This is a genomic window from uncultured Bradyrhizobium sp., from assembly GCF_936928535.1.
Taxonomy (GTDB): domain Bacteria; phylum Pseudomonadota; class Alphaproteobacteria; order Rhizobiales; family Xanthobacteraceae; genus Bradyrhizobium.
This window is the reverse complement of sequence record NZ_CAKZHY010000164.1, coordinates 1-55,485: the sequence shown is the minus strand read 5'-3', so window position 1 is coordinate 55,485 and position 55,485 is coordinate 1. Positions and strand designations below refer to the sequence as shown.

The 55,485-nt window shown below is 62.6% G+C and carries 56 protein-coding genes, 1 other RNA gene and 3 pseudogenes (1 of these 60 only partly in view); 22 read left to right on the top strand and 38 right to left on the bottom strand.

Annotated elements, in window-relative coordinates:
- From Q0687_RS30225 to Q0687_RS30195, 7 genes are all read right to left on the bottom strand, one after another.
- On the bottom strand, positions 1 to 868 hold the 5' portion of the coding sequence (locus tag Q0687_RS30225) for an ABC transporter permease (RefSeq protein WP_363324018.1). The gene continues 65 nt to the left of window position 1, outside the view; the window shows 868 of its 933 coding nt (coding positions 1-868); the start codon lies at positions 866 to 868; its stop codon lies beyond the left edge, outside the window.
- A 19-nt stretch (positions 869 to 887) separates the two neighbouring features.
- Positions 888 to 1,865, bottom strand: a complete 978-nt coding sequence (locus Q0687_RS30220) for an ABC transporter ATP-binding protein (RefSeq protein ID WP_298885086.1) — start codon at positions 1,863 to 1,865, stop codon at positions 888 to 890.
- Complete coding sequence (locus Q0687_RS30215) at positions 1,862 to 3,028, bottom strand: NEW3 domain-containing protein (protein WP_298885085.1); 1,167 nt, start codon at positions 3,026 to 3,028, stop codon at positions 1,862 to 1,864. The genes Q0687_RS30220 and Q0687_RS30215 overlap by 4 nt, the downstream gene beginning before the upstream one ends.
- A 219-nt stretch (positions 3,029 to 3,247) precedes the next feature.
- Entirely contained in the window at positions 3,248 to 4,180 is a 933-nt protein-coding gene (locus Q0687_RS30210) for an aspartyl/asparaginyl beta-hydroxylase domain-containing protein (protein ID WP_298885084.1), read from the bottom strand.
- 120 nt (positions 4,181 to 4,300) lie between these two features.
- A complete protein-coding gene (locus tag Q0687_RS30205; protein ID WP_298885083.1) occupies positions 4,301 to 6,013 on the bottom strand; it encodes a sulfatase-like hydrolase/transferase in 1,713 nt (570 codons plus the stop codon).
- A gap of 232 nt (positions 6,014 to 6,245) precedes the next feature.
- Positions 6,246 to 7,223: an ABC transporter substrate-binding protein gene (locus Q0687_RS30200; protein WP_298885082.1), complete on the bottom strand. Its 978-nt coding sequence runs from the start codon at positions 7,221 to 7,223 to the stop codon at positions 6,246 to 6,248.
- 110 nt (positions 7,224 to 7,333) lie between these two features.
- On the bottom strand, positions 7,334 to 7,990 hold the full coding sequence (locus Q0687_RS30195) for a TetR/AcrR family transcriptional regulator (RefSeq protein WP_298885081.1): 657 nt from the start codon (positions 7,988 to 7,990) through the stop codon (positions 7,334 to 7,336).
- A gap of 110 nt (positions 7,991 to 8,100) precedes the next feature.
- On the opposite strand from Q0687_RS30195, the gene Q0687_RS30190 reads away from it, so the two are divergent.
- Positions 8,101 to 8,721 (top strand): hypothetical protein, encoded by a 621-nt coding sequence (locus Q0687_RS30190; RefSeq protein WP_298885080.1) that lies wholly within the window; start codon positions 8,101 to 8,103, stop codon positions 8,719 to 8,721.
- A gap of 7 nt (positions 8,722 to 8,728) precedes the next feature.
- Here Q0687_RS30190 and Q0687_RS30185 read toward each other — a convergent pair whose 3' ends face one another.
- The 9 genes from Q0687_RS30185 to miaA form a co-directional block, all read right to left on the bottom strand.
- Complete coding sequence (locus Q0687_RS30185; protein WP_298885079.1) at positions 8,729 to 9,580, bottom strand: SDR family oxidoreductase; 852 nt, start codon at positions 9,578 to 9,580, stop codon at positions 8,729 to 8,731.
- 507 nt (positions 9,581 to 10,087) lie between these two features.
- Entirely contained in the window at positions 10,088 to 11,107 is a 1,020-nt protein-coding gene (ilvC, locus tag Q0687_RS30180) for a ketol-acid reductoisomerase (RefSeq protein WP_008131520.1), read from the bottom strand.
- 132 nt (positions 11,108 to 11,239) lie between these two features.
- On the bottom strand, positions 11,240 to 11,842 hold the full coding sequence (locus tag Q0687_RS30175) for a LysE family translocator (protein WP_298885078.1): 603 nt from the start codon (positions 11,840 to 11,842) through the stop codon (positions 11,240 to 11,242).
- 7 nt (positions 11,843 to 11,849) lie between these two features.
- On the bottom strand, positions 11,850 to 12,758 hold the full coding sequence (locus Q0687_RS30170) for an EamA family transporter (protein ID WP_298885077.1): 909 nt from the start codon (positions 12,756 to 12,758) through the stop codon (positions 11,850 to 11,852).
- 49 nt (positions 12,759 to 12,807) lie between these two features.
- On the bottom strand, positions 12,808 to 13,503 hold the full coding sequence (locus Q0687_RS30165; protein WP_298885076.1) for a class I SAM-dependent methyltransferase: 696 nt from the start codon (positions 13,501 to 13,503) through the stop codon (positions 12,808 to 12,810).
- 3 nt (positions 13,504 to 13,506) lie between these two features.
- Positions 13,507 to 14,049 carry an acetolactate synthase small subunit gene (ilvN, locus tag Q0687_RS30160; RefSeq protein WP_298885075.1) on the bottom strand — a complete coding sequence of 181 codons (543 nt, stop codon included), beginning with the start codon at positions 14,047 to 14,049 and terminating at the stop codon, positions 13,507 to 13,509.
- Between the two features lie 151 nt (positions 14,050 to 14,200).
- A complete protein-coding gene (locus tag Q0687_RS30155; RefSeq protein WP_298885074.1) occupies positions 14,201 to 15,154 on the bottom strand; it encodes a threonine dehydratase in 954 nt (317 codons plus the stop codon).
- A gap of 4 nt (positions 15,155 to 15,158) precedes the next feature.
- Complete coding sequence (locus Q0687_RS30150) at positions 15,159 to 16,934, bottom strand: acetolactate synthase 3 large subunit (RefSeq protein WP_298885073.1); 1,776 nt, start codon at positions 16,932 to 16,934, stop codon at positions 15,159 to 15,161.
- Positions 16,935 to 17,263: 329 nt separating this feature from the next.
- Complete coding sequence (gene miaA / locus Q0687_RS30145) at positions 17,264 to 18,205, bottom strand: tRNA (adenosine(37)-N6)-dimethylallyltransferase MiaA (protein WP_298885072.1); 942 nt, start codon at positions 18,203 to 18,205, stop codon at positions 17,264 to 17,266.
- A gap of 11 nt (positions 18,206 to 18,216) precedes the next feature.
- Between miaA and serB the strand changes: the two genes are divergently transcribed.
- Positions 18,217 to 19,122, top strand: coding sequence for a phosphoserine phosphatase SerB (gene serB / locus Q0687_RS30140; protein WP_298885071.1), 906 nt, complete (start codon positions 18,217 to 18,219; stop codon positions 19,120 to 19,122).
- A gap of 98 nt (positions 19,123 to 19,220) precedes the next feature.
- Here serB and Q0687_RS30135 read toward each other — a convergent pair whose 3' ends face one another.
- From Q0687_RS30135 to Q0687_RS30085, 11 genes are all read right to left on the bottom strand, one after another.
- Positions 19,221 to 20,720: a Do family serine endopeptidase gene (locus tag Q0687_RS30135; protein ID WP_298885070.1), complete on the bottom strand. Its 1,500-nt coding sequence runs from the start codon at positions 20,718 to 20,720 to the stop codon at positions 19,221 to 19,223.
- Positions 20,721 to 20,863: 143 nt separating this feature from the next.
- Positions 20,864 to 21,070, bottom strand: coding sequence for a DUF2065 domain-containing protein (locus Q0687_RS30130; protein WP_128950366.1), 207 nt, complete (start codon positions 21,068 to 21,070; stop codon positions 20,864 to 20,866).
- A gap of 71 nt (positions 21,071 to 21,141) precedes the next feature.
- Entirely contained in the window at positions 21,142 to 22,038 is an 897-nt protein-coding gene (gene hflC / locus Q0687_RS30125) for a protease modulator HflC (protein WP_298885069.1), read from the bottom strand.
- Entirely contained in the window at positions 22,035 to 23,171 is a 1,137-nt protein-coding gene (gene hflK / locus Q0687_RS30120; protein ID WP_298885068.1) for an FtsH protease activity modulator HflK, read from the bottom strand. Before hflK ends, hflC begins: the two co-directional genes overlap by 4 nt.
- Positions 23,172 to 23,331: 160 nt before the next feature.
- Positions 23,332 to 23,844, bottom strand: a complete 513-nt coding sequence (locus Q0687_RS30115; RefSeq protein ID WP_298885067.1) for a dihydrofolate reductase — start codon at positions 23,842 to 23,844, stop codon at positions 23,332 to 23,334.
- Positions 23,844 to 24,329 carry a GNAT family N-acetyltransferase gene (locus Q0687_RS30110; protein ID WP_298885066.1) on the bottom strand — a complete coding sequence of 162 codons (486 nt, stop codon included), beginning with the start codon at positions 24,327 to 24,329 and terminating at the stop codon, positions 23,844 to 23,846. Before Q0687_RS30110 ends, Q0687_RS30115 begins: the two co-directional genes overlap by 1 nt.
- 5 nt (positions 24,330 to 24,334) lie before the next feature.
- On the bottom strand, positions 24,335 to 25,129 hold the full coding sequence (locus Q0687_RS30105; RefSeq protein WP_298885065.1) for a thymidylate synthase: 795 nt from the start codon (positions 25,127 to 25,129) through the stop codon (positions 24,335 to 24,337).
- Positions 25,130 to 25,336: 207 nt separating this feature from the next.
- The gene (locus Q0687_RS30100; protein WP_298885064.1) at positions 25,337 to 26,851 is read right to left on the bottom strand and encodes a tripartite tricarboxylate transporter permease; all 1,515 of its coding nucleotides are present in this window, start codon (positions 26,849 to 26,851) and stop codon (positions 25,337 to 25,339) included.
- Between the two features lie 7 nt (positions 26,852 to 26,858).
- Positions 26,859 to 27,620 (bottom strand): tripartite tricarboxylate transporter TctB family protein, encoded by a 762-nt coding sequence (locus Q0687_RS30095; RefSeq protein WP_298885063.1) that lies wholly within the window; start codon positions 27,618 to 27,620, stop codon positions 26,859 to 26,861.
- 95 nt (positions 27,621 to 27,715) lie between these two features.
- A complete protein-coding gene (locus Q0687_RS30090; RefSeq protein WP_298885062.1) occupies positions 27,716 to 28,246 on the bottom strand; it encodes a chromate transporter in 531 nt (176 codons plus the stop codon).
- Positions 28,243 to 28,872, bottom strand: a complete 630-nt coding sequence (locus Q0687_RS30085) for a chromate transporter (RefSeq protein ID WP_298885061.1) — start codon at positions 28,870 to 28,872, stop codon at positions 28,243 to 28,245. Before Q0687_RS30085 ends, Q0687_RS30090 begins: the two co-directional genes overlap by 4 nt.
- Before the next feature lie 96 nt (positions 28,873 to 28,968).
- Between Q0687_RS30085 and ssrA the strand changes: the two genes are divergently transcribed.
- From ssrA to Q0687_RS30045, 8 genes are all read left to right on the top strand, one after another.
- Positions 28,969 to 29,346, top strand: a transfer-messenger RNA (tmRNA) gene (gene ssrA / locus Q0687_RS30080).
- 114 nt (positions 29,347 to 29,460) lie between these two features.
- Positions 29,461 to 29,976: a ClpXP protease specificity-enhancing factor SspB gene (locus tag Q0687_RS30075; RefSeq protein WP_298885060.1), complete on the top strand. Its 516-nt coding sequence runs from the start codon at positions 29,461 to 29,463 to the stop codon at positions 29,974 to 29,976.
- An 89-nt stretch (positions 29,977 to 30,065) separates the two neighbouring features.
- Positions 30,066 to 31,493: a class II fumarate hydratase gene (gene fumC, locus Q0687_RS30070; protein WP_298885131.1), complete on the top strand. Its 1,428-nt coding sequence runs from the start codon at positions 30,066 to 30,068 to the stop codon at positions 31,491 to 31,493.
- A gap of 281 nt (positions 31,494 to 31,774) precedes the next feature.
- On the top strand, positions 31,775 to 31,963 hold the full coding sequence (locus tag Q0687_RS30065) for a DUF4169 family protein (RefSeq protein ID WP_298885059.1): 189 nt from the start codon (positions 31,775 to 31,777) through the stop codon (positions 31,961 to 31,963).
- The gene (locus Q0687_RS30060) at positions 31,960 to 32,214 is read left to right on the top strand and encodes a ribbon-helix-helix domain-containing protein (RefSeq protein ID WP_298885058.1); all 255 of its coding nucleotides are present in this window, start codon (positions 31,960 to 31,962) and stop codon (positions 32,212 to 32,214) included. Before Q0687_RS30065 ends, Q0687_RS30060 begins: the two co-directional genes overlap by 4 nt.
- Before the next feature lie 131 nt (positions 32,215 to 32,345).
- The gene (locus Q0687_RS30055; RefSeq protein WP_298885057.1) at positions 32,346 to 32,621 is read left to right on the top strand and encodes a FeoA family protein; all 276 of its coding nucleotides are present in this window, start codon (positions 32,346 to 32,348) and stop codon (positions 32,619 to 32,621) included.
- 25 nt (positions 32,622 to 32,646) lie between these two features.
- Positions 32,647 to 34,518 carry a ferrous iron transporter B gene (locus Q0687_RS30050; protein ID WP_298885056.1) on the top strand — a complete coding sequence of 624 codons (1,872 nt, stop codon included), beginning with the start codon at positions 32,647 to 32,649 and terminating at the stop codon, positions 34,516 to 34,518.
- Between the two features lie 202 nt (positions 34,519 to 34,720).
- Positions 34,721 to 36,412: a cytochrome b5 domain-containing protein gene (locus tag Q0687_RS30045; protein WP_298885055.1), complete on the top strand. Its 1,692-nt coding sequence runs from the start codon at positions 34,721 to 34,723 to the stop codon at positions 36,410 to 36,412.
- 89 nt (positions 36,413 to 36,501) lie between these two features.
- Here the strand turns inward: Q0687_RS30045 and Q0687_RS30040 are convergent, their stop codons facing one another.
- From Q0687_RS30040 to Q0687_RS30020, 5 genes are all read right to left on the bottom strand, one after another.
- Positions 36,502 to 37,131 (bottom strand): MBL fold metallo-hydrolase, encoded by a 630-nt coding sequence (locus Q0687_RS30040; RefSeq protein WP_298885054.1) that lies wholly within the window; start codon positions 37,129 to 37,131, stop codon positions 36,502 to 36,504.
- Positions 37,132 to 37,320: 189 nt separating this feature from the next.
- Positions 37,321 to 38,355, bottom strand: coding sequence for an IS110 family transposase (locus Q0687_RS30035; RefSeq protein ID WP_298885053.1), 1,035 nt, complete (start codon positions 38,353 to 38,355; stop codon positions 37,321 to 37,323).
- A gap of 199 nt (positions 38,356 to 38,554) precedes the next feature.
- Entirely contained in the window at positions 38,555 to 39,187 is a 633-nt protein-coding gene (locus Q0687_RS30030) for a glutathione S-transferase (protein WP_298885052.1), read from the bottom strand.
- A gap of 18 nt (positions 39,188 to 39,205) precedes the next feature.
- Positions 39,206 to 39,952: an SDR family oxidoreductase gene (locus Q0687_RS30025; RefSeq protein ID WP_298885051.1), complete on the bottom strand. Its 747-nt coding sequence runs from the start codon at positions 39,950 to 39,952 to the stop codon at positions 39,206 to 39,208.
- A gap of 38 nt (positions 39,953 to 39,990) precedes the next feature.
- Positions 39,991 to 40,740: a glucose 1-dehydrogenase gene (locus Q0687_RS30020; protein WP_298885050.1), complete on the bottom strand. Its 750-nt coding sequence runs from the start codon at positions 40,738 to 40,740 to the stop codon at positions 39,991 to 39,993.
- A gap of 178 nt (positions 40,741 to 40,918) precedes the next feature.
- Between Q0687_RS30020 and Q0687_RS30015 the strand changes: the two genes are divergently transcribed.
- Complete coding sequence (locus tag Q0687_RS30015) at positions 40,919 to 41,827, top strand: LysR family transcriptional regulator (RefSeq protein WP_298885049.1); 909 nt, start codon at positions 40,919 to 40,921, stop codon at positions 41,825 to 41,827.
- Between the two features lie 174 nt (positions 41,828 to 42,001).
- A protein-coding gene (locus Q0687_RS30010) for an IS5 family transposase (RefSeq protein ID WP_298885048.1) occupies positions 42,002 to 42,762 on the top strand; the annotation gives its coding sequence in 2 pieces (ribosomal slippage) (positions 42,002 to 42,185 and positions 42,185 to 42,762; 762 coding nt in all).
- 509 nt (positions 42,763 to 43,271) lie between these two features.
- On the opposite strand, the gene Q0687_RS30005 is transcribed toward Q0687_RS30010, so the two are convergent.
- Complete coding sequence (locus Q0687_RS30005; protein ID WP_298885047.1) at positions 43,272 to 43,568, bottom strand: hypothetical protein; 297 nt, start codon at positions 43,566 to 43,568, stop codon at positions 43,272 to 43,274.
- A 197-nt stretch (positions 43,569 to 43,765) separates the two neighbouring features.
- Here Q0687_RS30005 and Q0687_RS35905 point away from each other — a divergent pair.
- Together Q0687_RS35905 and Q0687_RS29995 are read left to right on the top strand one after the other, a co-directional pair.
- Positions 43,766 to 43,966 (top strand): annotated as a pseudogene (locus tag Q0687_RS35905) (winged helix-turn-helix domain-containing protein); the annotation flags it as partial.
- A 90-nt stretch (positions 43,967 to 44,056) separates the two neighbouring features.
- On the top strand, positions 44,057 to 45,283 hold the full coding sequence (locus tag Q0687_RS29995) for a tetratricopeptide repeat protein (RefSeq protein ID WP_298885046.1): 1,227 nt from the start codon (positions 44,057 to 44,059) through the stop codon (positions 45,281 to 45,283).
- A 163-nt stretch (positions 45,284 to 45,446) separates the two neighbouring features.
- On the opposite strand, the gene Q0687_RS29990 is transcribed toward Q0687_RS29995, so the two are convergent.
- A complete protein-coding gene (locus tag Q0687_RS29990; protein WP_298885045.1) occupies positions 45,447 to 45,758 on the bottom strand; it encodes a nuclear transport factor 2 family protein in 312 nt (103 codons plus the stop codon).
- A 297-nt stretch (positions 45,759 to 46,055) separates the two neighbouring features.
- On the opposite strand from Q0687_RS29990, the gene Q0687_RS29985 reads away from it, so the two are divergent.
- The 5 genes and pseudogenes from Q0687_RS29985 to Q0687_RS29965 all read left to right on the top strand — a co-directional run bounded on the left by Q0687_RS29985 (position 46,056) and on the right by Q0687_RS29965 (position 51,611).
- Positions 46,056 to 46,256, top strand: coding sequence for a hypothetical protein (locus Q0687_RS29985; protein WP_298885044.1), 201 nt, complete (start codon positions 46,056 to 46,058; stop codon positions 46,254 to 46,256).
- Positions 46,257 to 47,327: 1,071 nt separating this feature from the next.
- Complete coding sequence (locus Q0687_RS29980) at positions 47,328 to 47,564, top strand: DUF2934 domain-containing protein (RefSeq protein ID WP_363324017.1); 237 nt, start codon at positions 47,328 to 47,330, stop codon at positions 47,562 to 47,564.
- Positions 47,565 to 47,662: 98 nt separating this feature from the next.
- A pseudogene (locus Q0687_RS29975) lies at positions 47,663 to 48,170 on the top strand (GNAT family N-acetyltransferase).
- Between the two features lie 226 nt (positions 48,171 to 48,396).
- Positions 48,397 to 49,911, top strand: a complete 1,515-nt coding sequence (locus Q0687_RS29970) for an ATPase domain-containing protein (RefSeq protein ID WP_298885043.1) — start codon at positions 48,397 to 48,399, stop codon at positions 49,909 to 49,911.
- Entirely contained in the window at positions 49,908 to 51,611 is a 1,704-nt protein-coding gene (locus Q0687_RS29965) for an ATP-binding protein (RefSeq protein ID WP_298885042.1), read from the top strand. Before Q0687_RS29970 ends, Q0687_RS29965 begins: the two co-directional genes overlap by 4 nt.
- Before the next feature lie 42 nt (positions 51,612 to 51,653).
- Here Q0687_RS29965 and Q0687_RS29960 read toward each other — a convergent pair whose 3' ends face one another.
- Complete coding sequence (locus Q0687_RS29960; protein ID WP_298885041.1) at positions 51,654 to 52,019, bottom strand: response regulator; 366 nt, start codon at positions 52,017 to 52,019, stop codon at positions 51,654 to 51,656.
- Between the two features lie 191 nt (positions 52,020 to 52,210).
- Between Q0687_RS29960 and Q0687_RS29955 the strand changes: the two genes are divergently transcribed.
- Positions 52,211 to 52,441 (top strand): hypothetical protein, encoded by a 231-nt coding sequence (locus tag Q0687_RS29955; protein WP_128950348.1) that lies wholly within the window; start codon positions 52,211 to 52,213, stop codon positions 52,439 to 52,441.
- A gap of 74 nt (positions 52,442 to 52,515) precedes the next feature.
- Here Q0687_RS29955 and Q0687_RS29950 read toward each other — a convergent pair whose 3' ends face one another.
- On the bottom strand, positions 52,516 to 53,001 hold the full coding sequence (locus tag Q0687_RS29950; protein WP_298885040.1) for a DUF417 family protein: 486 nt from the start codon (positions 52,999 to 53,001) through the stop codon (positions 52,516 to 52,518).
- A gap of 287 nt (positions 53,002 to 53,288) precedes the next feature.
- On the opposite strand from Q0687_RS29950, the gene Q0687_RS29945 reads away from it, so the two are divergent.
- Positions 53,289 to 53,651, top strand: a complete 363-nt coding sequence (locus Q0687_RS29945; protein WP_298885039.1) for a hypothetical protein — start codon at positions 53,289 to 53,291, stop codon at positions 53,649 to 53,651.
- Between the two features lie 22 nt (positions 53,652 to 53,673).
- Here Q0687_RS29945 and Q0687_RS29940 read toward each other — a convergent pair whose 3' ends face one another.
- Both Q0687_RS29940 and Q0687_RS29935 read right to left on the bottom strand, forming a co-directional pair.
- Positions 53,674 to 53,919, bottom strand: coding sequence for a hypothetical protein (locus Q0687_RS29940; RefSeq protein WP_298885038.1), 246 nt, complete (start codon positions 53,917 to 53,919; stop codon positions 53,674 to 53,676).
- Between the two features lie 25 nt (positions 53,920 to 53,944).
- Entirely contained in the window at positions 53,945 to 55,069 is a 1,125-nt protein-coding gene (locus Q0687_RS29935) for a DUF2336 domain-containing protein (RefSeq protein ID WP_298885037.1), read from the bottom strand.
- 215 nt (positions 55,070 to 55,284) lie between these two features.
- Between Q0687_RS29935 and Q0687_RS29930 the strand changes: the two are divergent.
- Positions 55,285 to 55,485, top strand: a pseudogene (locus Q0687_RS29930) (hypothetical protein); the annotation flags it as partial.

Genomic DNA, 55,485 nt, shown 5'->3' with positions numbered 1-55,485 from the left:
CGACGAGGCCGACTGTCTGCGGCCATGCGAGCATGACGCTTTCGCCGAATGGCAGCGGCGCGCCCATAACGGCGCCACGGAGCTGATCGAGGAAGACAGGGCCAAGCGCGCGGGTCGTCGGCGACAGCACCGCAAGCATCGCCTCTTCAAACAGGTCGTTCGGCGATAGCCGCAACAGCTCCTGCGTCCACACTGCAGTCGCCGGATCGTTCAGGCCAAGCAGCGCATAACGCGGATCGGCCGGTGCGACCGCCTGTGCCAGGGCCGGCGCCAGCATCGGCCAGAGCACCGTCAGGAACAGCCAGATGCCCAGCGAGACCAGGGCGGCGGTCGCAGCCGACCGGAACACCGTGGACAGCAGCATCGCCAGCGATAGCCAGACACCCGCGTAGAAGATCGCCACGGCCAGGAACACGAGCGATCGCGCGACCTCCTCGCTGCCGGGCGGCACGCCGAGAAAGATCAGGCCGAGGCCGATCACCAGCAACCACAAGGCAGCAAGGCTGATTCCGATGGTGGCGAGCGCCGCAAGGAATTTCCCCATCAACAAGGCATCTCGATAAATCGGCTGCGCCAGGATACGCGACAAGGTTCGCCTGTTGTGCTCGCCATTGACCGCGTCGAAGCCCAGTCCAATCGCCATCAGCGGAATGAGGAAGCCGAGGATTGCGACGAAGGACGGCAACGGCGCCTGGTCGATCGTGAACAGTCGCAGCAGCAGGAACGGATCCTCGGCGGTGTTTTGCCTGAGGCTGTTGATGGCTTCGTACAGGGCCGCAAGTGCCGTGAAGACGATCAGGAGCTCCAGCATCAACATCCGGACGCTGGAGATATGGTCGGCGAGCTCCTTGACGAAGACGGTCGACATTCCCTGGAAAGGTGATCCCTCACGCCGCATGACGAACGCCTCCCGCAGAGTGGTCCTGGAAGTAGCGCGCGTAGATCGTGTCCAGGCTCGGCTCGTCGACGGACAGCCTGCGCAAGGAACCGTCAACCGCGACCACTGCGCGCGCCGCATCAGGTCGCACGTCACGCTCCGCAGTCATTCGGAAGCGATCGGCCGAGAGCGTCTCGACCTGGGTGACGCCGGGAATCATGGCGAGGCGCCTGGCGATCCCGGGACCTTCGGCCTCGACTTCCACGACAAAGCCGGCGCCCAGCACCTTGACCGCAAGCTCCGGCACCGCCCCCATCAGCACGATATGACCGGCCTTGAACAACGCGACGCGATCGCAGATGCGCTGAACCTGATCGAGCATATGGGACGACAGCAGCACCGTGATGCCTTCAGCCTTGAGCTCGCCGATCAACCCGAGAAACTCCTGAGTTGCCTGCGGATCGAGACCCGATGTCGGCTCGTCCAGGATCGCGATCTCGGCGCGCTTCATGATGATCTCGGCAAGGCCCAGCCGTTGCCGCATGCCGCGGGAGAAGGTCGCGACCCGCTTCGACGCGACGTCGATCAGGCCGACGCGCCTCAGCGCCTGTTCGATCCTGCCCGCACGCTCCGCGCGAGGGAGCCCCATCAGCTTGCCGGTGTAGGCGAGGTTCTCCGTCGCCGTGAGCTGGTCATAGAAGCCCACGGCATCCGGCAGATAGCCGACGCGACGTTTGACCTTGAGCGGCTCGCGCGCCGGATTGAAGCCGAGCACGCTGATCTCACCCGATGAGATCTCGGTGAGGCCGAGCATCATCAGGATGGTCGTGGTCTTGCCGGCGCCGTTCGGGCCGAGCAAGCCGAACACTTCGCCCCTGATGATGTCGAGGTCGATGCCGTCAACGACGGCCGTGTCACCGTAGCGCCTGGTCAGGCCGCGTGCGTGGATGACGGGAGGAGTCGTGGTCGTGCTCTGCTGCTCGTTCATCGCCGTCCGAACCTCGCAACGGCCCCGAGCATCAACAGCAGCGCGACACCGATGACGCCGGCGCCGGCCACGCCCCATACGGTCGAGGTAGCGACCGTGATGCGTAACTGGCTCGAGGCGGTTTCACCCTTGGACGTGGCGCGGATATTGGCCTGATAATCGCCGGCCAGCGACTTGTCGCTGGGCGTGAGCAGCGCCTGGACCTCGCTGTCCTTGCCGGGCACGAGACGATCGATCGTCGCGGGCTCGAACGTCACTTTCCAACCGTTCGGCGCCGTGCCGGCGAGGCTGATATTCTCGGCCGGCGCCGTCCCGCTGTTGCTCACGACGATCGGGATCGAGCTCTGCTTGCCCGCGACGGCACGCGCGCTCAACAGGCCATCGCGGCCGGAGATCTGGAGCTGCGGCTCGCCGACCACGTCGAGCGCAAGCTCGGTCGAGGCTGAAGCGTCGCCCGCCTTCACCGTCACCTTCACCGGAAAATGGCCGGCTGAGGTCGAGCTGGGCGGCCGCACCTTCAGCTTGATGTCCTTGGACTGGCCGGCATCGATCGGGATCGAAGACAGCTCCTGCGTGCCGTAGGCCTCGGTGAACGAGGTTTCGAAATTGGCAGGCGCGTCGGCGGCGAAGCTGGCGACAACGTTGCGGCCCGAATCGTTCTTGATCGAGAGCGTATAGTCGAAATTCGATTTCGGACTGCCCCGCAGCGACGGCAGGCTGGACTTCAAGCTGAGCTTGGCGGGCAGCTCCTTGGCCAGCGACACGGCGATGGGAAGTTCGGCGTTGGTGCCCTGCCCCTCGGCCTTGACCGTGAGCGTATGTGCGCTGAGATCGCTGGTGGCGGGGATGTCGAGCCGAAGCTGGAGCGCGACACTGCCATCGGGCGCCGGCATCGCGGCACCAACCGGCTGGCCGCCGCCCAGCAATGTCGCGGTCCAGCCGCTCGGCACGCCGGCGACCGAAAGCTGATAGCGCTCCGGCGCGAGACCGTAATCCTGCAACCGCAGCGACACATTGGTCGTAGTCCCCGGCCGCACCGTGACCGCCGGATAGTCGGTCATGAGGTAGAGGCCCTTGATGTCGTGCGCCGGTTCGGCCGCATAAGCGGGCGGGCCGAGCAACATGAGGGCAAAGGCAAGACGCGCAGCATCGAGCGCTCGCATGGACGATACTCCTGCAAGGAAAACGGACCAGAGATGGACGACCCTCCGCCTGAAAGACGACGGCGGCCGCTTGGCGGATGATGGAAGAAATCGTGACGAAGTTTGGGAAGCGGAGCGGCCTGCCAATTACAAGTCGGTGATTTCGGCCTTGTTCGGCTCAGACTTTAGTTTGAAAACGGCGTCCGCGTTCGAAAGATTACAACACCGTAATACGATACTTTACGCAAACGCCGTCGCCAGAAAGGCCGCGATGATGCCGCCGATCAAGGCGAACTTCACCGTGTAGTATACACGCCTGTTCCAGGCCTTCATCCGCTTGCCGAACAGCCGCACCTGATAGGCGTAGGCGAAGATGCGGTTGATCCAGCCGACGCGTTCACCCTCGACGTTCTGGGTCGCGCTTTCCCGGATGATGTGATCGGAGAACCAGCGGTTGACTGAAGTCATCGCCTTGCTCGTCAGCGGACGCTCGATGTCGCAAAATAAAATCAGCCGGTCGTCGCTGGTGGTATTCTCAGCGTAGTGCAGATAGGTCTCGTCGAACAGCAGGGCCTCGCCGTCGTGCCAGGTATGGGGATCGCCGTCGATGAAGATGCGGCACTCGCCGGGCGATGTCGGCACCTGCAGGCCGAGGTGGTAGCGGATCGAGCCGGCAAAGGGATCGCGATGCTGCACCAAGCGTCCGCCCGGCGGCAGGTTGGTGAACATCGCGCCCTTGATATTCGGGATCGAGCTCAACAGCGCGACGGTCCTGGGGCAGTTGGCGAGCGCTGAAGGCAGCGGCTCATCGTACCATTTCAGATAGAAGCGCTTCCAGCCGGTACGGAAGAAGGAGTTGAAGCCCCAATCGTTGTATTTGTCAGCGGCCTTGATCTGGCCTTGCGCGAACAGAAGGAGCGCCTCCTCGCGGATAGTCTGCCAATTGTCGCGGAGCACCTTCATCTCGGGGAACGATGTCTCCTCGATGATCGGCCGGTTCGGCACCGCCGAGAACATATACATGAGCACGTTGTACGGCGCCATCAGTGTCGAATGATCGGTGAACTGCCGCCAGAAACCGAGTCGCACCTTGCCGCGGAAATGCACGGCGAGCGTCGAGCCGATGAAGGCCCAGAGCAAGAGGAATTGCGGCGAAAGAAGACGTAATACCATGAAAGATCCCGCAAAAAATCGAAGATCTTGCAAAAAAACGACCAGCGAGGAACGTAGCAGAAATATGCAACCACGTTCAAGACGGCGACTCGCGCTTGAGCAGGAACCGTTGCTGCGACGCTACAGCCCCCTAATCATACCGGCGTCAATCAGCAGGCGATTGAAGCGGCGCGCCTCGGCGCCGTCATCGCAACCGTAGAACATGCCCTTGCAGCGCAACATGATGTTCCTCTGCTCGACGAAGGACGGGTCGAGCGGGATACCGGCAGCTTCCTGGATCACCAGCGGTAGATAGGGACCGTCGATCGTGTCCATCACGGCGTCGCTCTTCACCGGCTCGAAATTGACGGCGTCGATCGCGTAATAAGTCGCGTAGAGACGCGGATCATAGGCGTCGAGCTTCTTGCCGATCGCACCTTCGTCGAGCCCGGGCTCGAGGATAGCAGGGGCGAACTCCGGCTGGTGATCGCCGTAGCGCACGATCAGGAACGGCTCGCCCGGAAAATTCTTCTTCAAGCCCGCGACGAAGGTTTTGTATTGCTCGGCACTCATCGCCTGGCGGCGCAGATATTCGTCGATGGACCGCACGTTGCCGGGCGCGCGCCAGTTCGGCAGCAGGTCGGGCCGGAAGCGCGTCTCCCAGGGGAAATGGTTGGCGCCGAGATAGATGAAGGTGAACAGCGGCTTGTTCGGCGTGCGGTCGCCCATCAGCCGCAGTGCCTTGTCGTAGAAGAAGCTGTCGGGCTCGACGTCTTTCGCGCCGAGATCATGCGAGTCGAGGAAGCGCTCGACGCCGGTCGTCATCTGGAAGCTGCGCGCGCCCATGAAGCCGCCGTAGGCAGGATAGAGCGACATGGTGTCGTAGCCGCAACGGCGCAGCGCCAGCGGCAGGCCACGCTCGACGCGGCCCGACGCGATGCGAGTCACGAAATAGGCAAAGCGGCCGAACGAGCGCGAGGACAGACCTGCAAGCACGTTGTATTCGGTGAACCAGCTCGGCCCGCCATTGCTTTCAGCCAGGAAGGTGCGCTCCTTGCCGTCCCAGGACTTGAAGTGGCTGCCATAGCCCGGCGGCACCTTGATGCCCTGCGCGGCGCGGATGTCGAAGCTCGATTCATCATGGATCATGATGATGTTCGGCCGGCGGCCGGCCGGGTGGCAGGCGTCGATCAGCGGCATGTTGAGGCGTTCATTGGTCGCGGCGGCCGACTCCATGAAGCCGTACTGGACGAAATCCGAGACCGCAGTGACGCCGGAGCGGAAGAACTTTGAAAGATAACCGTCGTCGTAATAGCCGCGCCAGGCTTCGTCGGGATGATAGACGGAATAGAAGACCAGGGCGGCGAGACAGGCGAGCTTGCAGGCGAGCGCCGGAAGGCGGCGGATACGGAACGGATCGAGCCACCACAGCGCGTACATCAACGGCAGCGTGACAAGGCCGGCCCCGATCACCGACCAACGCAAATTCGGGAAGATTGTGAACAGGAACGCGACCGTGTCGCGATCGATCATCATCAGGTCGATGAAGTTGACCGTCATCTGCACGACGTCGTGCTTCAGCTGGGACAGCAGCACCAGCACCACGACCATAGTAAGCGACAATGCGCCCGACAGCGCCGGCCGGCGCAACAGCGTGATCCAGAAAAAGTTGAGAATGCCCCAGGCGAGCAGGAAGGACAAACGCGAGCCGAAATCGGTCTCGGTCTGGTACATCAATGCAAGTGCAGCGACATGCGGCGCGACCACCGCAAGCAGCCGCCAGATGCCGAGCGCGGCAACGCTCGCCAGAACGGCGGTGGTGGCAGAAGGACCAGAATTGGGCGCGGACGCCATCGACGACACGCTGAACTTTAAGTCCGGCGCGGGAACGCGAAGCCGGTTGGCCGGCCTCAAGACCGCCAGGGCGTCCGGCGCAGCCGGCTGCACCGTGTCACAAAACTGTAACGGAACGGTCACGGACAGGCAACGCGCGTGGCGATGCAACCTTCGCTTAATGTTAGCGGACGGCGAAAGGCCGCACCGCAATGCCCATCCCCAGCCCGAGGCGACCGCGAAACGCGACCAGCTACTCGATCACCTCGTCGGCCCGGGCGAGCAGGTTTGGCGGAATCGTCATGCCCAGCGATCGGGCGGTCTTCAAATTGACGATCGTCTCGATCTTGGTCGAACGCTGAATGGGAAGATCGACCGGCTTGGCCCCCTTCAGGATCCGCGCCGCATAGCCGCCGACGAGACGCGAGGCGTCGTGCGCGCTGGCCCCGTAGCTCACGAGGCCGCCGAGATCGACGAATTCGCGCTGGAAGTACAGGGTCGGCACCCGCTGTTTCGCCGAGGCTTCGATGATCTGGACGCGATTTACGATGAAGACTGGATCAACTGTCACGAACAGCGCCTCGACGCGGGCCTGCGCGATGTCGGCAAAGGCCTTGTCGATATCGTCCTTTTGACTGACCTTGAGCACGAGCAGGCTCTTTCCAATGGCTTTGGCCGCCTCCTTTGCGCTTTCGAGCTGGGCAGTTGCGGTCGGCCGGTTCGGGTTCACCAAGACGCCGATCGTGGTCGCGGCCGGGACCAACTCGCTGACCAGCTCGAGATTTTTGGCCCCAAGCTCTCCGGCGAGCCAGGTCACACCAGTGACGTTACCACCAGGCCGGTTCAGGCTTTCGACCAAGCCCGTGGAGACGGGATCGTCCCCTGTGAGAAAGACGATGGGAATAACGGATGTCGCTCGCTTGGCCGCAAGCACGGCCACGTTGCCACCCATGGTGACGATCACGTCGACCTGCTTCTGGACCAGTTCGGCCGCCAGTTCGGGCAACCGCTTGAACTGCCCCTCAGCCCAGCGATATTCGATGACGACGTTACTGCCCGCAACCAGCCCGGCGGCTTTGAGCCCTTCCTCGAAGCCGGTCACCACCGTGACAAAGGTCTCTGGCGAACCGCTGGCGAGGAAGCCGATCGTCGGCCGCGTCGATTGAGCGAGGGCCGGGTTCGTCCAGATCGGCAAGGTGCCGGCCGCCAGAAAAAATGTGCGTCGATCCATCTTTGGCAAGCATCATAATGTCGGAAACGAGAAAAATATGCACGGCAGTGTATGCGGCGCCGCGTCACCCGCCAACGCCAATTTGAGCAGCAGCTGGACCGTCGAGGCGCCTACCCCTTGGCGATCCCGGCAATGAACAGATCGATTACCTCCTCCGCCATCCGCTCGATCTGCCCCTCCTCCACGCCCCAGCGCGGGAAATGGCCGTCGAGATTCATACGGGCAAAGCCGTAGATCAGAGCGCGGCCGGCAATCAGGATACGTTTCAGATCCGCCGACCGCAGCAGGCCCTGCGAGGCCGCTTCAGCCAGCATCCGTTCGGTCAATGCGACGAGCTCGGCATTGTCGCGGGTCAATTCGGCCGAGCTGTCATACGCGAAATAGCGTCCCGTGGAGATGATCTCGAAATGCGCGGGGTTGTGCATCGCCCAGCGCACATAGGCGACGCCGAAGGCGCGGAATCGCGCCAGCGGGTCGGCGGAGGCTGCTTCCGCCAGCGCAGCCTCGATCTCGACGCGGAAGCGCCGCTGCGCCTCCTCAGCCACCGCCGCCATCAAGGCGTCGCGGTTGGGAAAGTGCCGGAATGGCGCCGCCGGCGACACCGCGGCGCGGCGCGCGGCCTCGCGCACCGAGACCTCGGCCCCCTCGGCCGCCAGTTGCAACGCAGCATCTATCAGCACGCGGCGCAGGTCACCATGGTGATAGGGCCGGGCTTCGGGAGTCCGGCGACGGGCGCTGGGCTTTGAGTTTTTTTGGCGGACAGGCATGGCGCCTTCTAGCATCACTCGAACGTGAATGTAAGCATCGATTACACCATTGACGATCGCGCTAGCCCGAAATGTAATCGATGATTACATAACGGATGGAGACCACCACGATGTCGCAACGTCACACCTGGTTCGAAGGCTGGCGGCTGCTCGCCGTGCTCACGCTGAGCCTGATCGTCTTGAGCCTTTGGATCGCCTCGATGCGACAGTTCGAGGTCGAGGGCGTCCGCATGGTGATCCGTTTCACGGCGCGCAGCTCGCTGCTGTTGTTCTGTCTGGCCTTCAGTGCCGCAGCGCTGGCCCGGCTCTGGCCCAACGCCTGGACGCGGTGGCAACGCCGCAACCGCCGCTATCTAGGCCTTAGCTTTGCCGTCTCCCACGCCATCCATGCGATGGCGATCGTCGTTTTCGCCAGGATGGATCCGGCAGGATTCGCGGACGCCACCTCGGTGGCCTCCTACATCTTCGGCGGCATCGGCTATGCCGCGATCATCGCCATGAGCGCGACCTCGTTCGACCGCACGGCCGCGCTGATCGGACCGCGCGCCTGGCGCACGCTGCACCTCATCGGCGGCTACTATCTCTGGTTCCAGTTCATGGTGTCGTTCGGCAAGCGCGTGCCGGCCATGCCGCTCTACGCGGCATTCCTCATTCCGCTCCTGGTCGTGATGGCGCTCCGCATGATCGCGATGGCCGCCCACCCACGAGGACGGACGGCCGAAGCGAGCTGAGCGTCGATCAGCTCTGCGGCAACAATCCGAGCCGCTTGGCGATGATGCGGTCGAACGTCCGTTTCGGCAACACAGCGCCGATCAGATGGCGTAGCGGGTCAGGCGTGATCTGGTAGCGCACCCTGGGGCTTGCCGCGGTCAGCGCCTCGAACACGATCTCGGCGATGCGCTCGGCCGGCAGGCCATTGGCGCCGAGCTCCATCATGAAGGCCATGACCTTCTTGAGGGCCGGCAAATAGGGCGAGTTCTGGTAGACCGAGAGATCGGTCTGCTCGGCCTTGCCCCAGATCGGTGTCTTCACCGCACCGGGGGCGACGACGATGACATCGATGCCGAACAGCATCAGCTCGCGGCGCAGGCTTTCCGACAGGCCCTCGATCGCGTGCTTGGAGGCGCAATAAGGCGCCGACAGCGGATTGCCGTTCTTACCCGCGACCGAGCTGATCATCACGATCCGCCCCTTCGGCCCCTTCAGCGAGGGATCCGCGCCGAGCAGCGGCCCGAACGCCTGCGTCGTGATGACAGGCCCGATGACGTTGATGTCCATCTGGCGGCGGAAATCGTCGGCCGACAATTCGAGCACAGGACCGGCGACCGCGACGCCGGCGTTGTTGACGAGGCCCGCCAGCGTCTCGCCGGCCAGCGCCTCGCGCACCTGGCGGGCGGCGGCCAGCACGGCGACCTCATCGGTCACGTCAAACAGTAGCGGCGTGAAGTTAGCACCGAACTCGCTGGTCAGGCGATCGGCATCGGCTTGCTTGCGAACGCTGCCGAAGACGCGATAGCCGCGCCCGATCAGCAATTTCGCAACGGCCCAGCCAATGCCGGTGGACGCACCGGTGACGACGACAGATTTCATGATCATTCCCCCCTTTTGCGCCCCGCGGTCAATGTAGGGGAAGGTTGCGCCAACGCAATGCCATCGGATTCTCAAGCCGCGCACCGAAAGGCTTTTTCGAGCCTACGCCGGGCTGCAAGAAGGCGCATCGGGTTTCGGTTCTTAAGATGACGTGGTGCGCGAACGTCGCGACGCGCGATCCTTCATATCTTGAAAGCGCAGATGAAGAGTCGAATCCTAAACTCTGAGGACGCTACGTTTTTGGTGATTGAGGATTTCGAGAAATCTCTGCGAAACGACGCAAGCGCAAGAATGTGGTTTAAGCGTCAGTTCTTGGCTCTCTGAGAGCACATCAACTCGCGAAGAATTTGAATGAAGCAGCAATGCTTCGCGCGAGACAGAAAGAGCGAGACCGCTGTTTGCGATCTCGCTCAGATATATCCGCGAAGACTTAAGACTTCGTTTGGCGTGCTCAAGTCGTCATTCCGGGCGCGACAAAGTCGCGAACCCGGAATGACGGCGATGCCGTCAGTTCTTCGACTTGTCGACCAGTGCGCCCTTCTTGATCCAGGGCATCATGTCGCGCAGCTTCGCGCCGACTTCCTCGATCGGGTGCTGGGCGAGCTTGGCGCGGGTCGCCTTGAACGAGGTCTGGTTGACCTTGTTCTCGAGCATCCAGTCGCGGGCGAACTTGCCGCCCTGGATGTCGGCGAGAACGCGCTTCATCTCGGCCTTGGTCTCCGCGGTGACAATGCGCGGACCGGTGACGTACTCGCCGTATTCGGCGGTGTTGGAGATCGAGTAGTTCATGTTGGCGATGCCGCCTTCATAGATCAGGTCGACGATCAACTTCACTTCGTGCAGGCACTCGAAATAAGCCATCTCCGGGGCGTAGCCGGCTTCGACCAGGGTCTCGTAGCCGCCCTTGATCAGCTCGACCAGGCCGCCGCAGAGCACGACCTGCTCACCGAACAGGTCGGTCTCGCACTCTTCCTTGAAGGTGGTCTCGATGATGCCGGCGCGGCCGCCGCCAACAGCCGAGGCGTAGGACAGGCCGAGATCATGGGCATTGCCCGAGACGTCCTTGGCGATCGCGATCAGGCAGGGCACGCCGCCGCCGCGCTGGTATTCCGAACGCACGGTGTGGCCGGGGCCCTTCGGCGCGATCATCAGCACGTCGAGGTCGGCGCGCGGGTCGAGCAGGTTGAAGTGCACGTTGAGGCCGTGCGCGAACACCAGGGCGGCGCCCTTCTTCATGTTGTCGTGCAGGTGCTCGCGATAGATGTCGCCCTGGAGCTCGTCCGGGGTCAGCATCATGACGAGGTCGGCCCATTTGGCAGCATCAGCGACTTCCATCACTTTGAAACCGGCGGCTTCGGCTTTCTTCACCGAGCCCGAGTCCTTGCGGAGCGCAATGGCGACGTCCTTGACGCCGGAGTCCTTCAGATTGAGCGCATGGGCGTGGCCCTGGCTGCCATAGCCGACGATGGCGACCTTCTTCCCCTTGATCAGGTTCAGGTCGGCGTCGCGATCGTAATAAACACGCATAGTCGTTTCCTCGTTCAGGGCCAGAAGTGGCCGATGGTCAGTGTCCGAAGGGTGAAATTTGCGGATTTCGGGGGCTGTCTAGAGCATTTCGGCCCCTGAGGGAAACCCGTTTCTGCATGGAAATCCGCGACATCATGCATCCATGAAAACGGGGTAGAGGGAGGCGAGCAGCAGGAGCGCCATCAGGATATTGAAGGCGCGGACCAACCGCTCCGAGGTCAGCACCGGCCGTAGTGCAGTGCCAAAGAAGGCCCAGACTACGGTCGAGACCGTGCCGACCAGGAGGCTGATCAGGGTCTGGATCGCGATGTTGACCGGAAACCGGGCAATAGCCGCATAGGCGGTGATGGTGCCGATCACGATCACCCAGCCCTTGGCATTGATCCATTGGAACATGGCCGCGCCCCAGAAGGTCATAGGGCCGCGGCCGTCTGCCTCGCCCGGCTTGGCCGGACCGGAGAAGGCGATCACGGCCGCGAGGTAAATCAGGTAGGCGGCGCCGGCATATTTCAGGACGGTCTGCAGGATCGGGTAGGCCAGAAACACCGTGCCGAGCCCGAGGCCGACGGAGCCGACCATGAAGGCGAAGCCGAGGACGATGCCGACGATGTGCGGAATCGTGCGGCGGAAGCCGTAGGTCAGCCCGGAGGACATCAGCATGATGTTGTTCGGCCCCGGCGTGAAATACATCACCACCATGAAAGCGAGAAAGGCATAGAACAGCGAGTTGGCCATCGTCACCTCACGCGGTCTTCTCAAGCGATTTGCCTGATAACGCCTTTTTGCCAGATAACGCTTTGGGCCGCCTGACCAGCACCATCACCGCGATGCCGCAGATCACGGTCAGCATCCCGGCGAGCCGCAGCGGCCCGAACCGCTCGCCGAACACGATGCTCGACGCCGCCGAGCCAACGAATGGCACCAGCAGCGCGAACGGCACGACTTGCGCAGCCGGATAGTCACGTAGCAACCGGCCCCATAGCCAATAGGCAATGCTGGTCGAAACGGCACCGATCGTCAGCAGGCAGATCAGGCCCGTCAGCGACATATGGATCAGCGAGTGGAAGGTCGGGACCGGCCCGTTGACGACGAGCGCGAGCGCGAACAGCGGCACGGCGGCCGTCAGGCACAACCACGCGAACAGGTCGAACATCGGTGCGCCACGTGCGCCGCGCAGAAGGAGGTTTCCGATCGCAAAGCAGATCGGCGAGATCATCAGCACCGCAAAAGCGCTGATACTGAAATCATAGCCGACTGTGCCGCAGATCATCAGCAAGCCGGCTGCAGCAATGGCTATGCCCAGCGCCTGCATCGCGGTCGGCCGTTCCCCGAAGGCGACCGCGGCAAAACCGATCGTGAATAGCGCCTGGCTCTGCACCACGACGGACGTCAACCCCACCGGCACGCCATGAGCGATGCCGTAGGCCTGGCTCAGGAACTGGCCGAGAAACAGCGTAAAACTGATCGCGATCAGCAGCGACCAGGCGACCTTCGGCTTCGGAACGAATAGGCACGGCAGCGCGGCGATGGAAAAGCGCATCGCCGTCATCAGTTCCGGCGAAAACTCGTCGAGCGCGATCCGGCTGGCCACGAAGGCAAGCCCCCAGATGATCGCCACCATGAGGGCGATGAGGATGTCGGCCGGCTTCATTGTTGTTTCCGGTTCTGCCCTGTCGTGCAGCCCTGCTTGTTCTTCTGGTCTAGCCTTGCTCGCCGGCTTTCGGTTTGCGGAGGAGGTACGTGCCGTGCATCGGCGCGTGATAGTCGGCCGAGACGAGCGTGAAGCCGACATCGGTCAGCATCCGTTCCATCACCCAGCCGAAGGTGGAATATTCGTCGCGCATATGCGTCACCACGCTCTCGCGGGAGAAATCGTGGTTCTTGATCTGGTAGTCGGCCCATTGCTCGACATCGCGCTCGACCGCATCTGGCATCGAGACATAGACGATGTCGCGCAGATAAAAGCTCGCACCGGGCTTGAGCGCGCGAAAGATCCGCGACATCGCCACGACCTTCCAGAAATCGGGCAGATGATGCAGCGTGAACTCGCTGACGATCAAATCATAAGACTCGGGCCGATAGGCGAAGCTGAGCAGTCCGGCGGACTGGGTACGCACGGGCGCCTTGCGGTCGCGGGCATAGATCTCGGCGAGCGCCAGCATAGCCGGCGAGATGTCGATGGCGTCGACTTCGGCGCCCATCAGCGCAGCTTCGGTCGCCAGCACGCCGTTGCCGCAGCCGATATCGGCAATGCGCCAGCCGCGCTGGACGCCCAGCATCTTCAGTGCGGCGCGCGCCCGCAGATCGGCATCGTCGTGGGCGTCGTAGATCGACGCCACCGCGGGCTCGATGCCCATCCGGTTCCGCTCGTTATAGTACCAGTCGCGCGCCAGCATGGTTCACATCCCCTCAGGCCCGCGACCGATCGCGGCAACGCCGGTGCGCGACACCTCGACAAGGCCGAGCGGGCGCATCAGATCGATAAACTGGTTGATCTTGTCGGTATTGCCTGTGATCTCGAACACAAAGCTTTCGGTGGTCGCGTCGATCACGCGAGCGCGGAATGCATCGGCCAGCCGTAGCGCCTCGACGCGATGCTCGCCCTGCCCGCGCACTTTCACCATCGCCAGCTCGCGCTCGATCGAGCGGCGGGTCTGGGTCATATCGACGACCTGATAGACCGGGATCATGCGGTCGAGCTGATGCTTGATCTGCGCGATCACCATCGGCGTGCCCGTGGTGACGATGGTGATGCGCGAGAGGTGCTTCTGGGCTTCGGTCTCCGAGACCGTGAGACTCTCGATGTTGTAGCCTCGGCCCGAGAACAGGCCGATGACGCGCGCCAGCACGCCCGGCTCGTTCTGGACGAGCACCGCGAGCGTGTGCGTCTCGTTGGGATCGTGACGCTCTTCGATGAAATAGGCGGATGCGGGCTGGTTCATGATCGTCCCCTCTTGTCCTTCGTGTCATGCCCCGCGAAGGCGGGGCATCCAGCAATCACCGGCATCGTGGGCCCCACATCTGCCGCGGCGTACTGGATCGTCCGGTCAAGCCGGACGATGACAGCTATGTATTTGATGAGCGCTCGCGGCATCATGCGACCACCCATTGCTTGAACAGATCGAAATCGATATTGCCGCCGGACAGCACGAGACCGACGCGCTTGCCCTTCAGCTTGCTCTTTTCCTGCAGCGCCGCGGCGAGCGCGGCAGCGCCGGCGCCTTCGGCAAGATTGTGCGTGTCGGTCCAGTAGGCGCGGATCGCGGCAGCGACCTCCTCGTCAGTGACCTGGACGATGCGCGAGGCGCCTTTGCGGATCAGCGCAAATGCATCCTCATCGGGAATGCGTGTCGCCATACCGTCGGCATGCGTGTTTGCGGACGCAGTCGTCACGATCTTGCCGGCGGCAAACGACAACGCGTAGGACGGCGCCTCCGTCGACTGCACGCCGACGATCTCCGTCTTCAGGCCCAGCAGGTCGCGCGCCATGATGCAGCCGCAGATGCCGGAGCCTTGCCCGATCGGCACATAGAGCACGTCGAGATCGGGCGCGGAGCGGAACAGTTCGAGCGCATAGGTCGCAACACCCAGCACCAGATCCGGATGGAACGACGGCACCATATGGAGCCCTGCGAACTGCGCGCGGCGCTCGGCTTCCTCGCGGGCGGCTTGAAAGTCCTCGCCGTGCTCGACCAGTTCGGCGCCAAAGGCCTTCATCGCCCGGTTCTTCTCGACCGAGTTGCCGCGTGGCACGTAGATCACCGCCGGCACGCCATGCCGACCGGCGGCAAAGGCGAGGCTTTGTCCGTGATTGCCTCGGGTCGCCGAGATAATGCCCGGCGTGTTCGGCCGCTCACGCTTCAGCCGATCGAGATAGACCAGCCCGCCGCGCACCTTGAAGGCGCCGATCGGCGTATGGTTCTCATGCTTGACGACGACCTCCGTGCCGAGCCGCCCAGCGAGCAGCGGCCAGGCGCGTGCCGGCGTTGCCGGCACCGCCTGCCCCACGATCGCATGTGCGCGCTCGAGCTCCGTCAGGTCGAACATGGCCTCACACCAGGGCCTTGCCGCCGGCGAACGCCTTGGCGGTGGCCTCGTCGTTGGCCTGCTCGGGCAGCAGCATCTCGTTGTGCGCCTTGCCGGAGGGGATCATCGGGAAGCAGTTTTCCAGCGCCGCGACACGGCAGTCGAACAGCACCGGGCGCTTCACCGAGATCATCTCCTTGATGGCCCCCTCGAGATCGGCCGGCTTGGTCACCTGAAGTCCGACGCCGCCATAGGCTTCCGCGAGCTTGACGAAATCAGGCAGCGCCTCCGAATAGGAGTGCGACAGCCGGTTGCCGTGCAACAGCTGCTGCCACTGCCGCACCATGCCCATGTATTGGTTGTTCAGGATGAAGATCTTGATTGGCAGCTCGTACTGAACCGCGGTCGACATCTCCTGCATCGTCATCTGCACCGAGGCGTCGCCAGCGATGTCGATGACGAGGCTGTCCGGATGGGCGACCTGCACGCCGATCGCAGCCGGCAGGCCGTAGCCCATCGTGCCGAGACCGCCTGACGTCATCCAGCGATGCGGCTCCTCGAAACCGTAGAATTGCGCCGCCCACATCTGGTGCTGACCGACCTCGGTCGTGATGTAGGTGTCCTTGCCGCGCGTGGCCTCGAACAGGCTCTGGATCGCGTGCTGCGGCAGGATGACGTCGTTGCTCTTCTTGTAATAGAGCGAATTGCGTGCGCGCCATTGCGCGATCTGCTGCCACCAGCTCTTGATGTCGGGCTTCTTCGCCTCGGCCTTGAACACCTGGAGGATGTCGCCGAGGACGTTGCCGCAATCGCCGATGATCGGCACGTCGACGCGGATGTTCTTGTTGATCGAGGACGGATCGATGTCGATGTGGATCTTCTTGGAGTTCGGCGAGAATGCATCGACGCGGCCGGTGATGCGGTCGTCGAAGCGCGCGCCGACGCACAACATGACGTCGCAATCATGCATCGTCATGTTGGCCTCGTAGGTGCCATGCATCCCCAGCATGCCGAGCCAGTTCTTGCCCGACGCCGGATAGGCGCCGATGCCCATCAGCGTCGAGGTGATCGGGAAACCCGTGATCTCGACCAGCTCGCGCAGCAGCCTGGTCGCTTCGGGGCCGGAATTGATCACGCCGCCGCCGCTGTAGATCACGGGACGCTTGGCACCGGCGAGCATCGCCACGGCCTTGCGGATCAACGTCGCATCGCCCTTCACGCGCGGCGCGTAGGAGCGGTGCACGTCGGATTTGCGCGGCGGATGATAGGTGCCGGTCGCGAACTGCACGTCCTTGGGAACGTCGACCAGCACCGGGCCCGGACGGCCCGTGGTCGCGACGTAGAAGGCCTCGTGCAGGACCTTGGCGAGATCGTTGACGTCGCGCACCAGCCAATTGTGCTTGGTGCAGGGACGCGTGATGCCGACGGTGTCGCACTCCTGGAACGCGTCGTTGCCGATCAGGTGCGTCGGCACCTGGCCGGAGATGCAGACCAGCGGGATCGAGTCCATCAGCGCATCGGTCAGCGGCGTCACCATGTTGGTGGCGCCGGGACCGGAGGTCACCAGCGCGACGCCCGGTTTGCCGGTCGAACGGGCATAGCCTTCGGCGGCATGGCCGGCGCCCTGCTCGTGGCGAACCAGGATGTGCTGGACTTCGCTCTGCTGGAAGATCTCGTCATAGATCGGAAGCACCGCGCCGCCGGGATAGCCGAAAATGTCGGTCACGCCATGATCGATGAGCGCGCGGACGATCATCGCGGCGCCGGTCATCTGGTTCGGATCGTGGCTCTTGTCGCTCATTGTCTTGCTCCGGATGCGCTGTTGGCAGCGGCTTCGTTCGTTTCGGTTTCGGGAAATAAAAAAGGCCCCGAAGAGGGACCCTGCACACCGCCTGTCATGTGGATGGCAGCTAGCCACCCCCGGCGGTGTGCCTGGGTACGACGGCGATAAGGAGTTTGGTAATAATGTTGCGCATGGCAGACGCTCGGCTTCCCAAAGGTTGCGCGAAACATAACGACCAAAGCCTCGATGTCAAGGCAAAGCGGCCACTTCCGCGCGATTTTGGCAGTGTAGCGGTGTTCCCCTCGTTCGGCGAGAGGTAAAATCGGGAACCAAGGCACAAAAGCGTGTCAGCCGGGCTTCCAACCCTTGATGGCGGCGGCGGCCAGCCAGCCCCTCGCCTCCGCCGGGTTGACCCATTCGAACTCCGGCAATTGGTGCCTGAACCAGGTGAATTGTCGCTTGGCGTAGTGGCGAGTATCGGCCCGGCCGATGGTGGCGGCCTCCTCCAGGCTGAGCTCGCCGCGCAGATGCCGAATCAGCGCCGGCACGCCGTGGGCCTTCATGGCCGGCAGCAGCGGATCGAGGCCGCGGGCAGCGAGCTTCTCGACCTCGTTCAACGCGCCGGCCCCGATCATGGCATCGAAGCGGGCGTCGATGCGGGCATAGAGCTCGTCACGCTCGGGGGCCACAAACACCGCCCGAAAGCTGTCCTTGGGCAGCAGCGGCGGCTGGCCCTCATGGTGCCAGTCGAGCAGCGAACGCCCGGTCGCCTCGACCACTTCGAGGGCGCGCGCGATGCGGGTGCGATCGCGCAGGTTCAGTCGTTCCGCCGCGCGCGGATCGCGGCGCGCCAGTTCCGCATGCAGCGCCTCGACGCCATTCCGCTCCAGGCGCGCGCGGACCGCCTCGCGTATCTCCGCAGGGATCGGCGGCACCACCGAAAGGCCCGCCGTCAGCGCCTTGAAATACAGGCCGGTGCCGCCGATCAAGATCGGCAAGCGGCCCTCGGCCTTGGCCTCCTCCAATATCTTCGCGGCATCAGTCACCCAGGTGCCGGCCGAGAAATTCACGGCCGCATCGACATGGCCATAGAGCCGGTGCGGCACCCGGGCTTCTTCGTCGCGCGTGGGACGCGCCGTGATGATACGGAGATCGCGATAGACCTGCATGGAATCGGCATTGATCACGACGCCGCCTGCGCGGAGGGCGAGCTCGAGCGCCAGCGCCGACTTGCCGCTGGCGGTCGGGCCTGCGATAAGCACGGCCTTGCTCGAATGCCCCTCGCTCACGAAAACCTCAAATGTCTCTCGTCGCCACGCTGATCTGCAACCCCAACAATCCCGCGCTCGACTCTACCATCGTGGATGGCGCCCGCGCCGTGCTGCCCAGCGCCGCGCCCGCACACTGGCTGTTCGACGGGGTTGCGGTTGACATTCCGTTCGGCGCCGACAGTAACCTCGAAGGCGACCGTCACGCCATCGAAGAGCGGCTCCGCGAGCTTCGCGGCGACCTGCCCATCGACATCGTGGTGCAACCTGCCGGCTTCAGGCGCAAGAAGCTTTTTCTCGCCGACATGGATTCCACCATGATTGGCCAGGAATGCATCGACGAGCTCGCCGATCTCGTCGGGATGAAGGCCCACGTCGCCGCCATCACCGAACGGGCGATGCGGGGCGAGATCGAGTTCGAGCCGGCGCTGCGCGAGCGCGTCGCGCTGCTGAAGGACCTTCCCGCCGGCGTCGTCGACGAAGTGCTGCAAAAGCGCATCACGCTGACCCCGGGCGGCCGTGAGTTGGTCGCGACCATGCGCGCCCACGGCGCCTATACCTGCCTCGTCTCCGGCGGCTTTACGCTGTTCACGAGCGCGGTCGCCGCCAAGATCGGCTTCCAGGAGAACCGCGCCAACGAGCTCGTCGTGCGGGACGGCAAGTTCACCGGCGAGGTGAAGGAGCCGATTTTGGGTCGCGCGGCGAAGCTTGCGACGCTGGTGGATTTGATGGAGTCGTTCGATCTCGACGACATCGACTCCGTCGTCGTCGGCGACGGCGCCAATGATCTGGCGATGATCCAGGCGGCTGGGCTCGGCGTGGCGTATCACGCCAAGCCGGCGGTGGCGGCCGCCGCCGCGGCACGGATCGACCACGGCGATCTCACCGCGCTGCTGTACGCGCAGGGCTATCGGCGGGACGAGTTCGTCGAGGGGTAGCTGCTTCACAGTCGTTCCGGGCCGATGCCAAGCATCGAACCCGGAATCTCGAGATTCCGGGTCTGGTGCTTGCGCACCATCCCGGAACGACAGTGCGACTACTGCACGCTCAGCGCCACGAACCGCAATTCGCCGTCGCCATTGGACACCAGCAGCAGCACGGACTTCTTGCCGTCCTTCTTGAGCTGGTCGATCCGCTTCTGGATGTCCTCGCCGCTCGAGACCGCTTCCTGTGCGACCTCGACGATGACATCTCCCGCGGAGAGCCGCTTCTCGGCCGCATCCGAACTGGCGTCGACATTGGTGACGACCACACCCTTGACGCTGTCCTTGATCTTGTAGCGCGCGCGCAGATCCTTGTTCAGCACGGCGAGATCGAGGCCGAGCGCCTTCTGCGTCACCAGCTTCTCCGGCGGAGGCTCGTCGGTCTTCACGGCGGCCTGCACCTTGTCGGGATCCTGCAGGCGGCCGAGCGTGACCTTCTTGGTCTGCTCCTCGCCCTTGCGGATCACGACGACGTCGACTTCCTTGCCGACCGCGGTGTCGGCCACGACGCGGGACAGGTCCTTGGGGTCCTTGACGTCCTTGCCGTCGAACTTGACGACGACGTCGCCCGGCTCGATGCCGGCGGGCTTGGCCGGACCCTTGTCATCGACGCCGGCCACCAGCGCGCCGCGCGCCGGCTTGATGTTGAGGCTCTCGGCGATTTCGTCGGTGACGCTCTGGATGCGCACGCCAAGCCAGCCGCGGCGCAGTTCGCCGAACTGGCGGAGCTGGTCGACCACACCCGCAACCGTCTTCGACGGCACGGCGAAGCCGATGCCGATCGAGCCCCCGGAGGGCGAGATGATCAGCGTGTTGACGCCGATGACGTCGCCTTCGAGATTGAACAGCGGACCACCCGAGTTGCCGCGATTGATGGCGGCATCGGTCTGGATGTAGCTGTCATAGGGTCCCGAGGAAATGTCGCGGTTCTTGGCCGAGACGATGCCAGCGGTCACGGTGCCGCCGAGGCTGAAGGGGTTGCCGATCGCGACCACCCAGTCACCCAGACGCAGCTTGTCGGAGTCGCCGAATTTCACCGAGATCAGCGGCTTCGGGGGCTTGAACTTCAGGACGGCGAGGTCGGTCTTCTTGTCGACGCCAACCAGCTCGGCCTTGATCTTGGTGCCGTCGTTGAGAATGACGTTGATCTCGTCGGCATCGGCGATGACGTGGTTGTTGGTGACCACGATGCCCGACGTGTCGATGATGAAGCCGGAGCCGAGCGAATTGGTCTTGCGCGGCGGGCCACCGCCGCTATCGCCGCCCTTGCCGCCACCACCGGGGCCTTTGCGGTTCTTGAAGAAGTCGTCGAAGAATTCCTCGAACGGCGAGCCGGGCGGCAATTGCGGCATGGTGTTGCTGCCGCCGCCTTTGGCTTCGACAGTCTGCGAGGTCGAGATGTTGACGACCGCGTCGATCACCTTTTCGGCGACGTCGGCGATGCCCTCCGGTCCGCGCGCATAGGCCGGCGAGACCAATGCGCTGACAGCGCCGATGGCGAGCGCAGCCAACCCAAATCGCAAGCGGGTCGGGACAATGGTGGCAGCGGTCATTGTGGTCTCCAGAGAAAAGGATTCGGCGCCAAGACTGCGCTCGAACGGGGGCACGGCGCAAGCGCGGAGCTTAACGGGCCTCACGCCCCGGATAATACGGCGAAAACCCGCCCCTCGCCTTCACTTTGGCGTTGGCCCTGCGGCTAGATCGGCCGTCGCATCGCCCAGATCAGGATCAGACCAGCCACGGCCGAGCCGATCCCCACCGCCCGCAGGATATTGTCCGGCGTAGCGATGGCGCTCTTCATGGCCTTGCGCATCCAGTTCGGACTTGCCGCGAACATCAAGCCTTCCAGCACAAACAGGATGCCTAAGCCGATGAGGAAGTCGGCGAACGCAATGGACCTCATCGGATTGGAACCTCCCGTGGTGCTGTTTTTGTCTGGACGAAGGGCGGCCAAACTTGCCGCCCTTGTCTAACTTACGGTTTCGCCGGCGTCTCGGTCGCCGTCTTCCCTGACGGGTTACCAAAATACCGGAAGAAATCCGAGTCCGGTCGCAGCAAATAGCGGGTGTCGTCCTTCTTCAACCCGTTCTCATAGGCCGTCATCGACCGGTAGAAGGCGAAGAAGTCAGGATCCTTGCCATAGGCTTCGGCGAACAGGCGGTTGCGCTCGGCGTCGCCGACGCCGCGGGTCTGCTCGGCCTGTGAGTTGGCCTCGGCGATGATCACCGTCGCCTCGCGATCTGCCTTCGACCTGATCTCCTGCGCCTTCTGACCGCCCTGCGCACGGAACTCGGCTGCTTCACGCTGACGCTCGGTCTGCATGCGCTGGTAGACCGCCTGGCTGTTCTGCTCCGGCAGGTCAGCACGGCGGATCCGAACATCCACCACCTCGATGCCGTAACCGTCGGCCTCGCGGTCGAGCTGCTCGCGGATGCGCCCCATCAGCTTCTCGCGGTCATCGCGCACCACGGTGATGAAGTTGACCTCGCCGAGGACGCGGCGCAGCGCCGCGTTCAACAGCGAGGTGAGCTGGAGGTTCGCTGCCTGGATCGAGCCGACGCTCTGATAGAAGCGCAGCGCGTCCTTGATCCGGTAGCGCGCGAAGGCGTCGACAACGAGCCGCTTTTGGTCGGAAGCGATGACCTCCTGCGACGGGTTCTCAAGGTCGAGGATCCGCTTGTCGATGTTAATCACCGAGTTCCACGGCGCCTTGAAGTGCAGCCCGGGGTCGGTGACGACGTCTACCGGCTTGCCGAATTGCAGCACGATGGTTTGCTCGGTCTGCTGCACCGTGAACAACGACATATAGCCGACGATCACGACCAGAAGCGCCGCAAGCAGCGCGACGATGCCTGTTACGGGAGACCTCATCGGGAGCCTCCGACCGGCTGCTGGCCCGGCGTCGTGGGCTTCTTGGCCGACAATTCGTTGAGCGGCAGATAGGGCACGACACCCTGGCCCGAGGAGCCACCGTCATAGATCAGCTTGTCCGAGCCGCCGAGCACGCGCTCCATCGTCTCCAGATAAATCCGCTCACGCGTCACGTCGGGCGCCTTCTTGTATTCCTCGTACACTTTCAGGAAGCGCGAGCTCTGGCCCTTGGCCTCGGCAACCGCCTGCTCCTTGTAGCCTTCGGCGGCTTGCAGGATCCGCGCCGCGTTTCCGCGCGCTTCCGGCACGACCTTGTTGGCATAGGTCTGCGCTTCGTTTTGCAGCTGCTCCAGATTGGCGCGCGCTGCCTGCACGTCGCGGAATGCGTCGATCACCTGCGCTGGCGGATCGACCTTCTGCATCTGCACCTGCGTGATCTGGATGCCGGCGCCGTAGCCGTCGAGCGTCTTCTGCATCAGATCCTGCACGGTGGTCTCGGTCTGCGTCCGCGCGCCGGTCAGGATCGGCTGGATGTTGGAGCGGCCGATCACCTCGCGCATCGCGCTTTCGGCCACCGCCTTCACGGTGCCCTCGGGGTTCTGGATGTTGAACAGGAAATTGCCGACGCCGTTGGGCTTGATGCGCCACAGCACGGTGAAGTCGACGTCGACGATGTTCTCGTCGCCGGTCAGCATCAGGCTCTCTTCAGGCACGTCACGGATCGAGCGGCCGCGCCGGGCCGGATCGTCGATCAGCGTCATGCCGATGGAAATGGTGGAGACGCGCAGCGCCTTTGGCAGCAGCACGGTCTCGATCGGATAGGGCAGATGATAATTCAGGCCCGGATCGACGGTGCGCACATGCTTGCCGAAACGGAGCACCACACCCTGCTCCTCGGACTGCACCCGGAAGAAGCCCGACAGCAGCCAGAGCGCGATGACGATGAGCAGGATCAGCGTGATACCGATGCCGGAGAAATAGCCGCCCGGCATGATCTGCTGCAGCCGGTCCTGGCCACGCCGCAGAAGGTCTTCCAGATCCGGCGGCCTCGGCCCGACCGGTTGCGGGCCTGTGCCCCATGGTCCTTTCGGACCCGAGCCCCACGGGCCACCGCCCTGATTCTTCCACGGCATTCGACGCTCTCCTCGGCAGACCGAGACTGAAACTAAAGCCGGTCCGCATTGTCCGGTCCGGCTTTATAGGGGACCGAACGGACCCTTACAACGCAAGCCTCGCCGCCCTCCGAGCTAAGCTCGGGGGTAGAAAAGTCAATGTTAACATTGGTGAATGCAGTCAATGGGGCCGCCGCCGACGATATGTCACATAGGAGTAGTCGGCACTATCGTCGGGCCCGGCGGGGTGGCGGACGCGCGCCGTTTCCTCCCACTTCGCCTTGTCGATGTCGAAATGCGTGTCGCCGTCCGGCTGCGCATGCACTTCGGTGATCTCGAGGCGGTCGGCGCGATCAAGCCATTGGCGGTAGATTTCCGCCCCGCCGATCACCGCGATTTCAGTGGCTGAACGCCGCAGGGCATCACCAAGTGCGACCGCGCCAGCGTCCTCCGCGGAGGTCGTGACGACGGCGCCGGCGGCGCGATAGGCCGCATCGCGCGTGATCACGATGTTGGTGCGGTTCGGGAGCGGCCGACGCGGCAAGGATTCGAAGGTCTTGCGGCCCATGATCACGGGCTTGCCAACGGTCAGCGCCTTGAAGCGCGCCATGTCGGATTTCAATCGCCACGGGATCGCGTTGCCGGCGCCGATGACGCCGTTCTCCGCAACTGCAACGACGAAGACGATCTCCATCAGGACGCGCTCCCTGCAAGTCGCGTCAACGCAGGCCCCGTGACGCGACACAGCGTCCAGTCGTCCAGCATCACGGCGCCGAGCGACTTGTAGAACGCGATCGACGGCGCATTCCAGTCGAGCACCGACCATTGCAGGCGCGACCAGCCGTTATCGACGCATTCCTTTGCGAGATAAATCAGCAGCGCCTTGCCGAGGCCCTTGCCCCGATGCGACGGCCGCACATAGAGATCTTCGAGATAGATGCCGTGGCGGCCACTGAACGTCGAGAAATTCAGGAACCACACGGCAAAGCCGGCAGGCTCGCCGTTCCACTCGGCGATCGCACAAAACAGCCGCGGGTCGTTGCCGAACAAGGCGTCCGCAATGTCAGCCTCGCTCGCCTCGACCTCATGCGAGAGCTTTTCGTACTCGGCAAGTTCGTGGACGAACTCGAGGACGAGCGGAGCCTCGTCCGGACGCGCGCGGCGGATGTTCAGCGACATCGCTGCTAAACCGCGACTTCCGCCTTGATGTGCGGATGCGGATCGTAACCGACGAGCTCGAAATCCTCGTAGCGGAAGGAGAAGATGTCCTTCACGTCAGGATTGATCTTCATCACCGGCAGCGCGCGCGGCGCGCGGGAGAGCTGGAGCCGCGCCTGCTCCAGATGGTTGGAATAGAGGTGGGTGTCGCCGAACGAATGCACGAAGTCGCCGGGCTTCAGGCCGGTGACCTGCGCGACCATCATGGTGAGCAGCGCGTAGGAGGCGATGTTGAAGGGCACGCCGAGGAACACGTCGGCCGAGCGCTGGTAGAGCTGGCAGGACAGCTTGCCGTTGGCGACATAGAACTGGAACAGGCAGTGACAGGGCGGCAGCGCCATCTTGTCGACCTCGGCCGGATTCCAGGCCGAGACGATCAGACGGCGCGAGTCCGGATTGCGCTTGATCATGTCGACGACGCCAGCGATCTGGTCGATGCTGCGTCCGTCAGGCGCGGGCCAGGAGCGCCATTGATGGCCGTAGACCGGGCCGAGATCGCCATTGGCATCAGCCCATTCGTCCCAGATGGTGACGCCGTTGTCCCTGAGATATTTGATGTTGGTGTCGCCCTTCAGGAACCACAGCAGCTCATGCACGATCGCCTTCAGCGGCAGCCGCTTGGTGGTCAGCATCGGGAAGCCGGCGGACAGATTGAAGCGCATCTGATGGCCGAACACCGACAGCGTGCCGGTGCCGGTCCGATCGGTCTTCTCGGCGCCGTCTGAAAGAATCCGCTCGAGCAGGTCCTGATACTGGTGCATGTGCCAATGAGCCTTTGGGGAGGCGGCGAACTTAACGACCGCCCCGGCGCTGCGACAGCTGCGATTCGCTGTACGCGTTGATTATACCCGGAAAAGTGAGTGTTCCCGGCCGAAACGACAAGGGGCGGAACTCGACGTCCCGCCCCCTCTCTATTTGCTTGAAATCGCTGGTTAAGTTGCCTCCGCGCAGACGCCGGTGCGGCTCAATCAATTCTCGGATTCGGTGAACACCTCGTCGCGCTTGGTGCGTAGCATCGGCAGCAGCGTGAGCACCAGCAGGAAGGCGGCAATCGCGAGCAGCACGGCCGAGAGCGGACGCGTCACGAACACGCTCCAATCACCACGCGAGATCAGCAGTGCGCGGCGAAGGTTCTCTTCCATCAGCGGCCCGAGCACCATGCCGAGCAACAGCGGGGCTGGCTCGAAATCATGCTTGATCAGCCAGTAGCCCACCAGGCCGAACACGCCTGCGAGGATGACATCGACCGGCGCGTTGTTCACCGAGTAGATGCCGATCGCGCAGAAGATCACGATCGAGGGGAACATCAGCCGGTAAGGCACCCGCAAGAGACGCACCCAGATGCCGACCAGCGGCAGGTTGATGATGATCAGCATCAGATTGCCGATCCACATCGAGGCGATCATGCCCCAGACGAGATCCGGCTGCTTCTGCATCACCTGCGGACCCGGAACGATGCCGTGAATGGTCATCGCGCCAACCATCAGCGCCATCACCGCATTCGGCGGGATGCCGAGCGTCAGCAGCGGGATGAAGGAGGTCTGCGCCGCGGCGTTGTTGGCGCTTTCCGGCGCCGCCACGCCCTCGATCGCGCCGCGGCCGAACCGCGACGGGTTCCTGGCGAGCTTCTTCTCGAGCGTATAGGCGGCAAACGACGCAATCACCGCACCGCCACCGGGCAGGATACCGAGGATCGAGCCGAGCGCGGTGCCGCGCAGGATGGCCGGCGCCGAGTCGATCAGGTCTTTCCTGGTCGGCATCAGGCCGGTGATCTTCTGCTGCACGAGATCGCGGTTCATCTCGGCGCCGGCGTCGAGATTGCGGATGATCTCGGCAAAGCCGAACACGCCCATTGCGACCGTCGCAAAGCCGAGACCGTCGGCAAGCTCCGGAATGTTGAAGGCCATGCGCGAGGCACCGGTTTCGATGTCCGAGCCGACCATCGACAGCAACAGGCCAAACACGATCATCGCGATCGCCTTCAGCACCGAGCCCTTGGCGAGCACGACCGCGAAGATCAGGCCGAGCACCATCAGCGAGAAATACTCCGCCGGCCCGAATGCGAGCGCGAGTTTTGTGAGCGGCGCGCCGAGAACAGCGATCAAGACGGTCGCAACGCAACCGGCAAAGAACGAGCCGATCGCGGCAATCGCCAGCGCCGGACCGGCGCGGCCCTGCTTGGCCATGGCGTGTCCGTCGATGGCGGTGACGACCGATGTCGCCTCGCCGGGAATGTTGACCAGGATCGAGGTGGTCGAGCCGCCATACTGGGCGCCGTAATAGATGCCGGCGAGCATGATCAGCGCGCCGACCGGCGGCAATCCGAAGGTGATCGGCAGCAACATCGCGACGGTGGCGATGGTGCCGATGCCCGGCAGCACGCCGACCAGCGTGCCGACGAGCGCGCCGATCAGGCACATCAGAAGGTTGATCGGAGAGAAGGCGACGACGAAGCCGTGAGCGAGGTTGGCAAAAAGCTCCATGACAGCCTCACTGAGCCAGGAAACGCGGGAACATCGGCATCGGCAGGCCGAGCACATAAGGGAACAGCAGTGCGCAGCCGATCGTCAGACAGGCGCCGACAAGGGCGGCCTCCCCCCAGCGTGTTTCATGCGATCCGAGCGCGGCGACCATGAAGCTCACGAACGCCGAGACCACGAGGCCCAGGGGCCGGATCGCCAAGGCGAAGAACAGGATCGCGCACATCACGAACAACGGGCCACGCCAGGAATAATGTGCGAGCGCCGGCCCCTCGTTCAAAAGGCCCGTCAGCGCTATCGCGGCGGACAGAGCCACCAGCAATCCGCCGAACATCCGCGGCGCGGTGCCCGCTCCGAAGGAGAAGCCCCGCATCCCCTGCAAATCGCTCGAGGCCCACAGCGCGAACAGCGCGAGCGCCATCAGGATGACGCCGCCGATATAGTCCTGTCCCGATTTGATCGTCATGAACAGCGTGACGATCGCCACCGCGAACAACGGATAGGAATAGATCAGCGCCAGCAAGACATCCGATGACGCCTTCTTGGTCTCACCGCCGATCGCGCCAAGCAGCGCAGCGGGCGCGCCGGCGACGAGCGCCGTCGTGTGGCTGATCAGGACCGTGGCCGGACCGCGTCCGGCCCCCCAGCCGAAGATCGTCCCGATCGACCAGATCAACTCGAAAATCTGAGGGGCGAGCGCCAGCAGGCAGAAGCCAAGCGCCACCGAGGTGTTCCTGGTGGCTGTCGCCGAGTGGCCCATTGTATCGGCCATGCATGTCTCCTCCGCGACCCGTAAGTCACGAGCACTGTTATTCTTAATCGGCTGGAACTGGATCCCCGCCCCGATTTATTGCCTAGCGATTTTCATCACACAATGCCAGCAAAACCCAACAGGCCGCCTGCGAGCAGAAGCCACAGCGGATTGACGCGCGAGACGGAAGCGATCAGTGCAACTGTCGCGGTCAGGAGCAGCGCAGCAATGGTGCGATCGGTCGACTGTGCGAGGATCAAGGCACTCGCCGCCATCAATCCGATCGACAGCGGAACCAATGCAGCCTGGATCAGGGCAGGCCAGCGCGATTGGCTCGGCCGATTCAACAGGCGGCTGACATAGTAGGCAAGCAGCGCCGTCGGCAGGCACATCGCCAGCGTCGCGGCCAGCGCGCCCGGAATGCCGGCAACGGCATAGCCGATCAACGTGACGATCAGCACGTTCGGACCCGGCGAGAGCTGCGCGATCGCATAGGCATCCGCGAACTGCTTGTCGGTCATCCAGTGATGCACATCGACAGCGATGCGGTGCATCTCGGGCACTGCGGCGGCAGCGCCGCCCACCGCGAATAGAGACATAAGACCAAAGGTGGAGATCAGCGCCCAGATCGGGTTCTGACTGCTCATACTGCTACCTTCCGTCGCATCACGTAAGTCACCGCGATGCTGAGCGGGATCGCGATGACCAACACTGCCTGCAAGGGCCAGCGAAACACGCCGATGGCCGTGAACACGCCGAGCATCAGGATGAGCACGACGACGTCCATCCGCTTGAGCAGCGGCGTCATCATCCTGAAGACCACGGCAATCAGCAGGCCGACCGCGGCGCAGGAGATGCCTGCGAGAATACGGCGCAGCACCTCGACGTCGCCGAACCGGGCGTAGATGATCGCAAGCACCGTCATGATCAGCGTCGGAGGCAGCAACAGCCCGGTGAAGGCCGCCACGCCTCCGGCGATGCCACGTAGCCGCGATCCGAACACCATCGATAGATTGACGATGTTGGGCCCCGGCAGGAAATGGCAGAGCGCGAAGGTCTCGTTGAACTCGTCCGCGGTCATCCAGCGGTGCCGATCGACGATGGCGTGCCTGGCAAACACCAGGACGCCGCCGAACCCGGCCAGCGACATCCGGGCAAAGGCCAGGAACAGTGCCAGCAGGCCGGGCGGAGGCGCGTGGATGGCGGGATGATCCGGCCCTTGATCTGGTTCTTGATCCGGCTCTTGGGCGGCCGGTGCCGAATCCGTGGACATGTCAGGAGCTTAGAACGCGGGTCGCAGGGTGGCCAAGATCAGGCTCCGGGCCGTCTTGGATCTATCCCAAGGGAACCGCACCCTCACCGCTCGAAACCTCTGTTTTTTGAAACCTTTGCCCCCTATATTGGGTGTGCCGGTTCGCCGGCTATGGAAATAAACGGTCGTCGCAATAAACCATTCGGACCCGGGGGCGGTACCCGGCGCCTCCACCAAAGCCCACTTGAAGGCCCATTTAAGGGCTCACCCGAAGCGGGCTTTGGCGGGGGCGAAATAGGATCGACGAGGGCGTAAAGGGCGTACTTTTTCCCGGTATTGTTCCGCCGTTATCGGGCTACTGCAATAGTTGCCAACGACAACTTTGCTCCGGTTGCTCAGGCTGCGTAACGCAGTTTGAAAGACCAACTTAAAGTCCTAACGGGTTAAGCTCCGTTAGGCGGGGTTCGGAGGCACCTGGCAACAGAAGCCTCCACTTACCTCTGATTTCCCTCCCGGCGGGGACTCCTGCTGACCCGTCAGGCGCGGTACTATTGCGGCTTGGCGAGTCGGGCCGGCGGGACCCGTCTCCTGGAATGCAACAGGACCACCATGGCGACCGATCACATCCGATACGACGTGCTGGCGAGCGAGGCGATGCGCGGCGTGGTCAAGAAAGTGCTGACCGACGCCGCGGCCCACGGCCTGCCAGGCGAGCATCATTTCTTCATCACCTTCGCATCGAAGGCCGAGGGCGTGAAGCTGTCGAGCCGATTGCTGGCGCAATATCCGGAAGAGATGACGATCATCCTCCAGCACCAGTTCTGGGACCTGACCGTGCTCGAGGACCGTTTCGAGGTCGGCCTGTCCTTCGGCGGCATCCCGGAGCGGCTGGTGGTGCCGTTCAGCGCCATCAAGAGCTTCCTGGACCCGTCCGTGAAGTTCGGCCTCCAGTTCGAAACCTCCGACGCCGAAGTGGCGGGCGAGACGTTGCCGGCTGCCCCTGCCCCGACGGCTGTGGCGATGCCCGCGCCTGCCGCTGAGCCGACGGAGACCGCGGAAGAGCCGAGCCCGCCGAACCAAGGCGGCGCCGAAGTCGTGCGGCTCGATCGTTTCCGCAAGAAATGATCTAGCTTGGCCGCGAGACCGTCGCGTCCGCCCAATCTCCCTATATAGAAGAGCACATGAACAAGCCGTGCGGCACCTCGCACGGCAAAATGGATGTGCTCATGGCCAAAGCCGCGAAGACCGCCCGCCCCGCGACCCGCATCGAGACCGACAGTTTCGGTCCCATCGAGGTGCCTGCCGATCGTTATTGGGGGGCACAGACCGAACGCTCGCGGCAGAATTTCCGCATCGGCATCGATCGCATGCCGATCTCGCTGGTCCATGCGCTCGGCATCGTCAAGCTTGCGGCGGCACAGTCCAACCTCGAACTTGGCCTGCTCGACAAGCGCAGAGCCGGCGCGATCATCCGGGCCGCCCACGAGGTGATCGAGGGCAAGCTCGACGATCATTTCCCGCTGGTGGTGTGGCAGACCGGCTCGGGCACCCAGAGCAACATGAACCTCAATGAGGTCATCGCCAACCGCGCCAACGAACTCCTGGGCGGCGAGCTCGGCGCCAAGAAGCCGGTGCATCCCAACGACCACGTCAACATGAGCCAGTCGTCGAACGATAGCTTCCCGACCGCGATGCACATTGCCGCGGCAAGCCGCATCAATGTCGATCTCGTCCCCGCGCTCGGCGAACTGCACCGCGCGCTCCGCAAGAAGGAGAAGGAGTTCGCCAGGATCGTGAAGATCGGCCGCACCCATACCCAGGATGCGACGCCGCTCACGCTCGGCCAGGAATTCTCCGGCTATGCCGCGCAGGTCGAAAGCGGCATCGCGCGACTGAAGGTCGCAGTGAAGGATCTCTATCCACTGGCGCAGGGCGGCACGGCCGTCGGCACCGGCCTCAACTCCAAGCCGCGCTTTGCCAGGCTGTTTGCAAAGCACGTTGCCGGGATCACCAAGCTCCCCTTCACCAGCGCCGCCAACAAATTCGAGGCGCTCGCGTCCAACGACGCCTATGTGCTGGCGCACGGCGCCATCAATTCCGTCGCCACAGGCCTGTTCAAGATCGCCAACGACATCCGCCTGCTCGGATCTGGTCCGCGCTCGGGGCTTGGCGAATTGATCCTGCCGGAAAACGAGCCGGGCTCGTCGATCATGCCGGGCAAGGTCAATCCGACGCAATGCGAGGCGATGACCATGGTGTGCTGCCAGGTGTTCGGCAATCAGACTGCGATCACGGTCGCCGGCAGCCAGGGTCATTTCGAGCTCAATGTCTACAAGCCCGTGCTCGCCTACAACATGCTGCACTCGATCCGCCTGTTGGCGGACGCGGCGCGCTCCTTTACCGAACATTGCGTCAGCGGCATCCGTGCCGACGAAAAGCACATCAAGGAGCTGATGGAGCGCTCGCTGATGCTGGTCACCGCGCTGGCGCCGAAGATCGGTTACGACAACGCCGCCAAGGTGGCCAAGACCGCGCATGCCAACGGCACCACGCTGAAGGAGGAGGCGCTGCGGCTCGGCTTCGTCTCGTCAGACGAGTTCGACCGCCTGGTACAGCCGGAGAAGATGACGCGGCCCGGATGAATTCCGAATTCCGATAGTCATCCGTAATGATACGGAGCCCTAAAGCTCATAATTATAAGGTTTGAAGGGTAGGATTTGATTACCGTCAATGTTTCGGGGGAGGCGCGTGCTACGCAAAGCCTTCATGCCCGTGACGGGGCGAATTCATCGTTTGATGGCCATTGAGGCCAATTGACGAGGACAAGCAAATGACGACGATCAAGTCTTGTGCGGCGCGCGGCCGCGCCCGGTGTTTGAATGTAACATCCCTCCCGCAGAGGATCGTGTGATGGAGACGCGGCATGGGGAACGTCATCAACCTGAATCGTTTCAGGAAGCGCGCCGAGCGGGAAGCCTCGACGAAGTTGGCGGACGCCAACCGAACGAAGTTCGGCCGCACGAAGGCCGAGCGATCGGCGGAGGAGAAGCAGGCGGACCAGGCGAAGGCGCATCTGGACCAGCACCGGATCGATCGCGAGGAGCAGCCATGAAGTCGCCCGTCGTGAAGCGTTCCATTGTGGTCGCCGGTCACAAGACCAGCGTCAGCCTGGAAGAGGCGTTCTGGAACGGCATGAAGGAGATCTCGGGCCTGCGCAACATGACGCTGTCCGAGCTCGTCGGCGAAATCGACGGCGCCCGCCAGCAGGGCAATCTGTCCTCGGCGATCCGCCTGTTCGTGCTCGACTACTTCAAGAGCCGCGCCATGGCCGCCATGCAGCCGGACAAGATCCCGGCGCAGTAGCGCCGGGGCGCCAATTAAGCCTGCGGCGCTTGGCCCACGGCTTCGTGATCTGCACTTTAAAATCGCTCTAAGGTGCGGTTTCCACGGGCGCGCGCGCTTGACCTCAATGCCTTGCGTTGAAAATACAGGGCATGACCGATATCAATGACATGCGCCGCGAGATGCCGCTGGGCCTGGCCCAGCGCGGCTACACCGGCGTCATCCAGCACCTCGCCGCCAAGGAGGCCGGCTCAGCTCTCTCGGACATCGAGCTCGAGAGCCGGCTGATCGAGCTCGGCTTCGTCGAGGGCGCCCGGGTCGAGGTCCTGCACGAGGGGCTGGTCGGGCGCGACCCGATCGCCGTACGCGTCGACAACATCACCATCGCGGTGCGCCGCCGCGAGGCCATGGCGATCATCGTCGCCTAGGCATCGCGACCGGATATCTGATCCCATGGAATTACCCCTGCTGCATCTCGCCCTGGTGGGCACGCCAAACAGCGGCAAGACCTCGCTGTTCAATGCGCTGACCGGCAGCCGGCAGAAGGTCGCGAACTATCCGGGCGTTACCGTCGAGCGCAAGGAAGGTTTTTTCGTCACGCCTCTGGGACGTCAGGTCTCGATCGTCGACCTGCCCGGCACCTATTCCCTGCGCGGCCGCAGCCCCGACGAGGAGATCACGCGCGACTTCGTGCTGGGCAAGGCCTCCGGCGAGATCGTGCCCGATCTCGTGCTGTGCGTTGCGGACTCCACCAATCTGCGTCTCACCATCCGCCTGCTGCTCGAGCTGAAGCGCACCGGCCGGCCGCTGGTGCTGGTGCTCAACATGTTCGACATCGCGAGCCGCCGCGGCATCTCGGTCGACGTCGCCAGGCTCGCCAAGGAGCTCGGCGTGCCCGTGGTCACCTCGATTGCGGTGCGCAAGGGCGGCACGGCCGACCTCCTGGCGCTCACCGACGAGATCTCCGCCAGGCTCGCCGCCGAGCCGCAGCCGAACAGCTGGCGCGCGCTCAGCGTCTCCGAGTTGCGCTCGACCCAGCGCGAGGCCGACCGCATCATCTCGGACTGCGTCAGCCTGCCTGCCCGCCCCGACACCTTGACCGCGCGGATCGATGCGATCGTGCTGCATCCGGTCGGCGGCCTGATCGTGCTGGCGCTGATCCTGTTCGTGATGTTCCAGGCGGTGTTCGCCTGGGCACAGCCGCTGATGGAGCTGCTGCAATCCGGCTTCGACGCGCTCGGCGAGTTCGTGCACGCCACCCTGCCCGCCGGCCTGCTGCAGAGCTTCCTTCAGAACGGCGTGATCTCGGGCGTCGGCAGCGTCATCGTGTTCCTGCCGCAGATCATCATCATCTTCCTGTTCATCCTGCTGCTGGAAGATTTCGGCTACATGGCACGCGCGGCGTTCCTGATGGACCGCATCATGGGCGGCGCGGGACTGCACGGCCGGGCCTTCATCCCGCTGCTGTCGAGCTTTGCCTGCGCCATTCCCGGCATCATGGCGACGCGCGTGATCGACAACAAGCGCGACCGCCTGACCACGATCCTGATCGCGCCGCTGATGACCTGCTCGGCGCGCATCCCCGTCTACACGCTGATCATCTCGGCGTTCATCCCGGCAAAGGACGTCTTGGGCTTCATCAATTTGCAGGGCCTCGTGATGTTCGGCCTCTATGCCGCCGGCATCATCAGCGCGCTGGTTGTCTCGTTCCTGATCAAGTTCTTCATGCTGCGCGACTATGCGCCGGCGCCCTTCATGCTGGAGCTGCCGGACTACAAGGTGCCCCGGCTGAAATCGATCGCGATCGGCATCTTCACCCGCGCCAAGATGTTCCTGCAGCGCGCCGGCACCACGATCTTCTCGATGATGGTGCTGATCTGGTTCCTGGCCTCGTTCCCGCAGCCGCCTGCAGGCTCGACCGAGCCCGCGATCGACTTCAGCCTCGCGGCGATCATCGGCAAGGCGATCGAGCCGTTGCTGCATCCTGTCGGCTTCAACTGGCAGATCGCGGTGGCGCTGATCCCCGGCATGGCAGCGCGCGAGGTCGCGGTCGCCGCGCTCGGCACCGTCTATGCGATCGAAGGCGGCAAGGAAGCGGCCGAGCAGATCGGCCAGGTGCTCGCGACCAAATGGTCGCTCGCGACCGCGCTGTCGATGCTCGCCTGGTACATCTTCGCTCCGCAATGCGCCTCCACCCTCGCCGTCATCAGGCGCGAGACCGGAAGCTGGGGCTGGATGGCGGCAACCTTCGCCTACATGCTGGCGCTGGCCTATGCGGCGAGCCTCTTGACCTACAATGTCGCGCTCGCGTTGGGCGCCGGGTAGCCCCCGCCAAACCAAAACTCGAAAACAACCCCATGCACAGTAGCCCGCTGCCCGAAGGCTGGTTCCGGAACTTCGGAAAATCCGTTGACCCGTCGGGCAAAACACTGGCATGATGGCATCATCGCACGATCGCCGCTCGGCCGGCGGTTCGTCGCGATTTCATCCGTTCAAACGACATCCACCTGACGCGAAGGATGACAGGATGCGGGCGGTGATCATCGGTGCCGGAATGGGCGGGTTGATGACGGCCCTGGCGCTGCGGCAGTCCGGCGTCTTCGCATCGGTCGATGTCTACGAGCAGACCAAGGTGCCCAGCACAGCGGGCGCCGGCCTGAACATCCCGCCTAACGGAGCGCGGCTATGCCGTTGGCTGGGTGTCGATCTCGATGGCGGCGATCCCAAGGGCCCCGATGGGGCGATCGACGGTGGCCGGGCGGCCATTCTGGAATCGACCCGGCAGTTCAACGCGGATGGCAGCGTCACGAAGCGGCCCTTCGATCACGTCACGGCAGCCGGCGATGGTGCCGGATTTCATCACATGCACAGGCTGGACCTGTTGATGTGCCTCTACAAGCGGGTGTTCGCGTTCGGTCCCGATAGCGGAGAGCCATGCCCGATCACCGTGCATATGGATTGCCGGCTGACACAGTTGCACCAGAGCGCAAGCGAGGTGACGGCCAGCTTTTCGAATGGCCGAACCGCCACGGGAGAGGTTCTGGTCGGGGCCGACGGGATCAACTCTGCCACGTTGCACCTGGCGTGGCAGAACCCGCGTCCCAAGCGCTGGACCGAGGTGACCTGCTTTCGCGGACTCATTCCGCGGACGGCGGTCGCCTCGCTCCGCAAGGCCGACGGCAGGGCGCTCGACAACAATCCGATCGACTCCTTCAGCATGGACCGGCATCGCAACGACAAGAGCGGGGCGACGACCTATTGGGTCCGCGGCGGCGAGTTGCTGAACGTGTGGATCGCCCGCTATGAGCCCGACTCTGCCGCGTTCGAGCAGGAGGAAGGCGACTGGTTTCCGGTCGGTCGGGAGGAGATCCTTCGCGAGGTGGGCGAGGCATTCGAGGGCAGCCCCAGTCGCGACGACCTGCTGGCCCTGGCAGGGGCGATCGTGCGTCCCACAAAGTGGGGCCTCTACGATCGCGACGCGCTCGAAACCTGGGTGCAAGGCCGGATCTGTCTGCTCGGCGATGCAGCGCACCCGATGCTTCCGACGTTTGGCCAGGGCGCCGCGCAGTCCTTCGAGGACGCCGCCGCGCTCGGCAGCGCCTTCGCCCTGAACAAGGACGATGTGGCGACAGCGCTGCTGCATTACGAGCGCGTGCGGCATTACCGCGCCACCCGCTTCCAGCTCGGCTCCAAATTCGCCTTCGATCATCTGCGGGCCAAGGACACCGCCGAGCAGAAGGCGCTGCTCGAGAAGCTGGACGAGCGGGTCAGCCCGGCGTTTGCCCATGACAAGCGCGGCGGCGAGGACGATTCCTGGATCTACGCCTACGACGCCCGCAATATCGGCACCGAGCTGCCTTACAAGAGATTGGGGCCGTGGGATTTCCGCCGGGCCGCCAAGGCCAACTACGCCACCATTCCCGGCAAGCTCTGGACGCCGGCCGCCGCCGCCAGGGAGCGGCGGCCCGTCGCGCGCGCGGAGGTCGCCCGGCACAATACGCGGGACGACTGCTGGGTCATCATTGCAGGGAAGGTTTACGACATCACTGAATGGGCCCCGCATCACCCCGGTGGCGCCGGCATCGCCCGGATGTACGCCGGCAAGGAAGCCACGGCCGAATTCGGCGACTATCACAGCGCCGAAGCTGTCGCGCACATGGCCCATTTCTGCATCGGTGACCTCGTCGAGGCTGCAGCCGTGGTGCCGTCGGCACGCTGACAGCGTAGACATCAGTGAAAACGCCTTCCGATCTTCTCCCAGCGATCTCCCGCACGCCCCGTTCTCCGCCGTGCACGACAGGCCTGATATTAATGGCTAACGGTTGAGGCCTTAATTTCGAGTAAGTCCCGGCCCGCTATGATTTCGCCGGAGAAAGCTTTGCGAGCTTCGTCTACGAACACCTGATCGGGAACGGCGCCGTTTCCTGGTACGAAATGACTTAGCACCAGCTTTTTGACCCCTGCGGCTTGGGCCACTTCGCCTGCTTGCTCGACCGTAAGTGCATTGCCTGATATGCTTTTGAAAGGGTTGTCTGCGGTCTCCTTATCAAACCGGCCTACTTTCACGGCTCCATCGAGCACTTGGCGCGCTCCCCGAAGATATTGCGCCTCGCACACGAATACATCCGCGTCTTTAGCCAGGTCAATTAGAGCATCTGTCTTTCGGGTATCTCCAGAGAACACGATGGAGCGATCCGCAGTGTCAAAGCGATACGACAGTGCCACCGGAAGCGGTGGATGGTCAGCCAAGATGCAGCTGACCCTCACATTGTCGTCTTGCATCACAGTTCCGGCCGCTTCTATCTCATGCGAGACAAGCATTGCTCTGGGATCAGGCTTGCCTTCATCGCGAATTCTAGGGCGCGTACTCATCTGTGGACGCCCCGCGAGATGCAAGCGATTTTTGAGGAAGATCGGCACGTAGTCGGATGCTGCCATCTGTCCGGCCTCTGATGGTGCAGCGATGAAGCCGCGGGCCCGTATGGGAGTTCGCAGACCGGAACCAAATCATAAAAGCGTGCTCTAGGCACGATGAGTACGCCTGGTTCTTCCGGCCTCGTCTCGCCGACTGTGTGCCATACCCTCCTTCGACCGACTACATCTCTGACGACCTCAGGTCCGCTAAGGTTATGCCTTGGCGGCGACCGGAGCCTTGTAGTTCTCCTGCTTCAGCAGCAGCGCCCATACGATCCGCGCCATCTTGTTGGCGAGTGCGACTGTTACCAGCATACGCGGCTTGCGAGCCAGCATCTGTTCGAGCCAGGAGCCTTTAGGGGCGCCACGTTTGCTCGCCTGCTTTACAACGGCGCTACTGCCGATGATGAGTAGACGTCTCAGCGTGCGTTCGCCCATCTTGGATGTTGCACCGAGCTTCTGCTTGCCGCCCGTCGATCTTTGAAGAGGCGTGAGACCTAGCCAGGCGGCAAAGTCACGACCCTTGGCAAAGGTTTCAGCTGGCGGAGCTAAGGCTGCGATCGCAGTGGCTGAGATTGGGCCGATACCGGGAATGGTCATGAGCCGGCGCGATACTTCATCCTCCCGAGCGCGCCTTGCGATCTCCTTGTCGAGATCCGCGATTTTGCCGTTCAAACTGTCGAGCAGGTCTAACATCACTCGGAACATCGCGTGGGCCGCTTTGGGAAGCGAGTTGACCATCTCATCTTCCTCGATCAGATCGGCAAGCATCGTTACATGCGACGGCCCCTTGGGTGCGACCCAGCCATATTCCGTGAGATGTCCCCGTATAGCGTTGATGAGCTGAGTTCGCTGTCGCACCAACAGATCGCGGGTTCGAAATACCAAGCCCGCCGCTTGTTGCTCTTCGCTCTTTACGGCCACAAACCGCATGCTCGGTCGCTGAGCGGCTTCGCAAATCGCCTCGGCATCGATCGCGTCGTTCTTCTGTCGCTTCACAAACGGTTTTACGTAGGCCGGTGGGATCAGCCGTACCTGGTGGCCAAACTGGGTGAGCTGGCGCGCCCAGTGATGAGCACCGCCACATGCCTCCAACGCGACGGTACAACTCGGCTGGGCTGCAAAGAAATCCAGCAATTTTCCCCGAGTGATTCGTTTGCTGAATACAGTTCGCCCTTTCCCGTCTGCTCCGTGAGCGTGGAAAACATGCTTGGCGATATCCAGACCGATTATGCTAACCTCCGACACGGACGCCTCCCTTAAGTGGTGCTCAACACCTCCACTTTGGCACATCGATGCCGTCGGCGGGGCGTCCACCCCATCATAAATCCTCTTCGATATCCGGTTCGTCCCGACACCGACGGCCTTTCCGCAACCGCAGCAAATGTCTCGATGGGCCAGAGACGACCAAGAAAATCCGCGAGTCCCGGCCTCCATGACTAGAGCCTTACGCGTCGGCGCTTGGACGCGATGATACGACGTCATACCAACGCCTCGAACCTGCGTTTTTGGGTGGTATCTCCAAGCTCAACGCTTTTTTTGCAAAATCGATTGCGACCATTGCTGTGATATCAGCGACGCTGAACTGATCCCCAGCCACGAATGGCACTTCGACCAACCGGGTCTCCAGATCGTCATAGAAGTCGGCAATGCGACGACGGCCACGCTCGACCAATTCAGGGATCTGGTCGTAGCCGTGCGGTCCCGCGATGGCGCGCCCCTTAAGAGCGGCGGCGCCGTTACGAACCGTCTCCATGACTGCGGCGAATCCCTCCTGCTCCATCCGACGCTCCCACATGGTAATTGCGGCCTTTTCCTTAGCTGTAGTTCCGAGCAGTGGCCGGTGAGGGTACGTCTCCTCGAGATAGCGGATGATGGCTGGGACTTCGCCGATGGTCGATCCGTCATCGAGAACGAGAGCGGGGACGACACGGCGCGGATTGATCGTCGCATAGGCCTCGGAGAACTGTTCGCGTGCGCCGAGGTCGACCGGCACAACGGTCATCGAGATGTCCTTCTCCGCGAGGTAGATTCTCACGCGGCGAGAATTGGGCGAGGCATTTGACTGATAGAGTTTCATCGCTGCTTTCTCCGGGCGTCAAAGTTTCGAACCGCCGCCCACCTGGACGGTGTCGCCGGTGACCCAGCGCGCAGAATCTGACGCCAGGAACGTCACGACCTCCGCGACGTCATCCGCATGACCGATTCGTTGCAGCGCCTGCATCCCCAGAGCATATTTGCGGCCTTCCTCGGTCTTGGAAAACTCCGACATGTCGGTATCGATGATCCCCGGTGCGACCGCGTTGACGCGGATACCACGAGATCCCAGCAGCGACGCGAAATGCTTCACAAGCGTGTCGATCGCGCCCTTGGTGGCGGAATAAGCCGGCAACTGGCCCACAGCAGCGCGCGCCGCCAGCGACGACGTCATCACGATGCTCGAGCCTTCGGCCATCAGCGGTAGCAATTGCTGCACCAGGAAAAACGGGGCGCGGACATTGACTGCGAACATACGGTCGAAGTCTTCGACGGTCTGCGCCTCGATGCTGGCCGGCACCGAAATGCCCGCGTTGGCGACGAGAATATCGAGCTTACCGTCGACGAGTTTGCCAACTTCGTTCGCGAGTTTGTGCGCACCATTTGGCGCCGACAAGTCTGCCTTGACGCCGTCGGCCCGCCCGCCGGCCTCGCGGATTTTGGCGACCAGCGAGTCCGCGTCCTTGGCGGAATTGCCGTAGTGAACGATAACGCGAGCACCGGCATTGGCCAGCGCGAGAGCGGTGGCGCGGCCGATGCCGCGGGAAGCACCGGTGACGAGGGCGGTTCGGCTGATGAGGTCGGTCATGACTAATCTCCTGATGTGTCTGATGGTTGGGTGTGAAGCTACGCGGCCGTCCGGCCGCCGTTGACGCTGATGATTTGGCCGGTAATGAACGATGCCTTGTCCGACGCCACGAACAGGATGGCATCGGCGAGTTCGTCCGGTTTGCCCGCGCGCTTGAGCGGGATACCGGCCACCATCCCGGCCTTGCGCTCGGCCGAACCGGTGAACCGGTCAAGCATCGCGGTCTCTACCGGACCGGGGGCGATCGCGTTGACACGGACGCCGAAGGCCGCGGCTTCCAATGCGGCGGATTTGGTCAGACCTTCGACGGCGTGTTTGCTTGCAGTGTAGAGCGACGCGTTCGGCGCGCCGCGACTGCCCATGGTCGAGGAGATGTTGACGATGCTTCCCGATCCCTGCGGCTGCATCACTCGCAGTTCGTGCTTCATCGAAAGGAGAACGCCGAGCACATTGGTGTCAAACGTCGCTGTATAGCTCTCGGCACTCTGATCGGTGACGGGGCCGGGCATTCCCTCGGTACCGGCATTGTTCACGGCGATGTCGATGTGGCCGAACTGCTTGACCGTCCGTTCGACCAGCGCCTGCACCTCGCTCTCGCGTCGAACATCGGCACCAACGAACTCCGCTTCAGCGCCGAGCGCCCGCAGCTCAACCGCGAGCGCCATGCCGGCATCGTTGCGGCGACCGGAAACAACGACACGAGCACCTTCGCGAGCAAAGGCCAACGCCGTCGCGCGGCCGATGCCGGTGAGTCCGCCGGTGATCAGGACAACTGGATGGCTCATCATGCATCTCCCAAATAGAACCACTGCCATACCCATTTGGTCTGGCTGAATGGACCGATCGACGAAGCACGTGCAACGCGCTTGATCGATCTGCTTCAGCGTCTGGGAGTGATTTAGGAAATACTGGCGCTCGGGAGAAAGACTTTGTAAGGTTCAAGCCATACTTTCCAGGACTGGCTCCATGGAACTCCGACACCTCCGCTATTTCGTCGCCGTAGCCGAAGAAGGCAGTCTCACGGTGGCGGCCCAAAAGCGCCTGCACACGGCACAACCGTCGCTGAGCCGGCAGATTCATGATCTTGAGCTGGAACTCGGGGTGCAATTGTTGATCCGTGGACCGCGCGGCATCGAACTGACCCCATCGGGGCGGGTATTTCTCGATCACGCGCGCGTAGCACTGTTGCAGGTCGAAGCCGCCAGCGAAGCTGCGCGCCGCGCCGCGCAGCCGGCAAAATCATCTCTCTCGATCGGATTTCTCACCGGCTATGAAATGGACTGGCTCCCGGCCGTGATGGGTATCCTGCGCGGTAAACTGCCAAGCACTGAGATCACGATCCACAGCGAGGATTCTCCGGACCTTGCCGCCGGACTGGTACGCGGCAAGATCGATCTCGCCTTCCTTCGTCCAGAGAAGAATGCGCCTGGCTTGCAATTCAAGCTGCTAAGGCATGATCCGGTGATTGTGTTGATGCCATATGATCACCCCCTTACGGCCAAGAGCGCGATCCGACCGCAGGAGTTGGTGGGGCAGACCTACATCGGCGTATCACCGATAAGGGCATCGGTATTGCGGACGGTCATCGAGGACTTCTTTAAACGCCATGGATTGACCATCAAGCCCGCGCATCAGGCGGAGAATTTGGCTATGGCGAGTTCTCTGATCGCTTCCACCGGCGGCATCAGTCTGCTTCCGCTTTACGCGCAAAACTTGATGCCGAAATCCATCGTCAGTCGTCCAATCCAGGGCAAGCCGCCGATAGTCGACCTCGTGATCGGCTACAGCGAAGCTAACACCTCTCCGCTGCTGAGATTTCTGCTTTCGAAAGTCGATGAAATTAAGTTTCAGGTCGCAAGTCGCGATGGCAGGTAATCGCGGGACAGTCATCGACCCGTCGGCAATGGGTCCATTTTCGACGGATTCGTCAGGGATTGTCGGCAGGTTGATGTCCTCTCCTGCCCGTAAGCACCGAACCGGGGCCGAGCCAGAAGCGTTGCGTTTGGCGGAACTCCCGTGATTCAAACTCCCAAACTGGGGACTCGAATCATGCGCTACGAACTCGCCGACTATGAATGGACTGCGATAAGCCCGATGCTGCCGAACAAGCCGCGTGGCGTTCCTCGGGTGAACGACCGACGTGTCCTTAATGGCATCTTCTGGGTCCTTCGATCAGGAGCACCCTGGCGTGATCTGCCGGCAGCGTTTGGCCCATACACCACTTGCTACAACGCTTCGTCAGGTGGCGGCGGGCTGGTGTCTGGGGTCGCATCATAGACGCACTTGCAGCTGCACATGATGCCGCTGTCCAGATGATCGACACCTCGATTGTCCGAGTGCATCAGCATGGATCCTGCATCAACAGAAACCAGCGCCAATCGATGGGAAGGTCCCGCGGCGGCTTGACGAGCAAAATCCATGCGGTGGTCGATAGCAATGGTCTGCCGGTACGGCTGGCGCTGAGTCCCGGCGAGGCCCACGACGTTCGATTTGCCGGAAAACTGCTCTCTCGCCTGAAGCCCGGGTCAATGCTGCTTGCCGACCGTGGCTATGACGCCAATTGGATAAGAGAGCTGGCCATGAAAAAGGGTGCGTGGGCCAACATCCCGCCGAAAAGCAATCGCAGCGATCCGATCTGCTTCAGCCCCTATCTCTACAGCGATCGCAATCAGGTCGAGCGGTTCTTCAACAGGATCAAACAATGTCGTCGGGTGGCGACGCGCTACGACAGGCTCGCCGCCAACTACCTTGCCTTCGTTCAGCTCGCGTCAATCAGGTTATGGCTGCGCCTTAATGAGTCCGCATCCTAGTGTCGATGTCGAACGCATTTAACTCGAAAAACTTCTTTGTCATTTCCGTCAGTGGCGGTGGACCATAAGAATTCACTGGATTCCGCAGGCTTGAATACCAGGTGAAATAAAAAAGGTTTCCGTAATCCAAATTGTGATCCGAATGCTGGTGCGTGATGAAAATGCTCCTCAATGCGTTGAGTCTAAGGCCAGCTTGCACAATCTGCCGTGCAACGCCGTTGCCGCAATAAACCACATAAAGTGCATCTCCGGCCACGACCGCATTTGACGGTGCAGCTCTTCCGACTTGCAAGGGGGGCCCTCCGGTCGTGCCCAACAGAACGATTTTTGTGCGGGCCGATTGTGCCGCGGCCAAAGTTGGCACGAGAGCTGGCGCAAGAATCGCTCCTGCGGAAATCTTCAACGCATCCCGTCTATTCAGCACCACAGTTTGGCCCCCTGACTGAACCGCATGCATAAGCAGGCCGGGTCTGTGTCGGCGTCGGCACTTGATCGCCCGCTTCTGATCCTTAACGGAAGTCGGTGGCTCCAACATGGCCGTCCACCGTTGGCAGATATCGCAGCCATTCACTGGATCGTATACCACGGGGGTCCGCATCTCGGTTCGAGGCGACGTAGTTGATTTCGCCACGCGCAATGCCGATATCCATCAGCTCCCGATCACTCAGGTTACATAAAACGCCCTTCAGCCGCTCCCATTTGCGCCATTCTTGAGCGGCAGCCCAAAAGGTCTTGAAAACGCTGGAGACTCGCGGCGTCGATGCGGTTGGCTGGGCCGCATTCGTTGCGCTATAAGTCGTGCTCATTGCAGCACCTCCAAGGTACGTTCTTTCCACCCGGCCAAGGTGCCTGAGTCAGAGCGAGTGCGCTTAACAAGCGGCTTACATTTTGCTCACCAGCGGCTTATTCTTGGTTCTCCAAGCGGAGCTAAAGGGCCTCCTAACGACAATCGGAGGCGCGCTCATGGGATTCGCAGCTTGCGCTATCTCTTCGAGGAGTACGCATTCGACACGGACCGGCGCGAGTTGCATCACGGAACGGACGTGGTCTCCGTCACCCACAGGTATTCGATCTGCTTGATTACCTGATCCGCAACAGGGAGCGCGTCGTAAACAAAGACGATCTCATCAATGCCATTTGGAATGGGCGCAGCGTTTCGGATGCAGCGCTGACGACCCGAAGGAATGTCGCGCGAAGCGCTATCGGTGACTCCGGGAACGAGCAGCGCCTGATCAGGACGCTTCCGCGCAAGGGATTCCGTTTCGTCGGATGCGTGCGGGAGGCGAGAGAAGCGGTGCGCTCAGATCCCGGCGAAGCTGCGTCCGAGAGCGCTCTTGCGCTTCCCGACAAGCCTTCCATCGCCGTGCTGCCGTTCGAGAACATGAGCGGCGACCCCGAACAGGATTATTTCGCGGACGGAATGGTTGAGGAGATTACGACTGCGCTGTCGCGTTTTAAATCGCTGTTCGTGATCGCGCGCAATTCGAGCTTCACCTTCAAGGGCAAGGCGGTCGACATCACGGAAGTCGGGCGCAGGCTTGGCGTGCGCTATGTCCTCAAGGGGGCTGTACGCAAGTCGTCGGGGAAAGTACGCATCACAGGGCAGTTGGTTGATGCCGTGACAGGTGCGCACATCTGGGCGGATAGGTTCGAGCGTGACCTGACCGATATTTTCGCTCTCCAAGACGAAGTAACCGCCGCCGTTGTCTCGGCTATTCAGCCAAAAATGCTTCAAACAGAGATTGAACTGGCGACGCGGCGGCGACCGGAAGACCGCACCGCCTACGATCTTAGCCTCCGAGCCCTGCAACAGTACTATCTAGCGACGCGAGTAGGTTTTGCCGAGGCGATGAGGCTGGCTCATCGCGCCTTGGAGTTCGACCCTCGTTTCAGCGCTGTCGCGGCTTTGGCGGGTATCTGCCACATGGTCAGCGTCCTCTTGGGCTATAGCAACGATCCGCAGTTCGACCGCAAGGAAGCAATTCGGCTTTTTCGTCTGGCATTGAGCATCGATGATGGTGATCCGGACGTGTTAGCAGTGGCCGCCGTAATCTCGGCGTTCATGGTCGGCGATAGTGAAGCCTCGATCGAAATGGCTGACCGGGCGGTCGCGCTCAACCCAAATTCATGGATCACATGGCACAACAGAGGCCATGTCTATAGAGTTGCGGGGCTGCCGGCAGAAGCGGTCCGCAGCTTTGAACGCGCCAACCGGTTGAGCCCGGTAGCATACTTGACGTTTGAAGGCATTGGGATGGCCCTTATTGAGCTTGGTCGCTTTGATGAGGCCATCGTCGCCGGGAAGAAAGCCCAACGTCAGAATCCCTCCCATTTACCAACCTACCGGTGTCTCGCGTCCGCTTTCGCCCATCTCGGTCGTGTTGCAGAGGCGCGTGAGGCTGCGTCGCGTGTGCTTGAGCTCGATCCCGCCTTCACGATATCCGGATGGATCGGTCGGGGTGGGAAGTCAAACTCGAAGCTGTTGATTGAGGGCCTTCGGAAAGCGGGGTTGCCCGAGTAGCTTTCCCTCCATGAGGGATCTAATGCCGTCACTCCGCTGCTACACATGAGCCCGGCTATGGCCAATCGCGACGTTTTGCGCTGCCGCACAACTCCGGCCGCTATAGGTGCAAAGCGCCGGCAAAGCGGACGTTGTCGTTCCCGTCACGACGCTGGGTCACGGTCTAATTCGAAAAACCACAGACCTGCGAAGTGATCTTTCCCTGGGAATTGAAGGTCAGACTTGTGCTCACGATACCGGCGCGGGTGACGTATGAGAGGACCACGGCACCCTCCCACGGCTGGAGATTATCGAGATCCAACGCGGGACAAGTTCGGAGACGATCGAGCCAATAGGCGCGTCGGCCATTTGCATCCGAGATCGTCTTCATGCCGTCGCAGCCGCAATGAATCTCGGCATCGCGCGCATACATTTCCAGGATGCTCTCGATATCGCCGGCGCGGTAGGCGTCAAGCCAATCGACCGCCGCGGCCATCGGATCAAAGGACATTGTCCCAACCTTGCCGTTTCGCCGGCCGGCCGTTTAGGACCGAGACAGTGAATGAGGGATGAAAGCTCGCCCGGGCTTTGGTTCATGTCCCTGTCGGACAGGTGAACGCTGCATTGTCTGAGGCAATGGATGCAGTCGATGCGCATGGGTCGCATGTCTCCATCGAAACTTGATAAATGTTGGATTGCGGTAGCGGGGGCCACGGCGCAGCCGTTGGCGGCATAGCGCCAGGAACAAGCTGAGACCTGAGGCGTTTTCTGCCATTAGCCAGGTGATTATTTCATGAGCGAAGATTCCCACCGATTGCGCGAACAGGCTTTTCAGGCAGAGCGGCTTTCGCAAACCATCAGCGACCACAGAGCATCCCAAACCCTGAAATCGATTGCCGCGCAGTATCACGCGCAAGCTGAAGAGCTGGAGCGCTGCGAAGGCTCGCCTTCCTCTCTGTTCGTCAGCCAACAGCGCGACGAACATCCTGAGTGAAAGATTGCTGACGAGAGAACCAGGAACGATGAGACTCGTGTATCGAATCTTGGAGCGGCGCCTCGTCCCGCTTCGCAGAGCAGCAGTCAATCGCCGTTCGAAGCCCCTCAGCTATCGCGATGCCGAGTTGCGTGCGAAGGAGCTTCAGACCATGGCCTTCTTCATGATCATCTCCTACTTCGCTCTTCTGGCTGAGGCTGTATTAAGTTGAAGCCAGGCGCTCCTGCCTTCATGCTCCATCTCATCACCTGCTTTGCCTGAGATCGATCGTTTCCACCCGACGGCACGGCAAGCATCTGTACGCATGCACCGCCGGCAGATTTGCAATCTCTGCAAGAGTCGTGAGGAAATCCATCGGGCGTCCGCACTGAGAGCAGATGAGAATAGGTGGATCGTCCTTGGTGCCAACGCTGCTCATGCTCACTCACGCTAACGCGCGTGGCAACATAGGTTTAACAAGCCTTGGGCACACCTCCGGGGAAATACCGGCGCCTATCGAAAATCGGCGGCTCAGCACCACGCCGAGGCAAAGAAGGTCGCTCCCTGTTCACGCGACGTAAAGCACGCGCTCGAACAAAGCCGCACCAGTGTTCAAAAGTGCACACGCGCCGCCCCTCATGCAGATCTACAGTCAGATAGCGTCGGTTGGATTCGCCTCCGTTCCGAAGCACAGGCGGCCTCGGCTCATCACCCTTCCAGAGCCGAGGCTGCTTGGCCTTTCCAGACGAAGCCAATGTTCACTTTTGGACCGTCATCACGTTCGGCCTAGAGCTAGCCTCACACGCGGTCGGATCTGGACCCTTGCACCAGCTACCCTCCGATCTTCCCTAACGAAGGATACGTGTGTTCGACAGAATGTCCGAGCTGGATTGGCTGCTGATCGGCGGGCTTCTGGTGATCCTCGTCCTCGCCAGTCTCGTATTCTATGGAGCGCTGGAGAACGACAATTCGTGCTCTCCTGCCGACGCATTGTGTCGCCAAAGCGAGGTTCGACCTCTGCAGCCCTTGCAGCAATAGCGGTCGTTAGGAACGTCGCTCTGCTTCTCTGCTTGAATAGTTGGAGAACTCTTCATGGCAGAACAAGATCAGGGAATTTCACGCGATGATCAGACGGCCCATAAACCATTTGATCGAGCTGAGGTCATGAAACACCTCGACGACGACGACGTCCGTGAACGCGCTTTCCTGATTTGGAAAGAAGCGGGTGAGCCGGCTGGTCAAATGGATGAGTTTTGGTACGAAGCCGAGCGGCAGCTCGAGCTGGAACGTCTCCAGGAGATCGGGGCTGGTGAGGCCCTCTCCGACTGATCTGGCGGGTGAGACCTGCCTTCGGGGGCGATTGACACGCCCGAATAAATCGCGGCAGGACGGTGGTTGTCCCGTGTCAATGGCTGCGGTCTACCTCCATGGATCACTTCGAAACGAACAGATTGGCCGCCGAGCGCTTGCGCGAGGACCACCTCGCCGACCTCGTCGCGCTGCATCTCGATGCCGAGGTCTCCCGCTATCTCGGCGGCGTGCGCTCCGCCGCAGTCACCAAGACTTATCTTGCGACCAACATGGCGCATTGGGATCGGCACGGTTTCGGGCTGTGGGCGCTGCGCACGAAGGACGGCGCATTCGCCGGACGCGCCCGGCATCCGGCACATTCCCGTGGACGGCATCGACGAGATCGAGATTGCCTACACCTTCAAGCGCGAGTTCTGGGGCCACGGGCTTGCCAGCGAAATCGCGACCGCGCTGACTGACATTGGACTCTTGGAGCTGAAATTAGCGTCGCTGATCGGGCTGGTCCTCATCGAACACGGCGCCTCGCGCCGCGTGCTGGAAAAGGCGAACTATCTGCTCGAGAAGACCACGATTCATCACGGCGAAGCGGTCGTGATCTACCGCATCCGGCGGCAAATCCACTAAAACCCAAATCTTATCGAGCCGTTGTGGCAGCCATGGCTCGTGAGCTGCTTGTGTTCACTCTTGAACCGACGAGGGTGGGCCTTTCGCCCCAACTTTGTCTGAACGAAGAGACCGCCGGGAACTCGACCGCCGCTCGGGAGTTCCAATTGTGGGACCACTTTGTCCCAGCCCACCCCTTTGGAGGTTCGGGGCAGATAGCGGGTTCAGAGCGCATAGAGGGGTTTCAATGACCGGTTCATCCAAGGCTGCTTCAGGCAGCAACCCCACCGATTTGCTGCGAATTTCGACCGGCAGCGACGGCCTGGATGATATCCTCGGCGGCGGGTTCGACGCCAACCGGATGTACCTCTATGAGGGACGGCCTGGAACCGGCAAGACAACGATCTCGCTTCAGTTCCTGCTGCGCGGAGCAAGGTATGGCGAGCGCGTGCTCTACATTTCGCTCTCCGAAACCAAACGTGAGCTGGCGCTGGTCGCGCAACGGCATGGCTGGTCCCTGGAGGGCGTCGACATCTTCGAGCTGGTGCCGCCCGAGACGACGCTCGATCCCGACCGCGAGCTCACGGTGTTTCATCCCGCCGAGATGGAGCTGAGCGAGACCACCAGTCTGATCTTCAGGGAAGTCGAGCGCGTCAATCCCGCCCGCGTCGTGCTGGACAGCCTGTCCGAGCTGCGCCTGCTCGCCCAGAACCCGCTGCGCTACAGGCGGCAGGTGCTGGCCTTGAAGCACTTCTTCACCAACCGCAACTGCACGGTCATCCTGCTCGACGACCTGTCTTCTGCTCAAGACGATTTGCAACTGCATTCGATCGCGCACGGCGTCGTCATGCTCGAGCAGCTTGCGATCGACTACGGCGCGGAGCGGCGCCGGCTTCGCGTGATCAAGATGCGCGGCATCCGCTTTCGCGGCGGCTATCACGACTTCATCATCGAGATGGGTGGCCTCAAGATTTTCCCCCGCCTCATTGCAGCCGAGCACCACAAATCGTTTGTCGGGAACTTCACGCCGAGCGGCAGTGCAGAACTCGATCAGCTCCTGGGAGGTGGCCTCGAGCGCGGAACGAACGCGCTCCTCATCGGCTCTGCCGGCGTCGGTAAATCCTCGGTGGCGCTGACCTATGCGATCGCGGCGGCGGAACGCGGCGAGCACGCCGTATTCTTCGCGTTCGACGAGGGCCGCGGCACGGTCGAAGCGCGCGCCAGGACGCTGGGCCTGGATCTCGAGAAGCATATCGAGTCGGGCCACATCCGCTTTCAGCAAATCGATCCCGCCGAGCTCTCGCCCGGCGAGTTCGCGGCCAACGTGAGGGCGAGCGTCGAACGCGACAATGCCCAGATCGTCATCATCGACAGTCTGAACGGCTATCTCAACGCAATGCCGGACGAGCGCTTCCTCATCCTGCAGATGCACGAGCTGCTCAGCTATCTCGCCCAGCAAGGCGTGCTGACCATCCTGATCCTTGCCCAGCATGGGTTGATGGGCCCGACCTATTCCAACCTCGACATCAGCTATCTGAGCGATGCCGTGCTCATGCTGCGCTATTTCGAGCTCGGCGGAATGGTGCGGCGCGCGCTCTCGGTGGTCAAGAAGCGAAGCGGCAACCACGAGCATGCGATCCGCGAGTTTCGACTGACCAGGGGCGGCGTCAAGCTCGGGCCGCCACTCAAGGAGTTCAGTGGCATCTTTTCCGGCACACCGCATTATACCGGCCCTGCCCTGCCGGACGGGACCATTGAATGAGCGCCGGGCCGGATCACCGTATCCTGGTTTTTGCTCCGATCGGGCGCGACGGGCCAGCATCCGTCGAGTTGCTCCGAAGTACCAACCTGGAGGCGATCGCCTGCCGGAACCTGACCGCGCTGGTGAGCGAAATGCGTGCCGGCGTCGGTGCGGTGTTTGTGGCTGAAGAAGCCCTGTTCGGGAAGGACACTGCGCCGCTGGCCCAATGGATCGAGAGCCAGCCACCTTGGTCCGACCTGCCTTTCGTCGTTCTTACCAGCCACCGCGAACAGCCGGCGGTCGTGTCCTGGCGCCGCAGCCTTGTCTCGCTTCTGCGCAACGTCTCTCTGCTCGAACGGCCAGTGCAGCCGATGACGTTGACCAGCGCCGTCCAGTCGGCGTTGCGTGCCCGACGACGCCAATACGAAATCCGGGCCCTGCTCGCCGCGCGCGAGCAGACGGCCCAAGAGCTCGAAAACCTCGTGGCCGAGCGCACACGTGCGCTGGCGGAAAGCAACGAGCAATTGCGCCTGGAAATGGAGGAGCGCACGCGCGTCGAGGAAACGCTCCGCCAGGCCCAGAAGATCGAAGCCATCGGCCAGCTCACCGGCGGCGTGGCGCATGACTTCAACAATCTCCTGATGGTGATCTCCGGCGGCCTCGACATGCTCGACCGCCAGCCCGACCCGAATCGAAGGCGCCGCCTCATGGACGGGATGATCCAGGCCGCGCAGCGCGGTGCCAGCCTGACCAAGCAGCTCCTGGCGTTTTCGCGCCGCCAGACGCTACGACCCGAGGCTGTCGACGTCGCCATGCAGATCGGCGGAATGCGCGAACTGCTCGATCGCAGCCTGCGAGGCGACGTTCATGTCGAATTCGATTTTCCGGATCAGCTCTGGCCGGTGGAGGTCGATCCCGGGGAGCTCGAGCTGGTCATCCTCAATCTGGCCGTCAACGCCCGCGACGCCATGCCCAATGGCGGCACGATCGTCGTGCGCGGCGAGAACCTGCCCGACGCGAACGAGGAGCAGATTTTCGGGGACTACGTTCGGCTATCCGTGACCGATACAGGCACGGGCATGAGCCCGGAGATCCTGTCGCGGGTGTTCGAACCATTCTTCACGACGAAGGAGATCGGCAAAGGCTCCGGCCTCGGGTTGGCGCAGGTCCATGGCTTTGCCACCCAGTCACGCGGAACGGTCCGTATCAAGTCGCAACTGGGCCAGGGCACCAGCATCGAACTGTATCTACCGCGCTCAAACGATGTACCTTTGGAGCATCGGCATTTGATCGACTTCAACAAGGCGCGGCCCAAGAAGAATGACCAGGGCCAGGTTCTGCTGGTTGAAGACGACGAGGAGGTGGCCGCGCTGGTCAGCGAGATGCTCGCTCAGCTTGGTTACGGCGTGACGCGAGCAGCGAGTGGAGCCGCCGCGCTCGGCGCCCTGGCCGATGGTCGCTCCGTCGATGTCATCTTCTCCGACATCATGATGCCCGGTGGCATGAATGGAATCGAGCTCGCGCGCGAGATCAGGCGACGACGCGGCGACATCCCGGTGCTGCTGACCAGCGGTTACGCCGAAGCGTCGTTGCACGAGGCGCAGGCGGCGGGCATCCAGATCCTGGCGAAGCCCTACCACCTCGAAGAGCTCGCCGCAGCCTTGAGTGCAGCAAGGTCTGGCTTGCAGGGCGATGCAGGAGCCAGACGAAATTCCGGCTGAGATCGTTGCGTCGATGCGAGCGCTGTTCCGTTGCGCGGCAGCTCACAACCCCATCAGCGTCGCAACCAGCCGTTCGGGATGAAACGGCTTTTCGAGCAGCACGCTGTTGGGCACACCCTGCGACCTCCACAATGCAGCACCAGCGCTGCCCGTGATGTACACGACCGGAAGGGCCGGATCCTTTTCCCGCATTCTCCGGGCGAGATCCCAACCATTGAGCTTGCCGCCCAGATAGACATCCGTGACCAGCGCCTTGTGACGCTTGCCGCGCGCGACGAACACCGTCATCGCCTCTTCGCCGGACGAAAGGATGTCGGAGGCAAAGCCTGCATCCGCCAGCACGCTCTCGAGCACGCCCTGCAACGGATATTCATCCTCCACGATCAGGATCGAAGGCGGTTCCGACATGTTTGCCCCTGGCTGGCCAGCGATCCGACGCGACACGAATGTTCCGGTTCGCGCGCAGTGCACCACGCGTTTTTGGCTTTCTCACGATGGCAATGAAACCTGAACACCTATTCAAGAAAGTTTCTTGTCAGTTCCTGCAACAGGCCGTGACGGCGGCGGTTGACTCACCGACGATGCAGAAGGAGGAACAGATGAGGAAGCTCACTTACGCTCTTGCGGCAGTTGCGACACTCGCAATCGGTGCCCCCACCATCGCCAATGCGGCTGGCTTCGGCGTCTATGTCGGCGGCGACCGCGATGATTACGGCCCGCGTGCCCGCATCTACGAGCATGATCGCGGCTGGCATCATGGCTGGTACCATCACGACCGCGACTACGACCGCGGCGTCGTGATCCGCCGTCATCATTGGGACGATGATTAGTTCGTGGCAGTCAAGTGAAACAAGGAGGCCTCGCTTCGGCGAGGCCTTTTTGCATCGGACGAGGCTTGTTGCATTCACCCAGCGCGCAACCGGACCACTGACTGCGGCAATGAAGCGAGAAACAGCACGGCGCAGACGCAAAACAGCACGATGTCCTTGAACAGGAATTCGCCGGTCAGGTTCCACGCCATCGGATCGGATGAAAGGCTCCATGTCACGACGCCCGGCGTCGTGAAGAAGAACGACCAGGTGATGGCGAAGGTGACCACGCCCATGAACGAACCGAGCGCGGACAAGAGCGGATTGAAGCTGCCGGCCGCGAGCAGCGCTGCAATCACGAACTCGGTGACGCCGAGAAAATACGCCTCGCCCCTCAAGCCGAACACCGAGAGCCAGGAGACAAACGGACTGTTGCTGATGAACTGGGCGATGCCCTGCGCGGATTGCAGCGTGAATTTCTGCATTCCAAACGCTACGAATATGACCACCATGACCCAGCGGAGCATGGCGAGCGGACGATAAGAACCGCCACCATTCTCCGCGACGTTGAATCGCAGCATCGGATCGTTTCTCCCCGGATTGCAGTTGATCGGCTTTGCGAAACGCGCTCGCTTAGGCCTCTACGAGGAGGAGCTTTTCGTCGTTACCAGCATCCGTGGTTCCACAGATCACAGCTACGTGCAATTTGCGTGTCCATGCGCTGATCGCGCCGGTGCAGGATCGGCGCAGCGGAGGACATTACTGCGCAAGCAACAAGGACGTGACGGCTCCGCCGCGATTAAGCCCGGCCGGTTTTCTCCACCGAAATTGGATGGCTTTCCCGCAATCGACTGTCTATGGTCGGCCTATGCCCCGCATCCTGTGTCTATTCGTTGCTGTCATCATGTCACTGTTGCCGGTGGTGGCACCGGCCGCGCCCGCCCACAAGAGGCCCAAGCAAAGCTGGCACGGCTACGGCTTCCTGCCCGGCTACCGCCAGCCGCTGAGCAACAGCCAGCCGATCTTCATGCAGAAGAATGGGTTTCGCCGTTACGCGCGCGAAAACCAGCGTCCCTGGTACATCGATCCGGTGCCGGCCTATTACCGCTACTTCGACGGCGAATGGCATTATTTCGGCCGGCCCGGCTTTGGCGGCTCGCGCTACAATGGTGGCACCTTCGGTCCCTGCTGGACGCGGACGCCGATCGGCGCGATCTGGAATTGCGGCTGAACGGCCGGCAGCCTTGCTGCCCCTAGCGGAAATAGCCCACGACGAGGTCGACATCCGCGCTGCCCGGCACCGTGCCGTTCAGCTCGGCGTCTATCACGCGGCGGCAGGCCTCGATCGCGGCGTGGTCGCCGAGATCGTTGGCGGCTTCCAGCGCGAGCCATGCGGCGTCGACCGTGGCCTTCTCAGGAGCCCCACCGCCGGTGTCGGCGGGAAGCGTCTTGGTCAGGCTTTTGTTCTTGCGAACTGCGGTGCCGAATTGAGGCAACATTGCAAATACTCCCTCGATATCCCGCTCAGTGAACCTGGAGCTCAGGCTGACGACCCGTGGCGGGATCGGCGCCGGCGCTGTTCTTGCGCGACTGGTAGAATTTCAGAATGCTGCGCGACGTCTCGATCTTGAGCCGGCTGAAATCGCGCTCATTGTCGTGGAGCTCGCGCGCCGTGATCAGATGATCCTTGGCGCCGAGGAACAACAGCGACATCGTCGTGTCCCAGGAGAAGTCGAGCGCCTTGCAGAGCACCAGGATCATCTCGCGGTTACGATCCATCAGCGCACGCTCGATCACGTCGACCGGGAGCGAGGACAGCAGCGACAGGCCGATCTGGACCTCGTCGAAGCGATGCTGGCGCGCATAGTTCGAGATCGAGACCTGGTTGAGGTTGCCCTGCCGGTACTGCGTCGTCACCACGCGCTTGGCAACGAAGTAGCTGCGCGAGGACGGACCGAACTTGGACTGCAGATCGCCGGTGACCTCGGTCACCGAGCTCTGGATCTGCGACATCATCTCGGGACGCTCGGTCGCGAGCCGGCGACGGACATCCTCCGACGCTTTGGAGATGAGCTGCTGGAAGATATGGCGCGGCACGTCCTTGCGCAGGCCGAGCTGCTCGGCAAGGATCGAGTCGCCCTCGGCGCGGCGGACCATATGCAGCAGGCCCGAGCCGGAGAAGCGCGCACCCTCGTTCCTGGCGACCGAGGTGACAACCTCCTGGTTACCACGCTTGACGAGAACGTCGGTCACGGCCTCGCCGATCGCGTCACGCTGGGAGATCGCGAGCAGATGGGCCTGGCCCTTGGTCATCGCGCTTTCGACCAGCACCTTCTCACCGATCCTGACGGAGTCGCGCAACACGGGGCCTGCGACCTCGATCTCGTCGTCGAGCGCGAGCTTCTCGATCACGTTGAGCGGCGCGTGATCGCAGCCTGCCAACAATTCGGAGAGCTGCGCCCGCGCGGCGACCTCGATCTCGTCCGCAAGCCGGCCGATGACCTCGCCGAACATGCTGATATCGTCGTCGACGTAGCGACCGGTGATCAGAAGATCGGTCGCATGCCACAATGCCTTCGCCCGGCTCTCGTCGGTGCCGCGCGCGATTGCGTCGTCCAGATCCTGTAGAAGCGTTTTCGCCCCATCCATCTCGATAACCCCAGTTCTTGGTCCAGTTCCTGGCCAGCCATCCTGCGGGAAGCGGGCAGGACGCCGGGTTCCTCTGAGACCAACGCTAGGGAACAAACGCGAGAATCCGGTAAAATCGTCGCATCAGTTTTGCTGACGAAAATTCATTCAAATGCGAGCGAACGGGGTTACCGCGAGGTAAGGCGGCCCCTCGGGCCTCCGGGACAGGCCCCGGCATGACGGAGACTGCGGCGGCGTCTCGCCTGCCTTCGCCTTACGGATTCTGCGGCGTCAGCACCAGCGGCGGCTTCGGCCGGGGCTTTGCGGGCGGCGGGCCCGGGGCGGGCCGCACGTCGATCGGCGGCGGCAAGGGGGCGATCTGCTGGCTTGCCAACGGCGGGCTTGGTGCGGCCGGCGCGGCCAGCGGTGGCTTCGGC

Bases quoted from the DNA above. Each gene is read 5' to 3' on its own strand.
- Q0687_RS30220 (WP_298885086.1), bottom strand. From the start codon at position 1,865: ATGAACGAGCAGCAGAGCACGACCACGACTCCTCCCGTCATCCACGCA.
- Q0687_RS30215 (WP_298885085.1), bottom strand. From the start codon at position 3,028: ATGCGAGCGCTCGATGCTGCGCGTCTTGCCTTTGCCCTCATGTTGCTC.
- Q0687_RS30210 (WP_298885084.1), bottom strand. From the start codon at position 4,180: ATGGTATTACGTCTTCTTTCGCCGCAATTCCTCTTGCTCTGGGCCTTC.
- Q0687_RS30205 (WP_298885083.1), bottom strand. From the start codon at position 6,013: ATGGCGTCCGCGCCCAATTCTGGTCCTTCTGCCACCACCGCCGTTCTG.
- Q0687_RS30200 (WP_298885082.1), bottom strand. From the start codon at position 7,223: ATGGATCGACGCACATTTTTTCTGGCGGCCGGCACCTTGCCGATCTGG.
- Q0687_RS30195 (WP_298885081.1), bottom strand. From the start codon at position 7,990: ATGCCTGTCCGCCAAAAAAACTCAAAGCCCAGCGCCCGTCGCCGGACT.
- Q0687_RS30190 (WP_298885080.1), top strand. From the start codon at position 8,101: ATGTCGCAACGTCACACCTGGTTCGAAGGCTGGCGGCTGCTCGCCGTG.
- Q0687_RS30185 (WP_298885079.1), bottom strand. From the start codon at position 9,580: ATGAAATCTGTCGTCGTCACCGGTGCGTCCACCGGCATTGGCTGGGCC.
- ilvC (WP_008131520.1), bottom strand. From the start codon at position 11,107: ATGCGTGTTTATTACGATCGCGACGCCGACCTGAACCTGATCAAGGGG.
- Q0687_RS30175 (WP_298885078.1), bottom strand. From the start codon at position 11,842: ATGGCCAACTCGCTGTTCTATGCCTTTCTCGCTTTCATGGTGGTGATG.
- Q0687_RS30170 (WP_298885077.1), bottom strand. From the start codon at position 12,758: ATGAAGCCGGCCGACATCCTCATCGCCCTCATGGTGGCGATCATCTGG.
- Q0687_RS30165 (WP_298885076.1), bottom strand. From the start codon at position 13,503: ATGCTGGCGCGCGACTGGTACTATAACGAGCGGAACCGGATGGGCATC.
- ilvN (WP_298885075.1), bottom strand. From the start codon at position 14,049: ATGAACCAGCCCGCATCCGCCTATTTCATCGAAGAGCGTCACGATCCC.
- Q0687_RS30155 (WP_298885074.1), bottom strand. From the start codon at position 15,154: ATGTTCGACCTGACGGAGCTCGAGCGCGCACATGCGATCGTGGGGCAG.
- Q0687_RS30150 (WP_298885073.1), bottom strand. From the start codon at position 16,934: ATGAGCGACAAGAGCCACGATCCGAACCAGATGACCGGCGCCGCGATG.
- serB (WP_298885071.1), top strand. From the start codon at position 18,217: ATGTCTCTCGTCGCCACGCTGATCTGCAACCCCAACAATCCCGCGCTC.
- Q0687_RS30135 (WP_298885070.1), bottom strand. From the start codon at position 20,720: ATGACCGCTGCCACCATTGTCCCGACCCGCTTGCGATTTGGGTTGGCT.
- Q0687_RS30130 (WP_128950366.1), bottom strand. From the start codon at position 21,070: ATGAGGTCCATTGCGTTCGCCGACTTCCTCATCGGCTTAGGCATCCTG.
- hflC (WP_298885069.1), bottom strand. From the start codon at position 22,038: ATGAGGTCTCCCGTAACAGGCATCGTCGCGCTGCTTGCGGCGCTTCTG.
- hflK (WP_298885068.1), bottom strand. From the start codon at position 23,171: ATGCCGTGGAAGAATCAGGGCGGTGGCCCGTGGGGCTCGGGTCCGAAA.
- Q0687_RS30115 (WP_298885067.1), bottom strand. From the start codon at position 23,844: ATGGAGATCGTCTTCGTCGTTGCAGTTGCGGAGAACGGCGTCATCGGC.
- Q0687_RS30110 (WP_298885066.1), bottom strand. From the start codon at position 24,329: ATGTCGCTGAACATCCGCCGCGCGCGTCCGGACGAGGCTCCGCTCGTC.
- Q0687_RS30105 (WP_298885065.1), bottom strand. From the start codon at position 25,129: ATGCACCAGTATCAGGACCTGCTCGAGCGGATTCTTTCAGACGGCGCC.
- Q0687_RS30100 (WP_298885064.1), bottom strand. From the start codon at position 26,851: ATGGAGCTTTTTGCCAACCTCGCTCACGGCTTCGTCGTCGCCTTCTCT.
- Q0687_RS30095 (WP_298885063.1), bottom strand. From the start codon at position 27,620: ATGGCCGATACAATGGGCCACTCGGCGACAGCCACCAGGAACACCTCG.
- Q0687_RS30090 (WP_298885062.1), bottom strand. From the start codon at position 28,246: ATGAGCAGTCAGAACCCGATCTGGGCGCTGATCTCCACCTTTGGTCTT.
- Q0687_RS30085 (WP_298885061.1), bottom strand. From the start codon at position 28,872: ATGTCCACGGATTCGGCACCGGCCGCCCAAGAGCCGGATCAAGAACCA.
- Q0687_RS30075 (WP_298885060.1), top strand. From the start codon at position 29,461: ATGGCGACCGATCACATCCGATACGACGTGCTGGCGAGCGAGGCGATG.
- fumC (WP_298885131.1), top strand. From the start codon at position 30,066: ATGGATGTGCTCATGGCCAAAGCCGCGAAGACCGCCCGCCCCGCGACC.
- Q0687_RS30065 (WP_298885059.1), top strand. From the start codon at position 31,775: ATGGGGAACGTCATCAACCTGAATCGTTTCAGGAAGCGCGCCGAGCGG.
- Q0687_RS30060 (WP_298885058.1), top strand. From the start codon at position 31,960: ATGAAGTCGCCCGTCGTGAAGCGTTCCATTGTGGTCGCCGGTCACAAG.
- Q0687_RS30055 (WP_298885057.1), top strand. From the start codon at position 32,346: ATGACCGATATCAATGACATGCGCCGCGAGATGCCGCTGGGCCTGGCC.
- Q0687_RS30050 (WP_298885056.1), top strand. From the start codon at position 32,647: ATGGAATTACCCCTGCTGCATCTCGCCCTGGTGGGCACGCCAAACAGC.
- Q0687_RS30045 (WP_298885055.1), top strand. From the start codon at position 34,721: ATGCGGGCGGTGATCATCGGTGCCGGAATGGGCGGGTTGATGACGGCC.
- Q0687_RS30040 (WP_298885054.1), bottom strand. From the start codon at position 37,131: ATGGCAGCATCCGACTACGTGCCGATCTTCCTCAAAAATCGCTTGCAT.
- Q0687_RS30030 (WP_298885052.1), bottom strand. From the start codon at position 39,187: ATGAAACTCTATCAGTCAAATGCCTCGCCCAATTCTCGCCGCGTGAGA.
- Q0687_RS30025 (WP_298885051.1), bottom strand. From the start codon at position 39,952: ATGACCGACCTCATCAGCCGAACCGCCCTCGTCACCGGTGCTTCCCGC.
- Q0687_RS30020 (WP_298885050.1), bottom strand. From the start codon at position 40,740: ATGATGAGCCATCCAGTTGTCCTGATCACCGGCGGACTCACCGGCATC.
- Q0687_RS30015 (WP_298885049.1), top strand. From the start codon at position 40,919: ATGGAACTCCGACACCTCCGCTATTTCGTCGCCGTAGCCGAAGAAGGC.
- Q0687_RS30005 (WP_298885047.1), bottom strand. From the start codon at position 43,568: ATGAGCACGACTTATAGCGCAACGAATGCGGCCCAGCCAACCGCATCG.
- Q0687_RS29990 (WP_298885045.1), bottom strand. From the start codon at position 45,758: ATGGCCGCGGCGGTCGATTGGCTTGACGCCTACCGCGCCGGCGATATC.
- Q0687_RS29985 (WP_298885044.1), top strand. From the start codon at position 46,056: ATGAGCGAAGATTCCCACCGATTGCGCGAACAGGCTTTTCAGGCAGAG.
- Q0687_RS29980 (WP_363324017.1), top strand. From the start codon at position 47,328: ATGGCAGAACAAGATCAGGGAATTTCACGCGATGATCAGACGGCCCAT.
- Q0687_RS29970 (WP_298885043.1), top strand. From the start codon at position 48,397: ATGACCGGTTCATCCAAGGCTGCTTCAGGCAGCAACCCCACCGATTTG.
- Q0687_RS29965 (WP_298885042.1), top strand. From the start codon at position 49,908: ATGAGCGCCGGGCCGGATCACCGTATCCTGGTTTTTGCTCCGATCGGG.
- Q0687_RS29960 (WP_298885041.1), bottom strand. From the start codon at position 52,019: ATGTCGGAACCGCCTTCGATCCTGATCGTGGAGGATGAATATCCGTTG.
- Q0687_RS29955 (WP_128950348.1), top strand. From the start codon at position 52,211: ATGAGGAAGCTCACTTACGCTCTTGCGGCAGTTGCGACACTCGCAATC.
- Q0687_RS29950 (WP_298885040.1), bottom strand. From the start codon at position 53,001: ATGCTGCGATTCAACGTCGCGGAGAATGGTGGCGGTTCTTATCGTCCG.
- Q0687_RS29945 (WP_298885039.1), top strand. From the start codon at position 53,289: ATGCCCCGCATCCTGTGTCTATTCGTTGCTGTCATCATGTCACTGTTG.
- Q0687_RS29940 (WP_298885038.1), bottom strand. From the start codon at position 53,919: ATGTTGCCTCAATTCGGCACCGCAGTTCGCAAGAACAAAAGCCTGACC.
- Q0687_RS29935 (WP_298885037.1), bottom strand. From the start codon at position 55,069: ATGGATGGGGCGAAAACGCTTCTACAGGATCTGGACGACGCAATCGCG.